Annotated in this window: 46 protein-coding genes (2 of these 46 only partly in view); 14 read left to right on the forward strand and 32 right to left on the reverse strand. The window is 64.8% G+C overall.

Annotated elements, in window-relative coordinates:
* The 12 genes from AB7A72_RS03795 to AB7A72_RS03850 all read right to left on the reverse strand — a co-directional run.
* Positions 1-266, reverse strand: partial view of a DegQ family serine endoprotease gene (locus AB7A72_RS03795; protein ID WP_373450759.1) — the beginning only. It extends 1,207 nt beyond the left edge of the window; the window shows 266 of its 1,473 coding nt (coding positions 1-266); it begins with the start codon at positions 264-266; its stop codon lies beyond the left edge, outside the window.
* A gap of 219 nt (positions 267-485) precedes the next feature.
* Positions 486-1,253, reverse strand: a complete 768-nt coding sequence (locus tag AB7A72_RS03800) for a sigma-E factor negative regulatory protein (RefSeq protein WP_369459049.1) — start codon at positions 1,251-1,253, stop codon at positions 486-488.
* A gap of 56 nt (positions 1,254-1,309) precedes the next feature.
* Entirely contained in the window at positions 1,310-1,945 is a 636-nt protein-coding gene (gene rpoE / locus AB7A72_RS03805; RefSeq protein WP_182343191.1) for an RNA polymerase sigma factor RpoE, read from the reverse strand.
* Positions 1,946-2,004: 59 nt separating this feature from the next.
* The gene (locus AB7A72_RS03810; protein ID WP_369459050.1) at positions 2,005-2,547 is read right to left on the reverse strand and encodes a hypothetical protein; all 543 of its coding nucleotides are present in this window, start codon (positions 2,545-2,547) and stop codon (positions 2,005-2,007) included.
* 131 nt (positions 2,548-2,678) lie between these two features.
* Positions 2,679-3,923 carry a beta-ketoacyl-ACP synthase II gene (fabF, locus tag AB7A72_RS03815; protein ID WP_369459051.1) on the reverse strand — a complete coding sequence of 415 codons (1,245 nt, stop codon included), beginning with the start codon at positions 3,921-3,923 and terminating at the stop codon, positions 2,679-2,681.
* 84 nt (positions 3,924-4,007) lie between these two features.
* Entirely contained in the window at positions 4,008-4,247 is a 240-nt protein-coding gene (gene acpP, locus AB7A72_RS03820) for an acyl carrier protein (protein ID WP_021027954.1), read from the reverse strand.
* Between the two features lie 105 nt (positions 4,248-4,352).
* Complete coding sequence (fabG, locus tag AB7A72_RS03825; protein WP_369459052.1) at positions 4,353-5,099, reverse strand: 3-oxoacyl-ACP reductase FabG; 747 nt, start codon at positions 5,097-5,099, stop codon at positions 4,353-4,355.
* The gene (gene fabD / locus AB7A72_RS03830) at positions 5,096-6,040 is read right to left on the reverse strand and encodes an ACP S-malonyltransferase (protein WP_369459053.1); all 945 of its coding nucleotides are present in this window, start codon (positions 6,038-6,040) and stop codon (positions 5,096-5,098) included. The genes fabG and fabD overlap by 4 nt, the downstream gene beginning before the upstream one ends.
* 66 nt (positions 6,041-6,106) lie before the next feature.
* Complete coding sequence (locus tag AB7A72_RS03835) at positions 6,107-7,087, reverse strand: beta-ketoacyl-ACP synthase III (protein ID WP_239810966.1); 981 nt, start codon at positions 7,085-7,087, stop codon at positions 6,107-6,109.
* Positions 7,088-7,092: 5 nt separating this feature from the next.
* Positions 7,093-8,145: a phosphate acyltransferase PlsX gene (gene plsX, locus AB7A72_RS03840; protein WP_312461754.1), complete on the reverse strand. Its 1,053-nt coding sequence runs from the start codon at positions 8,143-8,145 to the stop codon at positions 7,093-7,095.
* Between the two features lie 129 nt (positions 8,146-8,274).
* Positions 8,275-8,457: a 50S ribosomal protein L32 gene (rpmF, locus tag AB7A72_RS03845; RefSeq protein ID WP_021027949.1), complete on the reverse strand. Its 183-nt coding sequence runs from the start codon at positions 8,455-8,457 to the stop codon at positions 8,275-8,277.
* Positions 8,458-8,618: 161 nt separating this feature from the next.
* Positions 8,619-9,170, reverse strand: coding sequence for a YceD family protein (locus tag AB7A72_RS03850; protein ID WP_369459054.1), 552 nt, complete (start codon positions 9,168-9,170; stop codon positions 8,619-8,621).
* A gap of 26 nt (positions 9,171-9,196) precedes the next feature.
* Here AB7A72_RS03850 and AB7A72_RS03855 point away from each other — a divergent pair, with 26 nt between their 5' ends.
* Together AB7A72_RS03855 and AB7A72_RS03860 are read left to right on the forward strand one after the other, a co-directional pair.
* Positions 9,197-9,793 (forward strand): Maf family nucleotide pyrophosphatase, encoded by a 597-nt coding sequence (locus tag AB7A72_RS03855; protein ID WP_312417303.1) that lies wholly within the window; start codon positions 9,197-9,199, stop codon positions 9,791-9,793.
* Positions 9,790-10,572 (forward strand): SAM-dependent methyltransferase, encoded by a 783-nt coding sequence (locus tag AB7A72_RS03860; RefSeq protein ID WP_369459055.1) that lies wholly within the window; start codon positions 9,790-9,792, stop codon positions 10,570-10,572. The genes AB7A72_RS03855 and AB7A72_RS03860 overlap by 4 nt, the downstream gene beginning before the upstream one ends.
* Before the next feature lie 87 nt (positions 10,573-10,659).
* Here the strand turns inward: AB7A72_RS03860 and AB7A72_RS03865 are convergent, their stop codons facing one another.
* The 4 genes from AB7A72_RS03865 to AB7A72_RS03880 are packed head-to-tail and all read right to left on the reverse strand — an operon-like array spanning position 10,660 to position 13,843.
* Positions 10,660-11,694 carry a S49 family peptidase gene (locus tag AB7A72_RS03865; RefSeq protein ID WP_312529192.1) on the reverse strand — a complete coding sequence of 345 codons (1,035 nt, stop codon included), beginning with the start codon at positions 11,692-11,694 and terminating at the stop codon, positions 10,660-10,662.
* Position 11,695: 1 nt separating this feature from the next.
* Entirely contained in the window at positions 11,696-12,073 is a 378-nt protein-coding gene (locus AB7A72_RS03870; protein ID WP_312461751.1) for a Rieske (2Fe-2S) protein, read from the reverse strand.
* A 60-nt stretch (positions 12,074-12,133) separates the two neighbouring features.
* A complete protein-coding gene (locus AB7A72_RS03875; protein ID WP_369459056.1) occupies positions 12,134-12,790 on the reverse strand; it encodes an HAD-IA family hydrolase in 657 nt (218 codons plus the stop codon).
* Positions 12,791-12,811: 21 nt separating this feature from the next.
* Positions 12,812-13,843: an RluA family pseudouridine synthase gene (locus tag AB7A72_RS03880; protein WP_239810958.1), complete on the reverse strand. Its 1,032-nt coding sequence runs from the start codon at positions 13,841-13,843 to the stop codon at positions 12,812-12,814.
* Positions 13,844-14,430: 587 nt separating this feature from the next.
* Between AB7A72_RS03880 and AB7A72_RS03885 the strand changes: the two genes are divergently transcribed.
* The 4 genes from AB7A72_RS03885 (at position 14,431) to queF (ending at position 20,136) form a co-directional block, all read left to right on the forward strand.
* Positions 14,431-17,466, forward strand: coding sequence for an Rne/Rng family ribonuclease (locus AB7A72_RS03885; RefSeq protein WP_369459057.1), 3,036 nt, complete (start codon positions 14,431-14,433; stop codon positions 17,464-17,466).
* A 64-nt stretch (positions 17,467-17,530) separates the two neighbouring features.
* Positions 17,531-18,307 (forward strand): peroxide stress protein YaaA, encoded by a 777-nt coding sequence (gene yaaA, locus AB7A72_RS03890; RefSeq protein ID WP_369459059.1) that lies wholly within the window; start codon positions 17,531-17,533, stop codon positions 18,305-18,307.
* Between the two features lie 38 nt (positions 18,308-18,345).
* The gene (locus AB7A72_RS03895; protein ID WP_239810955.1) at positions 18,346-19,224 is read left to right on the forward strand and encodes a 2OG-Fe(II) oxygenase; all 879 of its coding nucleotides are present in this window, start codon (positions 18,346-18,348) and stop codon (positions 19,222-19,224) included.
* Positions 19,225-19,278: 54 nt separating this feature from the next.
* Positions 19,279-20,136 (forward strand): NADPH-dependent 7-cyano-7-deazaguanine reductase QueF, encoded by an 858-nt coding sequence (gene queF / locus AB7A72_RS03900; RefSeq protein WP_369459060.1) that lies wholly within the window; start codon positions 19,279-19,281, stop codon positions 20,134-20,136.
* On the opposite strand, the gene AB7A72_RS03905 is transcribed toward queF, so the two are convergent.
* The 4 genes from AB7A72_RS03905 to AB7A72_RS03920 all read right to left on the reverse strand — a co-directional run bounded on the left by AB7A72_RS03905 (position 20,137) and on the right by AB7A72_RS03920 (position 25,180).
* Positions 20,137-21,366, reverse strand: coding sequence for a Y-family DNA polymerase (locus tag AB7A72_RS03905; RefSeq protein WP_369459110.1), 1,230 nt, complete (start codon positions 21,364-21,366; stop codon positions 20,137-20,139).
* A 145-nt stretch (positions 21,367-21,511) separates the two neighbouring features.
* A complete protein-coding gene (locus AB7A72_RS03910; protein WP_256460955.1) occupies positions 21,512-22,855 on the reverse strand; it encodes an MFS family transporter in 1,344 nt (447 codons plus the stop codon).
* Between the two features lie 100 nt (positions 22,856-22,955).
* Complete coding sequence (locus tag AB7A72_RS03915) at positions 22,956-23,885, reverse strand: DMT family transporter (RefSeq protein WP_369459061.1); 930 nt, start codon at positions 23,883-23,885, stop codon at positions 22,956-22,958.
* A 125-nt stretch (positions 23,886-24,010) separates the two neighbouring features.
* Positions 24,011-25,180: an alpha-hydroxy acid oxidase gene (locus AB7A72_RS03920; protein WP_312461744.1), complete on the reverse strand. Its 1,170-nt coding sequence runs from the start codon at positions 25,178-25,180 to the stop codon at positions 24,011-24,013.
* Positions 25,181-25,708: 528 nt separating this feature from the next.
* Here AB7A72_RS03920 and AB7A72_RS03925 point away from each other — a divergent pair.
* Positions 25,709-27,370 (forward strand): L-lactate permease, encoded by a 1,662-nt coding sequence (locus AB7A72_RS03925; RefSeq protein WP_369459062.1) that lies wholly within the window; start codon positions 25,709-25,711, stop codon positions 27,368-27,370.
* A gap of 51 nt (positions 27,371-27,421) precedes the next feature.
* Here the strand turns inward: AB7A72_RS03925 and AB7A72_RS03930 are convergent, their stop codons facing one another.
* The 4 genes from AB7A72_RS03930 to xdhA form a co-directional block, all read right to left on the reverse strand.
* Complete coding sequence (locus tag AB7A72_RS03930) at positions 27,422-28,057, reverse strand: YbhB/YbcL family Raf kinase inhibitor-like protein (RefSeq protein ID WP_239810951.1); 636 nt, start codon at positions 28,055-28,057, stop codon at positions 27,422-27,424.
* Between the two features lie 121 nt (positions 28,058-28,178).
* Positions 28,179-29,480, reverse strand: coding sequence for an NCS2 family permease (locus AB7A72_RS03935; protein ID WP_230772563.1), 1,302 nt, complete (start codon positions 29,478-29,480; stop codon positions 28,179-28,181).
* 97 nt (positions 29,481-29,577) lie between these two features.
* Positions 29,578-32,001, reverse strand: a complete 2,424-nt coding sequence (gene xdhB, locus AB7A72_RS03940) for a xanthine dehydrogenase molybdopterin binding subunit (protein WP_312531458.1) — start codon at positions 31,999-32,001, stop codon at positions 29,578-29,580.
* A gap of 1 nt (position 32,002) precedes the next feature.
* Positions 32,003-33,604, reverse strand: coding sequence for a xanthine dehydrogenase small subunit (xdhA, locus tag AB7A72_RS03945; RefSeq protein WP_369459063.1), 1,602 nt, complete (start codon positions 33,602-33,604; stop codon positions 32,003-32,005).
* A gap of 197 nt (positions 33,605-33,801) precedes the next feature.
* Here xdhA and AB7A72_RS03950 point away from each other — a divergent pair, with 197 nt between their 5' ends.
* Together AB7A72_RS03950 and AB7A72_RS03955 are read left to right on the forward strand one after the other, a co-directional pair.
* Complete coding sequence (locus AB7A72_RS03950; RefSeq protein ID WP_369459064.1) at positions 33,802-35,076, forward strand: lytic murein transglycosylase; 1,275 nt, start codon at positions 33,802-33,804, stop codon at positions 35,074-35,076.
* An 18-nt stretch (positions 35,077-35,094) separates the two neighbouring features.
* On the forward strand, positions 35,095-35,415 hold the full coding sequence (locus AB7A72_RS03955; protein ID WP_230772580.1) for a heavy metal-binding domain-containing protein: 321 nt from the start codon (positions 35,095-35,097) through the stop codon (positions 35,413-35,415).
* Between the two features lie 52 nt (positions 35,416-35,467).
* Here AB7A72_RS03955 and pbpC read toward each other — a convergent pair whose 3' ends face one another.
* From pbpC to argH, 4 genes are all read right to left on the reverse strand, one after another.
* On the reverse strand, positions 35,468-37,735 hold the full coding sequence (gene pbpC, locus AB7A72_RS03960) for a penicillin-binding protein 1C (RefSeq protein WP_369459065.1): 2,268 nt from the start codon (positions 37,733-37,735) through the stop codon (positions 35,468-35,470).
* Positions 37,732-43,701, reverse strand: coding sequence for an alpha-2-macroglobulin family protein (locus AB7A72_RS03965; RefSeq protein WP_369459066.1), 5,970 nt, complete (start codon positions 43,699-43,701; stop codon positions 37,732-37,734). Before AB7A72_RS03965 ends, pbpC begins: the two co-directional genes overlap by 4 nt.
* A gap of 175 nt (positions 43,702-43,876) precedes the next feature.
* A complete protein-coding gene (locus tag AB7A72_RS03970) occupies positions 43,877-44,863 on the reverse strand; it encodes a Bug family tripartite tricarboxylate transporter substrate binding protein (protein WP_312531452.1) in 987 nt (328 codons plus the stop codon).
* Between the two features lie 42 nt (positions 44,864-44,905).
* Complete coding sequence (gene argH / locus AB7A72_RS03975) at positions 44,906-46,363, reverse strand: argininosuccinate lyase (protein ID WP_230772600.1); 1,458 nt, start codon at positions 46,361-46,363, stop codon at positions 44,906-44,908.
* Positions 46,364-46,485: 122 nt separating this feature from the next.
* Between argH and AB7A72_RS03980 the strand changes: the two genes are divergently transcribed.
* Both AB7A72_RS03980 and AB7A72_RS03985 read left to right on the forward strand, forming a co-directional pair.
* A complete protein-coding gene (locus AB7A72_RS03980) occupies positions 46,486-47,520 on the forward strand; it encodes a sensor histidine kinase (protein WP_239810944.1) in 1,035 nt (344 codons plus the stop codon).
* A gap of 65 nt (positions 47,521-47,585) precedes the next feature.
* Complete coding sequence (locus AB7A72_RS03985; RefSeq protein WP_369459067.1) at positions 47,586-48,374, forward strand: LytR/AlgR family response regulator transcription factor; 789 nt, start codon at positions 47,586-47,588, stop codon at positions 48,372-48,374.
* A 21-nt stretch (positions 48,375-48,395) separates the two neighbouring features.
* On the opposite strand, the gene AB7A72_RS03990 is transcribed toward AB7A72_RS03985, so the two are convergent.
* Positions 48,396-49,367 carry a ZIP family metal transporter gene (locus AB7A72_RS03990; protein WP_312417269.1) on the reverse strand — a complete coding sequence of 324 codons (972 nt, stop codon included), beginning with the start codon at positions 49,365-49,367 and terminating at the stop codon, positions 48,396-48,398.
* Positions 49,368-49,600: 233 nt separating this feature from the next.
* On the reverse strand, positions 49,601-52,402 hold the full coding sequence (gene polA / locus AB7A72_RS03995) for a DNA polymerase I (protein WP_313336226.1): 2,802 nt from the start codon (positions 52,400-52,402) through the stop codon (positions 49,601-49,603).
* Positions 52,403-52,454: 52 nt separating this feature from the next.
* On the opposite strand from polA, the gene AB7A72_RS04000 reads away from it, so the two are divergent.
* The 3 genes from AB7A72_RS04000 (at position 52,455) to AB7A72_RS04010 (ending at position 54,845) form a co-directional block, all read left to right on the forward strand.
* Positions 52,455-52,829, forward strand: coding sequence for a hypothetical protein (locus tag AB7A72_RS04000; protein ID WP_312417265.1), 375 nt, complete (start codon positions 52,455-52,457; stop codon positions 52,827-52,829).
* Between the two features lie 124 nt (positions 52,830-52,953).
* Complete coding sequence (locus AB7A72_RS04005; protein WP_312417264.1) at positions 52,954-53,910, forward strand: homoserine kinase; 957 nt, start codon at positions 52,954-52,956, stop codon at positions 53,908-53,910.
* Positions 53,911-54,047: 137 nt separating this feature from the next.
* A complete protein-coding gene (locus AB7A72_RS04010; protein ID WP_369459068.1) occupies positions 54,048-54,845 on the forward strand; it encodes a BPSS1780 family membrane protein in 798 nt (265 codons plus the stop codon).
* A 50-nt stretch (positions 54,846-54,895) separates the two neighbouring features.
* Here the strand turns inward: AB7A72_RS04010 and AB7A72_RS04015 are convergent, their stop codons facing one another.
* Complete coding sequence (locus AB7A72_RS04015; RefSeq protein WP_369459069.1) at positions 54,896-56,029, reverse strand: FUSC family protein; 1,134 nt, start codon at positions 56,027-56,029, stop codon at positions 54,896-54,898.
* Positions 56,030-56,340: 311 nt separating this feature from the next.
* Positions 56,341-57,671: the 3' portion of a UvrD-helicase domain-containing protein gene (locus AB7A72_RS04020; RefSeq protein ID WP_369459070.1), read on the reverse strand. Its footprint extends 1,123 nt past the window's final position; 1,331 of the gene's 2,454 nt are visible here — the last part of the coding sequence; its start codon lies off the right edge, out of view — the gene reads right to left on this strand; the stop codon is at positions 56,341-56,343.

The following is a 57,671-nucleotide window of genomic DNA, read 5'->3' on the forward strand; positions in this document are numbered from 1 at the left end:
GGGACAGGCAGGCCAAAGCGCTTGAAAAACTCCAGCATCTCGGGATCGAGACCACTTTGCGCTTGGCGGCTGGAGACCTTTTCCATCGTGCGAATATTGACCACCGATGGCCCGACCTGGTCGACCAGGTCAGTGAAATCAGGCAAGCCACGCACGACCGCAGGCGCGGGGGTTTGGGCTGCCGCTGGCAGCATCATCGCGCTGCTGACGGACAGGATGGCCGCCAGTGCGCTGATCTGAAAAGGCTTCCAACGCTTTAGAGACATATCACTCCTCAATTTGACAATGGGGGCGGCGCAGCATCTGCAGGGACCCAAGCCACTTGCAATGGCGCCGTGCCGCAATTGGAGGGGCCATCTGCCTCAAGGTTCCAAGCGTGCATCACCATCAGATAGGCAGCAAACCACAGGTTTCAAGCCTCTGGCGCTAAAAGTCATAAAAAAACACCTGCACAGCAGGTGTTTTTGGAGGAAATCAGCGCCTGATCAGCACAGGCGCGAGGCCTTGTCGGCACAGCCATCACTGCGCTTTTCTGCATTGAAGGTGGCATTGCGCAAGAAGCCAGCCGGCATTTGCAGGTTGGCAGTAACGCCAATCTGACCGCGTGCCGCCAGCAACTCGTCAAGGCGCGGATCACGCAGCATGATCGTGGAGTTCTGGCCGACCGTCACTTGCTGCTGGACCAGCCCCTGGGCATTAGACCCCGCTGCAGGCCGGCCAGAAGCCGCCGAAGCGACCACCTGGGGAGCAGCGGCTGACGCGATCTGCTGGCGTCCATCATTGCCCGAGCCGTTCGACAGCAGGCCCACACTGTTCCAGCCCACCATGGCGACAGCAGCCACCGTGGCAAAGCCGGCCACCATCTTCCAGCGGAAGACCGAATGGTTGGCAGCATCCTGCACGGCGGCAGGTGTGACAGCCTGCGCAGCGGCCGTGGCCACTGCGGGCACGGCCACATCGCCTGGTGCGGGCTGTCCCTGGGCCACCAACGGTGGCTCCAGCGCAATCTTGGCATTCAATGCATTCAGGAATGCCAGGCTGTCAGAGCACGGCGCATGCGCCGTGCGCATCAGGTCGCCAATGACCTGGTAGGACTGCACCGAGGCGTAGCAATCCGCATCGTCTGCCAGATCCGGCAACGCGGCCAGCAGCTGGCTCAGCGTCTGGTCATCCAATTCACCGTCGATCCAGGCGGACAGCTGCTCACAGGCAGCCTGTGTGCTCTTGTTCAATGCTTGGTTTTCGAGATTCATAGCCATATTCCTAGCGGGCCCCAGGCCCTTGCAGCCAGTCATCACTCTCATATCAGCTACCAACGCTTGCCAGACTGGCGTTCAAGCATGGGCTTTACCTTGGCGGAAATCGCCTCGCGGGCACGAAAGATTCGCGACCGCACGGTACCGATGGGGCAATCCATCGCAGCGGCGATGTCTTCGTAAGACATGCCTTCAATCTCACGCAGCACGATCGCCTGGCGCAGGTCCTCGGGCAACGCATCCATCGCGGTATTGACCGCCTGGGCAATTTCCTGGGCGGCAATAACCGTTTCCGGCGTTTCATCTGTGGTTAGTTCGCGCCCGGGCACATAAGTTTCATCGTCATCGTCTTTTCCGCGCAGCGCGCTTTCGGTCATCACCGGATTGCGGCTGAGCTCGACCATCGCCTTCTTGGCGGTATTGACGGCAATCCGGTACAGCCAGGTGTAGAACTGCGCGTCTCCCCGAAACTGCGGGAGTGCACGATAGGCACGCAAGAAAGTCTCCTGGGCCAGGTCAGGCACCAGATCCACATCGCGCACCATGCGTCCGATGAGGCGTTCAATGCGTCGCTGGTACTTGAGTACCAGCAGGCCATAGGCTTTTTGATCTCCTGCCACCGTGCGCTGCACCAGGTGCAGATCGCTGTCATTTGCATTCGGGGTACTGGCCGTTGGCGTTCCCGTCATAAAAGAGGCCCTCTTGGCTACAAGCTTGCAGCTATTGTTGTGGTTGTTCAGCTGTAGGCTTACACCTGATGGATGTTCTGCGGTTCAGCGGCAAGGGACGAGTATAAAACCCGACGAATATCCGGCCAACGCTCTGGATTAGAGGCTTTCACCACCAGCAGCCACTGACTGCGTCCATCGTTTTGCAGCGGCCAGGCCTGCAGCAAAATCCAGCTTTGCCCATCCATCAGCACGGCCAACTGTGCCAGCGCTTGGCGGTGTGCCGATGCCAGCGGGCCTTGCCCGAGGCACCACTGAGAGCCTGTCCAGCACAAACAAGTTCCCTGCGGCCACAGCGGCATACGACAGGTGATCGCCATGGCGAGTACCAACACAGCCACGGCCAGGGCACGCTGCCAGGCAGAAGGGGCGGCCACATGCATCCAGACGAAACCCAGCACAGTCGTGAGCCCCACCCAGCACGCCAATAGCAGACGGATGCGCGAAGGACTCGCCAGCACCCAAGTCTGCGGCGCCATCATTGCGCGGGAGCCGTGATGCTGTCCCATGAGGAGGCGCTGAATAGAGACATCACCCCATTGTGCAATACGGCGCTCCGGCATGGCGCAGGGCAAACCCCTGCGGGGAGCACGCGACGCCCTTGCGTTGCCCATGCCCGCCAAAAACGACAAAGGCCTCTGCAGCAGAGGCCTTATCGAGGCATATCAGAAGTGGCGCCGAGACGCCCGCCTCATCACACCCGTTTGAACACCAGCGTACCGTTGGTGCCGCCAAAACCGAAGTTGTTCTTGACGGCAATGTCCAGCTTGGCGTCACGCGCCGTGTTCGCACAGTAGTCCAGATCACATTCCGGATCCTGGTCCACCAGGTTGATGGTCGGGGGAATCTTCTGGTCCTTCAATGCCATGACGGTAAAGACGCTCTCCAGGCCGCCAGCACCACCGAGCAAATGCCCGGTCATCGATTTGGTCGAGCTGACCACCATCTTCTTGGTATGGTCACCCATGGCCGCCTTGATGGCATTGGTTTCGTTGAGGTCTCCCAGCGGCGTGGACGTGCCGTGGGCATTGAGGTAGTCCACCTGGTCGGCATTGACGCCTGCATTGCGCAGGGCAGCCAGCATGGCGCGGCGTGGGCCGTCCATGTTGGGCGCGGTCATGTGACCGGCGTCAGCGCTCATGCCATAACCCAGCAGCTCGGCATAGATCTTGGCACCACGGGCCTTGGCGTGTTCGTACTCTTCAAGCACCACAATACCGGCGCCCTCACCCAGTACAAAGCCGTCACGGCCCTTGTCCCAGGGGCGCGATGCCGCCTTGGGATCGTCATTGCGTGTGGACAGTGCACGCATCGCTGCGAACCCTCCCACACCCAACGGGGAAACAGTGGCTTCGGAGCCGCCTGCAATCATCACGTCGGCATCGCCGTACTCGATCATGCGGCCAGCTTCACCGATACAGTGCAAGCCGGTCGTGCAAGCGGTCACCACCGACAGGTTCGGGCCCTTGAAGCCAAAACGCATCGATACATGGCCTGCGACCATATTGATAATGGACGCGGGAACAAAGAAAGGCGTGATGCGACGCGCACCACGGCGCTCATATTCACCGTGTGTGTTCTCGATCAGCGGCAGGCCACCGATACCCGAACCGATCACACAGCCAATACGAGTTGCGAGCTCTTCATCCAGTGCCTCGCCCGAAGGCAGGCCGGCGTCTTTCACAGCCTCTTGGGCTGCGGCGATGCCGTAGTGAATGAAGGAGTCCATCGTGCGTGCTTCCTTGGCACTCATATAGGACTCAAGATCGAAACCCTTCACCTCACCCGCAATCTTGCAGCTGAAATCCGTGGTGTCGAACTTGGTAATGAGGTCAATGCCGGATTGACCGGCCAAAATGTTGGACCAGGCTTCAGCAACCGTGTTACCCACGGGGCTGATGCAACCCAGACCAGTCACGACGACGCGACGGCGACTCATGCGTTACAACTTTCTTGTTGATCTCTCGGAAGATTGGCAGCAAGACACTTGCGCCCCAGGGGCGCCAAGTGCATGCGCAATCAATTAAGCCTTTTGGTGGCTGTTGGCGTAGTCGATGGCGTTCTGCACCGTCGTGATCTTCTCTGCGTCTTCGTCAGGGATCTCGATCTCGAACTCATCTTCCAAAGCCATCACCAGTTCCACGGTGTCCAGCGAGTCAGCGCCCAGGTCGGCCACGAAGGCCTTTTCGTTCGTTACTTGAGACTCTTCCACGCCGAGTTGTTCGGCGATGATTTTCTTGACACGTGCTTCGATATCGCTCATGGTTTCCCTCTGGGGGTTGTGAATGAACCCGCGATTCTAGCTGCTTCAGCAATACCTGAGTGCAACTTGCCGTCGCGAGGAAACGGCATTCAACTTTCGTCAAATCTACATATACATGCCGCCATTGACATGCAACTCCTGTCCGGTCACATAACCGGCACCGTCTGAGGCCAAATAGACCACAGCGTTGGCAATGTCTTGCGGCTGTCCCAGCTTGCCCAAGGCAATCTGCGACTGCAGTGCTTTCTTCTGCTCTTCGGGCAACTGGGCCGTCATATCGGTCTCGATGAAACCAGGCGCCACGCAGTTGACCGTAATGCCACGGCTGCCCAGCTCCTTGGCCAGCGAGCGCGTCATACCTGCCACACCCGCCTTGGCGGCCGCGTAGTTGGCCTGACCGGCATTGCCGGATGCGCCCACCACACTGGTGATGCTGATGATACGGCCAAAACGCTGCTTCATCATCGGACGGATGGCAGCGCGGCTGGCACCGAACACGGCCTTCAGATTGGTACCCAGCACGGCATCCCAGTCGTCATCCTTCATGCGCATGGCCAGGGTGTCGCGGGTGATACCGGCATTGTTGACCAGCACATGCAGACCGCCCTGGGTCTTGACCAGGCTGTCGATCAGCGCTTCGACGGCAGCGCCATTGTTCACATCCAGCGCAACGCCGTGCGAGCCGGCAAAGGCCGACAGCGCTTGCGAGATCTTGGCAGCGCCGTCTTCGGTCGTTGCCGTGCCGATCACCTGGTAGCCGGCTGCGCCGAGCGCCTGGGCGATGGCCGCGCCAATACCGCGCGATGCGCCGGTAACCAGGGCGACTTTGGCTGTGGAGGTGGTTTCAGTCATGCGATGGCTTCTTTGGTTTCTTGCAAGGTGGCGGGGTCGTACAGAGCCACACCGACGAGTTCAGGGTCAATGCGCTTGGTCATGCCGGTCAGCACCTTGCCCGGGCCGCACTCGACCAGATGGGTGGCGCCCAGCGCACGCAGGCGCTGCACACATTCAACCCAGCGCACGGGGCCAAAGGCCTGGCGGTACAGCGCATCACGGATGGCATCGGCCTCGCTGGGCATCGCCACATCGATATTGTTGAGTACAGGAATCCGGGGCGCAGCCAGTTGCAGCTCGGCCAGCGCAAGCTTGAGCTTTTCAGCAGCGGGCTTCATCAGGCTGGAATGGAAAGGTGCCGACACCGGCAGCGGCAGCGCGCGCTTGGCACCCGCTTCCTTCACGGCCAGGCTGGCCGCTTCCACCGCGGCCTTGGAGCCGGCGATGACGGTCTGACCGGGGTCGTTGAAGTTCACCGCCTCGACGACCTCAGCGCCACCCAGCTGGGCAGTCACCTGGGCGCACACGGCCTTGACCTTCTCGGCATCCAGACCCAGCACGGCAGCCATGGCACCGGCGCCGACGGGCACGGCCTCCTGCATCGCAGCACCACGCAGGCGCACCAGCGGCGCGGCCTGGCTCAAGGTCAATACACCAGCAGCCACCAGTGCCGAATACTCGCCCAGCGAGTGGCCTGCAACGGCCATCGGCTGTGGGCCGCCTTCGGCCTGCCAGACACGCCATGCGGCAACACCCGCGACCAGCATCACCGGCTGGGTGTTGGCGGTCAGTGCCAGCGTTTCCTTGGGGCCGTTCTGGATCAGCGCGCCCAGGTCCTCACCCAGCGCATCCGAGGCTTCTTGCAAAGCCTGGACAACGGCGGGGTGGCCACCCCAGGCATCGAGCATGCCCACGGACTGCGAGCCTTGGCCCGGAAATACAAATGCAAAAGCGCTCATGTCTCGGTTCAAATCAGTTTTTTATCAATCGGCGGATGGCAGCAGTCTCGGCAAAGCCGAGCCATGCTACATGGTCAGCAGCACGGCGCCCCAGGTGAAGCCACCGCCCACGCCTTCCAGCATCACATTCTGCCCAGGCTTGACCTGGCCGCTGCGCACCGCATGGTCCAGCGCCAGCGGGATCGAAGCTGCCGAGGTGTTGCCATGCTGGTCCACCGTGACGACCACCTTCTCAGGGGCAAGCTTGAGCTTGCGCGCCGTGCTCATCATGATGCGCAGGTTGGCCTGGTGCGGGATCAGCCAATCGATATCGGCTTCCTGCATATCGGCTTTTTCGAGCGCAGCGCGCGCGGCCTTGTCCAGCACACCAACGGCGAGCTTGAACACGGCCTGGCCATCCATGCGCAGCAGCGGCGAGCCAATCACCTGGCCGCCCGAGACATTGCCCGGCACGCACAGAATGTCGACATGGCTGCCATCGGCATGCAGCTCGGTGGCCAGAATGCCGGGCTTGTCAGAGGCTTCGAGCACCACGGCGCCGGCACCATCGCCAAACAGCACACAGGTGGTGCGGTCATTGAAATCAAGAATGCGGCTGAACACCTCGGCACCCACCACCAGCACACGCTTGGCGCTGCCGGACTTGATCATCGAGTCCGCCACCGTCAGCGCATAGACGAAGCCGCTGCACACCGCCTGCATGTCAAACACCGGGCAGCCATTGGCGATGCCCAGCTTGTTTTGCAGAATCGCGGCGGTCGACGGGAACACCATGTCCGGCGTCGAAGTGGCGACGATGATCAGGTCGATATCGGTGGCCTGGATGTTGGCAGCCTGGAGGGCGTTCTTCGACGCCTCCAGCGCCAGATCGCTGGCTACCACATCGGGCGCTGCAAAATGGCGCGCCTTGATGCCAGTGCGCTCCACAATCCACTCGTCGGAGGTTTCCAGACCGCGCGTGGCCATTTCAGCGGCCAACTCATCATTGGTGACACGACGGGGCGGCAGGTAGCTGCCAGTGCCGATAATGCGGGAATAAATACTCATCGAATTCAGGTAGGAGACGTCACGGTTTTGGCAGCAGCAGCGCTGTCTGCCGACATCAGCAGGGGCGCTGCCGTCTGAATCTTGGTCTGCACACGCCCCAGCAAATCATTGCGGGCGGCATCATAGGCGCGCCGCAAGGCATGCTCATACGCCACCGCGTCGGCCGAGCCATGGCTTTTGAAAACCAGGCCGCGCAATCCGAGCAATGCAGCCCCATTGTAGCGGCGGTGGTCCACCCGCTTCATCAAGCGCGCCAGCACCGGGTAAGCGATCACTGCGGCGATCTTCGTGAGCAGGTTGCGCTTGAACTCCTGCTTGAGCCCGTTGCTGATCATGCTGGCCACGCCTTCGCTGGCCTTGAGCGTGACATTGCCGACAAAGCCATCACAGGTCACGATATCCACCGTGCCCTTGAAGATGTCATTGCCTTCGACATTGCCGTAAAAGTTGAGATAACCCGATTGGCCAGCCGTGCGCAGCAGCTCGCCGGCACGCTTGATGACCTCGCTGCCCTTGATGGCTTCTTCACCAATATTGAGCAGGCCGACGGTGGGGTTTTCGGTGTTTTCGAGGGCGCTGACCAACGCAGAGCCCATGACAGCAAACTGCAGCAGATGCTCTGCCGTGCAGTCCACATTGGCGCCCAGGTCCAGCACCGTCGTGGCGCCGCCCTGGGCATGGGGAAGCTGGGTGGCGATAGCCGGGCGGTCGATGCCCTCCATCGTCTTGAGCACATAACGGGCAATGGCCATCAGCGCGCCGGTATTGCCCGCCGATACGGCCGCCAGTGCGGCGCCTGTCTTCACCTGGCTGATGGCTACCCGCATCGAAGAATCCTTCTTCTTGCGCAGCGCCACTTCCACCGGGTCATCCATAGTGACCACTTCGCTGGCAGGCACGATGGTCGCACGCTCGTGCTGAAAAGACTGCAATGCCTCCGCCTGCCCGACCATCAGCAGATGGGCATCCGGGTGGCTATCCAAAAACTTCCTGCATGCGGGCAGCGTGACACGGATACCTGCGTCCCCACCCATGCAATCGACGGCCAGTGTGATCATTCGTTCGGTAATTCTTTGACGTTGTTCGCACCGAGTTCCAGTCCGCCGCGCCCCGCGCCGCTTCCTGGCAAGCAATAAAAAAGGCCCGCGCTACTATGTAGCTGCGGGCCTTTTTTATACAGCTATGGCTTAGGCTTCCGACTTGTTCTTCAGCACTTGGCGGCCACGGTAGAAACCGTTGGGGCTGATGTGGTGGCGCATATGGGTTTCGCCGGTGGTAGGCTCCACAGCGATACCAGGCACATTCAGTGCGTTGTGCGAACGGTGCATGCCGCGCTTGGAAGGGGATTTCTTGTTTTGTTGAACAGCCATGATGGCTCCTGAGTCTTGAAAGGGTTGGTGACATGGCCTGCGCAATCACAAACGCATGCCCTAAATTTACGCGACTAGCCCATTAAAGACACGAGGGATTCGCGCGAAGCCTCAAATTATAGCAAAGATCGCAAGCAGGCTTCAAGCCACCCACACTAGGATTAGTTTTTATCGATACGCAGCGATGCCAGCGCCGCAAAAGGATTGGCTTTTTCCGCAGGGCGGTCGTCGAAATCCTGGGTGGCGGACTCCAGCTTCACATCGACCGGGCAGACATCGTGCATCGGCACCATGGGCAAGGCCATCAGCAGCTCGTCCTCGATCAGCTCCAGCGCATCGATCTGGGGCGCCAGCACCAGCACGTCCTCTTCGCTTTCATCGTCCAGCGCGGCCGCCGTGGCCTCGTCCTTCACAAAGCGGAAGGAGCGGCTGCTCTCGACGGCCACATCCACCGGGCGCATGCAGCGCTGGCACTGCAGCTGCATCCCGGTTTCGGCATGCAGATGCAGCCAGGCCTGGCCTGCGCCACCAGCCGATTCCACCCATTCACCATCCAGCACCCAGCGCACAGGCTCGGCCGCAGCGGCCTGGCCGCGCTGGTCTTCAGCCAGCAAACGTGCCAGCTGCCCCAGGGGCAGCTCGCCTTCCAGCGCCGCGTTTTGGTGGGCAAAGGCCTTGATCTCAAGGCGATTGACTGAAAATTCCTTTGTCATGCGCGCCAGTGTAAGAGAATCTGGGCATGTCTGAATCCCTGATGCCCCGCGCCCTTGTACTGGGCTCCACCTCCCGCTACCGGCGAGAGCTTCTGTCGCGTTTGCGCCTGCCCTTCGAGACGGCCGCCCCCGATGTGGACGAAACCCCACAGCCCGGCGAGAGCCCGGCCGCGCTGGCGCTGCGGCTGGCGCTGGCCAAGGCCCATGCGGTGGCCGCCCAGTACCCCGATGCCATCGTGATCGGCTCGGACCAGGTGGCCGACCTGCATGGCCAGCCCTTGGGCAAACCGATGGTGCATGACAAGGCGGTGGAGCAGTTGCGCGCGATGAGCGGACAAAGCATGCAGTTCCACACCGCTGTGGCCGTGGTCTGCAAGGCCAGCGGCTTTGCGCAGGCGGATACCGCCGTGGTGCGCACCGTGTTCCGCCCGCTCGATGATGCCGAGATTGAGCGCTACCTGCGCGCCGAGACCCCCTATGACTGCGCTGGCAGCGCCAAGAGCGAAGGCCTGGGTATCACCTTGCTCGATGCCATCGAAAGCGACGACCCCACCGCCTTGATCGGCCTGCCCCTGATCCGCACAGCCCGTTTGCTGCGCGCTGCCGGATTGCTGTTGCCATGACCCAACAAACCACCAAAGGCCGCCTCTTCCTGGTGCCCACTCCCCTCGATTTCGGCTGCGCCACCGAGGCGCCGCTGACCGATGTACTGCCGCTGCACACCGTGCAAGCCGCCGCCCGCATCACCCACTGGGTTTGCGAGAACGCCAAAAGCTGCCGCGCTTTTTTGAAGCGGGTGGATGCCGTTGCACCGCTGGCGCTGCCACTGCAACAGCAAACCATTGCCGAGCTGCCGCGCGAAGCCCATAAAAAAGGCGACCACAATCCGCAGACCGCCGCCAGCAGCGACAGCAGCAGCCTGGTTGCCGCCGCACTGCAAGGCCATGATGTGGGCCTGGTCAGTGAGGCGGGCATGCCTGCGATTGCCGACCCTGGCAGCTCGGTGGTGCGCGCCGCGCACGACGCGGGCATCGATGTGGTGCCGCTGGTCGGCCCCACCTCGCTGCTGCTGGCACTGGCCGCCAGTGGCCTCAATGGCCAGAACTTTGCGTTTGTCGGCTATGTACCCAGCGATGCCTCCGACCGCAGCGCCCGCCTGCGCGAGCTGGAGCAGCTGGCGCTGCGCCAGGGCCAGACGCAGATCTTCATCGAGACCCCCTACCGCAACCAGGCCCTGCTGGGCGCGCTGCTGCAAACCTTGCAGCCCAACACGCGCCTGTCCATCTCCAGCGGACTGACCTTGGAGAGCGCCAACACACAAAGCCGCCTGGTCAAGCAGTGGAAGCCGCTCAACACCAGCCTGGACAACCGCACCCCGATGGTATTTGCGATTGGCCGTTGAAGGCCGTTAAAGGCTGCAGCCCTTGCGGCTGCGACCATGAAAAAAGCGGTGCCAAGGCACCGCTTTGTCATTCAACCATGGACCTTGTCAGCGCACACTGGGCAGCAGCGACATGGAGCGCAAGGTACCCACGGCCCCCGCGCCCACCGAGGCACCAAAACGCTTGGCAAAGCGCTCGGCCACATTGTCGCGGCGCGTGTAGTCGACGACCTCTTCCGCACCAACGACATCGCGGGCCACCTGGTCGAGACTGCCCAGGCCATCGGCCAGGCCCAGCTTCACGGCCTCTTGCCCGGTCCAGAACAGGCCGCTGAAGGTATCATCGGTTTCCTTGAGACGGTCACCCCGGCCCTGGCGCACCACCTGGATGAACTGCTGGTGGATCTGGCCCAGCATCTGCTGCGCATAGGCCTTTTGCTTGTCATTCATCGGGCTGAACGGGTCCAGCATGCCCTTGTTCGCGCCAGCGGTGAGCAAGCGGCGCTCCACACCCAGCTTGTCCATCGTTCCGGTAAAGCCAAAACCATCCATCAGCACACCAATGCTGCCGACGATGCTGGCTTTGTCCACATAGATGCTGTCGGCCGCAGAAGCGATGTAGTAGGCGGCCGACGCACAGGACTCCTCGACCACGGCGTACATGGGCTTCTTGTACTGGGCCTTGAGGCGCACGATCTCGTCATTGATCATGCCCGCCTGAACGGGGCTGCCACCAGGCGAATTGATCAACAGCACCACGGCCTTGGCGCCATCGTCCTCGAAAGCGGTGCGCAGCGCGGCAATGACAAATTCGGCACTGGCGTCCGCACCGGAAGCGATCTCACCCTTGAGTTCCACCACCGCAGTGTGCTCGGAGGAGGTTTTGGCGGCCGAGCCATCCGAGCCAAACAGGTAGCTGCCCAATGCAATCACCAAACCCAGCCAGACCAGGCGGAAGAAAATCTTCCAGCGCCGAGCGGCGCGCTGCTCCTTGAGCGTGTCAAAAGCCAGGCGCTCCAGCACCGAGCGCTCCCAGCCCGGGCTGGGAGCTGCGGCAGCGGCGGGCGCCGCAGCGGCCGTCTGCCCCCACAGGTCGGGCGCCGGCGGCGGATTGTGCTGAGGATGGTTATCCATGGGGTTCATCTTAAAAATCAACAGGTTGGAGACGGTTATCCGGGTGCCAATAGACCACGCCATCGCTCTCACTCAGCGCAACCTTGACCAAACCGCCACGACAGGGGCCGCCGGCACAGGCTCCAGTATCGGGCACATAGGCCGCGCCGTGGGTAGCACAGAGCAACCAGTTACCTGTGTCGTCGAAAAAACGCCCCGGCTGGTAGTCCATCTCCATCGCCACATGGGTGCAGCGGTTCAAGTAGGCGTGCACGCCATCGTGGTAGCGGATCGCAAAGGCCTGGCAGGCCTGACCGGCGTACAGAACATCAAAGGCAACCGCCCGTCCGCCGTGCACCAGCGCATCGCTCTGGCACAGGGCCAGCATGGGGGCCGGAACTTCTGCCATCACCACACCTGTTCACCGCGTCTCATCTGACTGTACATACAGACAGTGATTGCACCATAGCTAGGCATGATCCGCCATCCATTGTTGCAGTTCAGCAACGGAATGGGCCACATACAAAGGCTTGAAGGCCTCAAACCCACCGTAATGGTGCGCCCCATAGCTCACACCCACGCTGGCACAGCCGGCATTGACGGCCATTTGCAGGTCATGCGTGGTGTCGCCCACCATCAACATCCGCTCAGGCGCCACATCCAGCTCGGCCATCAGCTCCTGCAGCATCAGCGGGTGGGGCTTGCCTGCTGTCTCGTCCGAGGTGCGCGTCGCATGGAAGCGCCCCTTGAGCAAGGTCGTATCCAGCACCCGGTCCAACCCATGGCGGTTCTTGCCGGTGGCAACGGCCAACAGGTGGCCGCTGGCGGTCAGCTGGTCCAGCAGTTCCAGAACGCCCTCGAACAAGGTCACCTGCTCCTGGCGCTTGAGGAAATGCAGTCGGTAGCGATTGGTCAGCGCCACCATCTGGTCTTCCGGCACATCGGGCGCGGCATGGCGCAGCGCGCTTTGCAGGCTCATGCCGATGACATACTGGGCTTCTACCAGGCTGGGCACCGTACCGCCCACATCCCGCACCGCGTCCTGGATCGACAGCGCAATCGCCGCCGTCGAATCAAACAAGGTGCCATCCCAGTCAAAGGCGATCAGGTCAAATTGGCGGGCCATCGGGTGTTCTTTCTATATCTGTCACAAAACTGATTCACCGGCCGCCGAGGCTGCCGCCACAAAATCCGCCAGCTCCGGCGGTAACTCTGCGCCCAGTTGCACACGCTCTGCCGTCTGCGGGTGGTTGAACTGCAGGCGCCAGGCGTGCAGAAACATACGCTTGAGGCCGTGCTTGGCCAGGCGCTTGTTCAGATCGAAGTCGCCATATTTCTCGTCGCCGGCAATCGCATGGCCACTGCTGGCCAGGTGCACGCGAATCTGGTGGGTGCGGCCGGTCTTGATCGTCACCTCCAGCAGGCTCATCGCCGGCAGGCCCAGCGGGTGCCGGGCTGCAAACACCTGCTGCACCTTGACCAGCGAGACCGAGCGCATACCCTCGGGGTCGTCGGCCGTCGTGGCGCGCACGCGGCGCTCTCCGTCGGGCAGCAGGTATTTGCGCAGCGGTGTATCGATCACCTTCTTGTTGGCTGGCCATTCACCGATGACCAGAGCCAGATAGGTCTTGCCCGTCTCGCGCTCACGGAACTGGTCCTGCAGATGGGTCAGGGCCGAGCGCTTCTTGGCCACCAGCAAAATGCCCGAGGTTTCGCGGTCCAGCCGGTGCACCAGCTCCAGAAAGCGGGCATCCGGGTGGGCACGGCGCAGCTGCTCGATGACGCCAAAGCTGACGCCCGAGCCGCCATGCACCGCCACACCGGCGGGTTTGTTGATCGCCAGCATGACATCGTCATCGAGCAACAAGGGAAACTCCCTAGCTGGCACGGCGCGCTCGGCTTCCTCGGGCTTGGCCGCGACGCGTACCGGTGGAATCCGGACCACATCGCCCGGTTGTACGCGAGTGTCCGCTGTCGTGCGGCCCTTGTTGATACGGACTTCACCCTGGCGGATGATGCGGTAGATATGGGTCTTGGGTACGCCCTTGAGGTGGCGCATCAGAAAATTGTCCAGGCGCTGGCCTGCGTCGTCGGGGTGGACCTCGACCAGCCTTACAGCCACTGGGGGTGCTTGTGGACTACGGGGCTCGCCCGGTTTGCCCCCTATAATATGTTTCACCTGCGCGATAGAGTTATTGGTTTACCGGTGAGCAGTTTAATTCACCCACCAGTACCCGCACAGGCCGGTCGATGTCTGGCTGATCGCCTTGCCGCCCCACCTGCATACCAAAAGATTGCGCAGGGGACGCCAAGTGAATCAGGCGGACAGACACATTGAAACAACGAAAAAACAGATTTTTGGCGACCGCTGTCGCAAAGGCCTGCAACCAGGCCCCGCTCAGCTGATCGTCTTCACACCAACATGTTGATTTTGTGGGCTTGGATGGCAACTCTCTGGCACAGCAGCAGCTGTGCGCCAGTGCGTCTTGCCGTGCCCGCTGTGCGCATGTTCTCAGGGCAGATATCCCAGCCGGAGGCAGCCCAGCGCTGGCTGGCCGGGTATTTACATGCCCTCTCCCGCGTGCCTAGATCCCCTGTGCTGACATAAGTATTACCAGCAAACATGACACGCTCTGTGAATTCTTTCGTTTCTCTGCGTCTGTCCCGGCATCTGTGGCTCCAGTAAGAGCCTGTTTATTGTTGGGATTGGAGACAGGTGCCTGACTGACAAAGGCAGCCTGTCCCGCATTACGAAGGACGCGCATCATGAAACGGATGCTGATCAACGCCACGCAAGCTGAAGAGCGCCGCCTCGCCATTGTTGATGGCCAAAAGCTGCTGGACTACGAAATCGAAATCGAAGGCCGCGAACAACGCAAAGGCAATATCTACAAAGCCGTTGTTACCCGGGTCGAACCCTCCCTGGAAGCCTGCTTTGTCGACTACGGCGAAGACCGCCACGGCTTTCTGCCCTTCAAGGAAATCTCCAAGCAGTATTTCGCCGAAGGCGTCTCCCCCAGCCAGGCCCGCATCAATGATGTGATCAAGGAAGGCCAGGAGCTGATCGTTCAGGTCGAAAAGGAAGAACGTGGCAACAAGGGCGCGGCCCTGACCACCTTCATCTCGCTGGCCGGCCGCTATGTGGTGCTGATGCCCAACAACCCCCGTGGTGGTGGTGTCTCGCGCCGCATCGAAGGCGACGAGCGCGCCGAGCTCAAGGAGGCGATGGACCAGCTGGACTACCCCAAGGGCATGTCCATCATCGCGCGCACCGCCGGCATCGGCCGCAGCGCACCCGAGCTGCAATGGGATCTGAACTACCTGCTCAAGCTCTGGGGCGCCATCGACGGCGCAGCCAAGTCGGGCAAGGGCGCCTTCCTGATCTACCAGGAATCGAGCCTGGTGATCCGCGCGATCCGCGACTATTTCCACAATGACATCGGCGACATCCTGATCGACACCGATGACATTTATGAACAAGCCCAGCAGTTCATGGCCCATGTCATGCCTGAGCATGCTGCCCGCGTCAAGCGCTACCGCGATGACGCGCCGCTGTTCAGCCGCTTCCAGATCGAGCACCAGATCGAGTCGGCCTACTCCCGCACCGTGACCCTGCCTTCGGGCGGCGCCATCGTGATCGACCACACCGAAGCGCTGGTCTCCATCGACGTGAACTCGGCCCGCGCCATCAAGGGCGGCGACATCGAGGAAACCGCCACCCGCACCAACCTGGAAGCGGCCGACGAAGTGGCCCGCCAGATGCGCCTGCGCGACCTGGGTGGTCTGATCGTGATCGACTTCATCGACATGGAAGAGTCGAAGAACCGCCGCGATGTGGAAAGCCGCCTGCGTGACGCGCTGCGCCAGGACCGTGCCCGTGTGCAATTCGGCACCATCAGCAAGTTCGGCCTGATGGAAATGAGCCGCCAGCGCCTCAAGCCTGCGCTGAGCGAAGGTGCCCACATCAACTGCCCACGCTGCGGCGGCTCCGGCCACATCCGCGATGCGGAAAGCTCGGCGCTGCAGATCCTGCGCATCATCCAGGAAGAGTCGATGAAGGACAACACGGCAGCCGTCAACTGCCAGGTTCCGGTCGAAGTCGCCTCCTTCCTGCTCAACGAAAAACGTACCGAAATCCAGAAGATCGAGCTCAAGCAGCGCGTGTCCGTCACCATGGTGCCCAACAAGGCGCTGGAGACCCCGCACTACAAGCTCGAGCGCATGAAGCACGACGACCCCCGTCTGGACTCGATGGAGGCGAGCTACAAGCTGGCTGACCCCGAAGAGGAAAGCCTGGGCTTCACCCGCCGCTCGCAAGAGCCGACCAACAAGCAGACCCCGGTCATCAAGGGCGTGCTGCCCGATGCACCGGCGCCGATTGCCGAGCCACGCCCGGCACCTGCTGCACGTACCGCCAACCCGCAAAACGGCAAGCCGGCAGGCGCCCCCGCCGCAGCGCCCGCTGCAGCTCCTGTGGCCGCACCGCAAAAGGGCTTCTTCGCCTGGCTCAAGCGCTTCTTCGGCATGGCCCCTGAGCCCGCACCGGCTCCCGTGCCTGCACCAGCAGCAGCACCGGCTGCCGACGCCCGCCGTGAAAACCGCGATGGCCGCAACGCCAACAACCGTGGCGGCCGTGGGGACCGTGCAGAGCGCGGCGACCGTGGTGACCGCAAGGACGGCAACCGCCCGGCCCGTGGCGAGCGCGCCGAAGGCGAACAACGCGGTGAGCGCAATGGCCGTGGCAACAATGGCTCGGCCGACGGCAGCCGCAGCCCCCGTGGCGGCGACCAGGAAGGCCGCAACCGCCGTGGTGAGCGCGGTGACCGCCAGGAGCGCAGCCGCCGTGACGACGCCCCGCTGAACCCGCAAGCCGGCGACAACGCCGCCGCCAACGGCGAGCGCCAGGAACGCGCACCCCGCCCCGAGCGCGCTCCCCGCGAGCCGCGTGAAGGCCGCCGCGACCGTGGTGAGCGCCAGGACCGCCGCAACAACAACGGTGAAGAGGCGGCCCAGCCCCTCAACGCCGTCGCGCCGGCACCCCTCAACGCTGATGCGGTGATTGCCTCCCTGCCATCGCTGGACCTGGATACCGGCAACCAAGCCGCACCAGGCGCTGCTGATGCAGACGGCGCAACGCCAGAACGCCGTGAGCGCCGCTCGCGTGACCGCTATGGCCGCGACCGCCGCAACCGTGGTGAGCGCGAGCGCAATGGCCGTGACGAGCATGCCGAAGGCGACAACGCCGCCGCCGACTCGGGCTTTGGCGCCGATGCCGCCCCTGCCGTGCCGCAAGACACCGACGAGGCACCACGCCGCAGCTACTTCAACGCAGCGCCTGCCGCCGCACCGGTAGAAGCCCCAGCGCCCGCCGTGGCCGATGTGGTACCGGCTCCTGCCGCTGTGGCGCAAGCCGAGGTACCGGTTGCGGCCCAGGAAGCTGCACCCGTGGCCGCTGTGGCCCCAGTCGTGCCTGCCACCCCCGTCGCAGCAGCACCGGTGGTTGCAGCCCCTGCGCCCGTCGCTGCCGAGCCAGCCAAGGCCGGTCTGCCAGCGATTGCCAGCTACAGCCTGCCGCTGGATGCGCTGCACCAGATCGCCAGCACCGCAGGTCTGCAATGGATCAACTCCGATGCCGACAAGATCGCCGCCGTGCAAGCGGCCATCGCCGCCGAGCCCAAGCCGGTGCATGTGCCGCGTGAGCGCCAGCCCGTGGTGCAGATCGACCAGGGCCCGCTGATCCTCGTCGAGACCCGCAAGGATCTGACCGACCTGGTCCTGCCCTTTGAGCGCGAAACCGCTTAAAAGACGCTGACCCAGCAACCCTCAGGCCGGAGCGATCCGGCCTGTTTCATTGATGGAGACCCTGATGCTGTTTCTGCTCTCGCCCGCCAAATCTCTGGACTATGAAACCCCGCTGCCTGCCGGCCTGCCCAGCACGCAGCCCCAGTTCATCCCCCAGTCCAAGGCCTTGATCGCGGTGCTGCGCACCCAGTCGCCGCAGCAGATCGCCAGCCTGATGGACATCAGCGACAAGCTGGCCGCGCTGAATGTGGCCCGCTATGAGGCCTGGTCGCCCAAGTTCAGCAGCAAGAACGCGCGCCAGGCCATCATGGCCTTCAATGGCGATGTCTATGACGGCCTGCAGGCCTCCACCTTGAGCGCCAAGCAGTTGGACTGGGCGCAGTCCCATCTGTGCATGCTCAGCGGCCTCTACGGCGTGCTGCGCCCGCTCGATCTGATGCAACCCTACCGGCTGGAGATGGGTACGCGCCTGGTCACCGAGCAGGGCAGCAACCTCTACCATTTCTGGGGCACGCAGATCGCCGACTACCTCAATGCGCAGCAGGCCGGCGAAGACAAGCCGGTGGTCGTCAACCTGGCCTCGCAGGAGTACTTCAAATCGGTCGACCGCAAGGTGCTGCGCGCCCGCGTCATCGACTGCAGCTTTGAGGACTACAAGAACGGCCAGTACAAGACCATCAGCTTCTTTGCCAAGAAGGCCAGGGGCATGATGGCGCGCTACGCCATCGAGCACCAGACCAAGACGCCGGCGGCGTTGAAGAAGTTCGGCACTGCAGGCTACGCCTTCACGCCCGAGGCCTCGAGCGAAGACCATTTCGTGTTCAGGCGCAAGGTCGATTGATGGCACTTTGATGCACAATGGGCCGCGAAAGGAATCTGATGACCGCCTCGCAACCCCTCACCCCGGAACTGCGCGCCTGGATCATTGATCAGGCGAGCGCAGGCGTCAGCGCCGACCGCGTGTTCAAAGCCATGTGCGATGCCGGCTGGAATGCCGATGTCGCCGAGTCTGCGATGGAATCGGTGCTGACCGAGCACCTCGCGCAGTTGCAGGCGAGCAGGGAAACCGTAGCGGCTGCCTCTGCGCCTGCCGTCTCGTCCCGTCCGCTGCCCGAACCCAACCTGGCGCAATCGCCCTCCACCATTGATGTCGGTGACCGCGAAGTCAGCGTGCTGCTGTCTCTGCAGCACCCGCGTGTCGTCGTCTTCGGCAACCTGCTGTCCGACGAGGAGTGCGATGCCATCATCGCCGCCGCTGAGCCGCGCATGCAGCGCTCGCTGACCGTCGAGACGCAGACCGGCGGCGAAGAAGTCAATGCCGACCGCACCAGCGATGGCATGTTTTTTCAGCGTGAGGAAACACCTGCCGTCGCCGCGCTGGAGCGCCGCATCGCCAAGCTGGTCAACTGGCCGGAAAACCATGGCGAGGGCCTGCAGGTGCTGCACTACCGGCCCGGTGCCGAGTACAAGCCGCACTACGACTACTTCGACCCGACCCAGCCCGGCACGCCGACGATCCTCAAGCGTGGCGGCCAGCGCCTGGCCACCCTGGTGATCTACCTGAACAACCCGCAAGCCGGCGGCGGCACCAGCTTCCCCGATGTGGGGCTGGAAGTCGCACCGCGCCGTGGCAATGCCGTGTTCTTCAGCTACCCCGCGCCCGACCCTGCAACCAAGAGCCTGCATGGCGGCTCACCGGTGATCGCCGGCGAGAAATGGATCGCCACCAAGTGGTTGCGCGAGGGCGAATTCAAGTAAACCGCAGCCGCCGCCTGGCCCCACGCAGGCAGCGGCCGCTTTTTGTTCCACAGCATGACCGTCTCCCCTTCGCCTGAGCAATCGCCCCTGGGCCAGCGCTCCGCCTACATCGACCAGTACGACCCTACCCTGCTCTTCCCGCTGCCCCGCCAGGCCAAGCGCGACGAGATCGGCCTGCAGCCCGACAAGCTGCCCTTTTTTGGCGCCGACCTGTGGACGGCCTATGAAGTCTCCTGGCTCAACCTGCGCGGCAAGCCCCAGGTCGCGCTGGCGAGCTTCACGATTCCCTGCGAAACACCCAACATCGTCGAGAGCAAGTCCTTCAAGCTCTACCTCAACAGCTTCAACAACAGCCGCTTTGCCTCGGCCGATGAGGTGCGGGCCAAGCTGCTGGCCGATATCAGCGAAGCCGTATGGCGCGGCGCGCCCTACCAGGCCTCGGTCGGCGTGCAGATGATCGACCCCGAGGTGTTCGACACCCTGCCACTGCAGGAGCTCGACGGCCTGAACCTGGACCGGCTGGACATCGACTGCGAGCACTACCAGCCCCAACCCCAGCTGCTGCGCGCCGCCTTTGACGAGGCGCCCGTCACCGAGACCCTGTGCAGCCGCCTGCTCAAGAGCAACTGCCTGGTCACCGGCCAGCCCGACTGGGGCAGCGTGCGCATCAGCTACACCGGCCCGGCAATCGACCAGGAGCGCCTGCTGCAGTACATCGTGAGCTTTCGCAACCACAACGAGTTCCACGAGCAGTGCGTCGAGCGCATGTTTGTCGACATCTGGAAGCACTGCAAGCCGATCCGCCTGACGGTCTACGCCCGCTACACGCGCCGGGGTGGTCTGGACATCAACCCGCTGCGCACCAGCCAGCCGATGGCCCTGCCGGCCAACATCCGCACCGCACGCCAGTAATCAGTCGAGGTCGTCGAACAGCGGCAAGGTGTAGGGGTCGGCCTTCTGCTCGGCAACGCCCAGGCGGCCTTGGGCCTGGCGCATCGCCTGCCAGTCGCCCACCAGCCCTTGGGCCAGGGCCTGCTCCAGCGGCAGCAGGCCGCCTACCCGCACCCCCAACAGCCGAAGCCGCTGGTCCAACGGTGCGCGCTTGAGGCATTGGCCGGCCGCATGCCGGATGGCAGCGGCATCCTGGGTGTAGAGCGGCAGGCTGTGGTCGCGTGTGGCGATGCGAAAGTCCGGGTAGCGCAGCTTGATGCCAATCGTGCGCCCCACATAGCCCTTGCGCTGCAAATCAGCGGCCACCATCTGGCACAGCTCGGTAAAGATGGCCCCCAGCTCGGCCTTGTCGCGCACCGCATGCAGGTCGCGGTCAAACGTGGTCTCGCGGCTCATCGATACCGGCTCGCTCTCGGTCACCACGGGCCGGTTGTCCCGTCCCCAGCTCGATGCATGCAACCAGGCGCCGTAGCTGCGGCCAAAATGCTCCACCAACCAGGGCAGGTCCTTGGCGGCCAGATCGCCCAGCGTGTGGATGCCCAGCGCCTGCAGCTTGGCATCGGCCTTGGGGCCCACGCCATTGATCTTGCGGCAGGCCAGCGGCCAGATCATCGTTTGCAGATCGCTCTCGAGCACGATGGACACGCCATTGGGCTTGTTGAACTCGCTGGCCATCTTGGCCAGTTGCTTGTTGGGGGCCACCCCCACCGAGCAGGTCAGCCCGGTGGCCGCATGAATGGCCGCCTGCATCCGCAGCGCCAGGCTGCGGCCATGGTCGTCCTGACCGCCTTCGACATGGGTGAAGTCGATGTAGACCTCGTCCACGCCCCGGTCCTCCATCTGCGGCGCCATCGCGGTGATGATGGCCTTGAACTGGCGCGAAAAATGCCGGTAGCGCGCAAAATCCACCGGCAGCAAAATGGCCTGCGGGCACAGCTTGGCCGCCTTCATCATGCCCATCGCCGAGCCCACGCCAAAGGCGCGCGCCGGGTAGGTGGCCGTGGTGATCACGCCCCGGCCCACATAGTCCTTGAGCTGCGGAAAAGCCTCGGGCGGGATCGCGTCGAGCCGGTCGCCATAGCGCGCTTTCAGCGCCTCATCTTCGGCCCTGCGGCCCCCGCCGATGATGACCGGCAGGCCCTTGAGCTGCGGGTAGCGCAGCAGCTCGGCCGAGGCATAGAAGGCATCCATGTCCAGATGCGCAATGCGGCGGCGCGGAGGCAGAACAGGCGGCGATGGCGAGGAGGCGGAGCACACCTGGCTATTGTCTCCCAGCGCGGCGCGGCTTGCAGCCGCCCCCGGTGCAGATGCCGCCGCTGTGGGGCTATCGTGTGGCTCAGTGGTCGTGGTGCAGATAGGCGGCCTGCTTGGGCAGGCGCAGACTGAACAGGAAGGCAATCACCATCATCACCGTCACATACCAGAAGAAGGCATTTTCATGGCCGGCATTCTTCAGCGCCAGCGCGACGAACTCGGCCGATCCGCCAAAAATCGCATTCGCCACCGCATAGGCCAGGCCCACGCCCAGCGCACGCACTTCCGGCGGGAACATCTCCGCTTTGACGATGCCCGAGATCGAGGTGTAGAAGCTCACAATCGCCAGCGCGACAAGGATCAGCAGCCCGGCCGTGACCGGCGACGAAGCCTGGTGCAGGGTGGTCAGAATCGGCACCGTGCCAAGGGCACCGAGCGCGCCAAACAGCATCATGCTGGTGCGCCGGCCAATGCGGTCGGACAGCGCGCCAAACAGCGGCTGCATGCACATGTACACAAACAGGCAGACGGTCATCACATAGCTGGCCGTCTTGATCGGCAGGCCCACGCTGTTGACCAGGTACTTCTGCATGTAGGTGGTGAAGGTGTAGAAGATCAGCGAGCCGCCGGCGGTATAGCCCAGCACGGTGACAAAGGCGCGCCAGTGGTGCTTGAACAGGTTGCCCAAGGTGCCGGTTTCCTTGTTCTGCATGGCCTCGGTGGACTGGGTCTCATGCAAGGTGCGGCGCAGCAGCATCGCCACAACCGCCGCAGCAGCACCCACAACAAAGGGAATGCGCCAGCCCCAGGCACGCAGCTCGGCGTCGCTCAGCACGGCTTCCAGAATCACGATCAGCAGCACGGCCAGCAACTGGCCGCCGATCAGGGTGACATACTGGAACGACGAGAAAAAGCCGCGCTGGCCCTTGAGGGCCACTTCGCTCATATAGGTGGCCGTGGTGCCATATTCACCGCCCACCGACAGGCCCTGGAACAAGCGGCAGAGCAGCAGCAGGAAAGGCGCCCAGGCGCCAATCTGTGCATAGGTCGGCAGGCAGGCAATCACCAGCGAGCCGGCGCACATCATCGTCACCGAGATCAGCATCGATTTCTTGCGGCCGTACTTGTCGGCGATGCGGCCAAACAGCCAGCCGCCGATCGGGCGCATCAAAAAGCCGGCAGCAAAGACGCCGGCGGTGTTCAGCAGCTGTACGGTGGGGTCACCCTTCGGAAAGAAGGCCGCGGCAAAGTAGATGGCCGAGAAGGCATAGACATAGAAGTCAAACCATTCCACCAGGTTGCCCGATGAGGCCGCCATGATGGAGAAAATGCGGTGGCGCTTTTCTTCCGGGCTGTAATGGGGCGGTGTAGTGGCCGAAGCCTGGGCGGCCGACGGCCCAGCGCTTGGCGTGGAGGGTGTTGTCATTGGAGTGGTCCCGTATAGCAATGCAGACCATGATGCGCCGCCCGCGAGACCCCCTGATGTCAGACGGGCGCTGAATTTCCAGCGCGCAGCCCCTTCAGGATTACAGTTGAGTGCAGATCACCACAATGCCGACCAGCATCAGCGCAATGCCCCATTTCTCGTTGCGGCGCAGCTGCTCCTTGAGCACCCGGCGCGAGACCAGGTAGCTGAACACCACCTCGACCATGCCCAGGGTGCGCACCGAGGCGGCGCTTTGCAGCGCATAGGCGCTGAACCAGGCGAGAGACGCCGCACTGCCCATGCAGCCCGCCAACAGCGACACGCGCCAGGCCTTGGCAATGCGCAGCAGCACGCCGCGGTCACGCCAGAGGAACCAGGCGCCCATCGCCAGGGTCTGCATGCACTGCGCAATGAACACGCCCCAGGCGCCCGACAGCAGCGCGCTGGGCGCATTGAGCGCCAGCGCGGCACCCCGAAAGCCCACGGTCGCAATCGCAAAGCAGGCGCCGCAAATGAGGCCATACATCGCAGCCTTGCTGCGCCAGTCGAGCTTGGCGCCGATCTGGCGCGGCGGCAGTGACAGCAGCGCCACGCCCAGGGTGGCAATGGCCATCGCCGCCAGCGCCCAGTAGGTGGGCAGCTCGCCCAGAAAGACCGCGCCAAACAGCGCCACCTGCAGCACCTCGGTTTTGGACAGGGTCACGGCGACGGCAAAATTGCGCTGCTGCATCGCCAGCAGCAGGGCGCCGGTCGCGGCAATCTGGAAGAAAGCGCCCAGCGCCAGCCAGCCAAAATAGGCGCCCGTCCAATGCGCAATCTCAGGCGCTTTTGCAGGCAAGGTATAGAGCAGCACCAGCGCCAGCCCAGCCAGCGGCAGGCCATAGAGAAAGCGCACCAAGGTCGCAGCCCAGGTGCCCAGGTCGCGGGTCAGCGAGCGCTGCGCCGCATTGCGCGCCGTCTGCGCGATGGCGGCAAATACCACCAGTGCCATCCACCAGCCACCCCATTGCATTCCCGCTCCGTCAGCCATCACCGCATCCACTTCATCACTAGGGCCCCGATGGTAGGCGATCACTGCCCTTTGTGCGCCTGCATTTGGCGATGCGAGCCTGCGGCATCAAGAGAGGCCAGCACCCGGCCCGCCCCCTGCCTCACTCAATAAGGCTGGGGATAGGTGCCGGGCACCAGAATCCGCTGGTCCACGTTGTTGATGTTGGTGTGGCCGCAGAAGGCCATCGACACATCCAGCTCCTTGTGGATGATCTGCAGCGCGCGCGTCACCCCTTCCTGGCCATAGGCACCCAGGCCGTACAGAAAGCTGCGGCCGATCAACGTGCCCTGGGCACCCAGCGCGCGGGCCTTGAGGACATCCTGGCCACTGCGGATACCGCTGTCCAGCCAGACCTCGATGTCCTTGCCGGCAGCCTGCACGATCGATGGCAGTGCATCGATGGTCGCCGGTGCGCCATCAAGCTGGCGGCCCCCGTGGTTGCTGACGATCAGCGCGTCCGCGCCGGTCTCTGCCGCCAGACGCGCATCCTCGGCTTCCATCACGCCCTTGAGGATCAGCTTGCCGCCCCAGCGTTTCTTGATCCACTCCACATCGCCCCAGTTCAGGCAGGGGTCAAACTGGTCAGCCGTCCAGGACGACAGCGAACTCACATCGGCCACGCCATCGACATGGCCGACGATATTGCCAAAGGTGCGGCGCTTGGTGCCGAGCATGCCCATGCACCAGCGCGGCTTGGTCGCCAGGTTGAGGAGGTTCTTCAAGGTGGGCTTGGGCGGGGTGGACAGGCCGTTCTTGATGTCCTTGTGGCGCTGGCCCAGGATCTGCAGATCCAGGGTGAGCTGCAAGGCCGAACAGTTCGCCGCCTTGGCCCGGTCGATCAGGCGCTCCATGAAGCCCCGGTCGCGCATCACATAGAGCTGGAACCAGAACGGGTGGCGGCCCGTGTGCTCGGCCACATCTTCGAGCGAGCAGATGCTCATCGTCGACAGGGTGAACGGAATGCCAAAGGCCTTGGCCGCGCGGGCCGCCAGGATCTCGCCATCGGCATGCTGCATGCCGGTGAGGCCCGTCGGCGCAATGGCCACCGGCATGCTGACCTCCTGCCCCACCATCGTGCTGCGCGTGCTGCGGCCTTCCATATTGACCGCCACACGCTGGCGCAGCTTGATCTTGTGGAATGCTGCCTCGTTGTCCCGGTAGGTGCCCTGGGTGTAGGAGCCCGAGTCCGCATAGTCGTAAAACATCCGGGGCACGCGCTTTTCAGCCAGCACGCGCAAATCTTCAATACATGTGATTTTGGATAAATCAGCCACAAATCTTCCTTGTTATCAAGCCACTGCAGCGGCGCTGGCGGCCAGGCCACTGTGTAACGCGCCCTTCGCTGCGCCCCTGTCGCCCAGGGGGCACGGCAGGCGTCTTCGGCATATGGACTACGGGTTTTACAGGACTGCAGGTAAACAGATAGGCCGACATTATGTCGATGTTCTATCCATCCAGGTGTATAGAACCTGCTTGCGATCTCTACGCAGCCGCGTTGGAGTGCAATCGGGATGAGTTCGAAGCGATGGTCCGCAGCTTGCACCGGGGTGCAAGCAAGGGCCAGCGCGCAGAAATCGCCCGATTTCACTCCAACCCTTCGGGACAGTGGTTTTGCGGGCGGTCTGCGTTGTTGCAAATCCTCGCAATAGCGCGGCTATTGCTGCGGTGTTGCGCCTCGCATCCCATCCCGCAAAGCCACTGTCGCGGCGCGAGGAGATCACAAGCAGGTTCTCAGTCATAACTGCAGTCTATAGCCCGACCATCCGGCGGCGCTTGCGCTGCGCTACAACGAGGAGTCAGGCATGGTTTGGCAACAGATCTACAACCCGGTGGGCAATATGGTGCTCTCCACCCTGCTGGCGGCGCTGCCGGTGGTCGTCATGCTCGTCGGGCTGGGCTTTCTCCACCTCAAAGCCCATATCGCGGCCGGCGCCGGCCTGGTCTGTGCCTTGCTCATTGCCATCGTGGTCTATGGCATGCCGGCCGATATGGCCGGCCGCGCAGCGGTCTTTGGGGGCCTCACGGGGCTGCTGCCCATTGGCTGGATCGTGCTGAACATCATCTTTCTGCACCAGCTGACCGAGCAGAACGGCAGCTTCAAGATCCTGCAGGACTCGATTGCCGGCATCACCGAGGACCGGCGCATCCAGCTGCTGCTGATCGCCTTTGCCTTTGGCGCCTTTTTCGAAGGTGCAGCAGGCTTTGGCACGCCGGTGGCGGTCACGGCGGCGATCCTGATCGGCCTGGGCTTTTCGCCGCTGGCCGCCTCGGGCCTGTCGCTGATTGCCAATACCGCGCCCGTCGCCTTCGGTGCGCTGGGCACGCCGGTGATCACCTTGGCCAAGGTCCATGGCTATGACGTGATGGAGGTCACCGCGATGGTGGGCCGCCAGCTGCCGTTCTTCTCGGTGCTGGTGCCCTTCTGGCTGATCTGGGCCTTTGCCGGCCGCAAGGCGATGATGGAGATCTGGCCGGCCATCCTGGTCACCGGCCTGTCGTTTGCGATCCCGCAGTACCTGGTGTCCAACTTCATCGGTCCGGAGCTGGTCGACATCATTGCCGCCATCGTCTCGATGGGCTGCCTGATCGGCTTTCTGCGCGTGTGGCAGCCCAGGACCATCTGGCGCAGCACCTCGCTCAAGGGCCGCGACACCAGCGAAGACACCACGGCCCAGCCACGTGCCGTGGTGGCACATGCCCGCGCCGATGTGATCCGCGCCTGGACGCCCTGGGCCATCCTGACGGTGTTCGTGTTCATCTGGGGCCTGCCGTCGGTCAAGGCCGCGCTCAACGGCCTGTTTGCACCGTCGTTCCCGATGACCGGCCTGCACAACATGATCGAGAAGGTGCCGCCCGTCGTGCCCCAGCCCACCAAGGAAGGCGCGGTCTATGTGCTCAACCTGCTGTCGGCCACGGGCACCGGCATTCTGCTGTCGGCCATCGTCGGCGGCCTGGTGATGAAGTACAGCCCATTGGGCCTCATCAAGCAGTTCTTCAAGACGATCTGGCTGGTGCGTTTTTCGCTGCTGACCATTGTGCTAATGCTGGCGCTGGGCACCCTCACCCGCTACTCCGGCACCGACACCACCTTGGGCCTGGCCTTTGCCAACACCGGTGTGCTCTACCCCTTCTTTGGCACGATGATGGGCTGGCTGGGCGTGGCGCTGACCGGTTCGGACACCGCGTCGAACGTGCTGTTTGGCGGCATGCAGAAGGTCGCTGCCGAGCAGCTGGGCCTGTCGCCCAACCTGATGGGCGCGGCCAACAGCTCGGGCGGCGTGATGGGCAAGATGATCGATGCCCAGTCCATCGTCGTGGCCTCCACCGCCACGCGCTGGTTCAACCATGAGGGCGACATCCTGCGCTATGTGTTCTTCCACTCGGTGGCTCTCGCCACCTTGGTAGGCATCTTTGTCACCTTGCAGGCCTATGTCTACCCCTTCACGTTGATGGTGGTGAAGTAAGGTCAACAAAACGGGGCTCGCTAAGGAGCCCCGTTCACCGCAACCGGTCCGTTAAACGGCAGGCACCGCAGGGTTGAGGCTGTACAAGCCGGTGATGCTGGCCTGGCCCAGCACGGAGGCCTGGGCCAAGGCCGCGCGCACCCGGGCGCCGGTCAGTTCGCCCTCGATCGCCAAGGTCGGCGTGGCCAGCGCATAGACCGTGAACACATAGTGGTGCACCAGGCTGTCGTTCCACGGTGGGCAGGGGCCGTCATAGCCGTAGTACTCGCCTTGCATCTGCGCATCCCCGGCAAACCAGCCGGTGTAGTCGTTGATGCCATGGCGCAGGCCCTGGGGCGCAGCGGGGCCGGGCTTGCCATGGGCGGTGATGCCGTCCGACTGCGCACCGGCGGCGATCTCGGTGGTGGTGGCTGGAATGTCCAGCAGCAGCCAGTGGTAGAAATCGACCCGTGGCAGATCGGCTGGCACGGTGCGGCCTTCCTGGTTCACATCGTCGCCCCGGCTGGGCACATCCGGGTCATGGCAGACGATGACAAAGGACTGGGTGCCGGCAGGCACATCGCGCCAGGCCAGGTGCGGATTGCGGTTGGACGACAGCAGGACATGGGCGGTGGCGTCGGGCACCGCAAAAGCGAACTCGCCAGGAATGGCCTGGCCGTCTTGAAAGCTGTGGCTGCTGAGCTGCATCTGATAAATCCTTTGCGGGTATGAAAAAAGCCAAAGGGCCTCGGCCGGGACCGGGACACTTTGGCAAATTCTAGGTTGCTGCCGCGCAGCTGTCAGTCAGGCAGCCTCTGACAGGCGAGGCTCAATGCCCGCCGATATAGGCGAACTTGAACAGGAACAGCGCCGCAATGATCCAGACCATCCAGTGCACCTCGCGGGCCCGGCCGGTGAACAGCTTGATGGCCGCGTAGGAGATAAAGCCAAAGGCCAGGCCGTTGGCGATCGAGTAGGTAAAGGGCATCATCACCGCAGTGATGGCGGCGGGAATGGCCTCGGTGGTGTCGGCCCAGTCGACCTCGGTCAGCTCCTTGAGCATCAGGCAGGCCACAAACAGCAGCGCGGGCGCCGTGGCGTAAGCGGGCACCGAGCCGGCCAGCGGCGCGATGAACAAGCAGGCCAGGAACAGCACGGCCACCGTCACGGCGGTCAGGCCCGTGCGGCCACCGGCCTGCACGCCCGATGCGCTCTCGACATAGGCGGTTGCGCTGGAGGTGCCCAGCAGCGAGCCGGCAAAGATCGCGCCACTGTCGGCCAGCAGCGAGCGGTGAAAGCGTTCCATCTTGCCGGGCACCAACAGGCCTGCGCGCTTGGCCACACCCATCAAGGTGCCGGTGGCATCGAACAGCTCGACCAGAAAGAACACCAGCACCACGTTCAGAAAACCACTGGACAGCGCCGTCTTGATATCGAGCTGCAGGAAGGTCGGCGCAATCGACGGCGGAGCCGAGAACACCCCTTGGAACTGGTTGCCGCCAAAGATGAACGAGGCCACCGTCACCGCCAGGATGCCGATCAGGATGGCGCCGGGCACGCGCAGGCGGTCCAGCACGACAATCAGGAAAAAGCCCAAGGTGAACAGGATCACCGACGGCGAATGCAGATCACCCAGGGTCACCAGGGTGGCCTTGGATTCCACCACCACGCCGGCGCTCTTGAGCGCAATCAGCGCCAGAAACAGACCGATACCCACGGTGATGGCCACGCGGATGGAGGCCGGTATGCCGTTGATGATCTGGTCACGTATGCGAAAGATGGTCACCAGCAGGAACAGGCACCCGGAGACGAAGACCGCCCCCAGCGCTGCCTGCCAGGTGTAGCCCATGCCCAGCACCACCACATAGGCGAAGTAGGCGTTCAGCCCCATGCCGGGCGCAATCGCAATCGGGTAATTCGCATACAGGCCCATCAGCACCGAGCCCAGCGCCGCGATCAGGCAGGTGGCGACAAACACCGATCCCTTGGGCATGCCCGCATCCCCCAGGATGGAAGGATTGACGAACATGATGTAGGCCATGGTGAGAAAGGTCGTGAGCCCCGCCAGCACTTCGGTCCGTACCGTCGTGCCATGCTCACCCAGCTTGAAATAGTTATCCAGCACACTCATGGCTGCTCCTTGTGGTTATGCATCGTTCAATGGAAGCTGATTCAGATCGAAGGCGGCGAGTATCGCAGTTGCGGGCGCAACCTGCCGGACACCGCCGTCAAAGCCCTGCCTGCACGGCCGCGATGGCGTCCAGCACTGCCTCGGCCGTGGCCGGTGCCCGCAGCGGCGGGCAACAGCCGGGCGCGCCGGTCGCGGCCACCGCATCGCGTATCGCAAACAGCACCGAGAACGGCAGCAGCAGCGGCGGCTCGCCCACCGCCTTGCTGCGGTGGATGGTCTCGTGCGGGTTGGCACCGTCGAACAGCTGCACGTTCAGCACCGGCGGGCAGTCGTTGGCGGTCGGGATCTTGTAGGTGCTGGGGGCATGGGTCATCAAGGCACCGGTCTTGGGGTGCCAGACCAGCTGCTCCATCGTGAGCCAGCCCATGCCCTGGATAAACGCGCCCTCGACCTGGCCGATGTCCACGGCCGGGTTCAGCGACTGGCCCACATCATGGATCACATCGGCGCGCAGCAGCTTGCTCTCGCCGGTCAAGGTGTCCACCACCACCTCGCTGACGGCTGCGCCGTAGGCAAAGTAGAAGAAAGGCCGGCCACGCATCGCCGCGCCATCCCAGGACAGTCCGGGCGTCGCATAGAAACCATCGGACCAGAGCTGTACCCGCTCCAGATAGGCCTGTTTGACCAGCGCCTCAAAACGCAGGGTCTGGCCCGCACAATGCACCTCGTCATTGACAAAGCGTACCGATGCCGGGTCTGCCCCATGCCGGGCCGCCAGGCAGGTGGCCAGGCGCTCGCGAATCTGGCGCGCCGCGTCCTGCGCGGCCTTGCCGTTCAAGTCGGTGCCGGTTGATGCCGCAGTGGCCGAGGTGTTGGCCACCTTGGTCGTGTCGGTAGCGGTCACCCGCACCCGCTCAAAAGCCACGCCCAGCTCATGCGCCACCACCTGGGCCACCTTGGTGTTCAGGCCCTGGCCCATCTCGGTGCCGCCATGGTTGACCAGGATGGAGCCATCGTTGTAGACATGGACCAGTGCGCCAGCCTGGTTGAAATGCTTGACGTTGAAAGAGATGCCGAACTTGACCGGCGTCAGCGCCAGGCCGCGCTTGAGCACAGGGCTGCTGGCATTGAAGGCATCGACCTGCGCGCGCCGGGCCCGGTAGTCGCTGCGCGCCTCCAACTGCGCGACCAGTTCGTCAATGATGTTGTCGTCCACCTCCTGGCCATAGGGCGTGCACTGCCCGCTGTCCTTGGCATAGAAGTTGGCGCGGCGCACATCGAGCGCATCCTTGCCCAGCTGCCGCGCGATGGAGTCCATGATGTTCTCCATCACGATCGCGCCCTGCGGCCCGCCAAAGCCGCGAAATGCGGTATTGCTCTGCGTATTGGTCTTGCCCATGAAGCCGCGCATGCGCACATTGGGCAGCCAGTAGGCATTGTCGAAATGGCACAGCGCGCGGGTCATCACCGGCGCCGACAGATCGGCCGAATGCCCGGCCCGCGAGACCATGGTCACCTCGGCGCCCAGAATGCGGCCGGCATCGTCATAGCCGATGTCGTACTCGTACCAGAAGCAATGGCGCCGTCCGGTGACCATGAAGTCATCGTCGCGGTCCAGCCGCAGTTTGACGGGCCGGCCCAGCTTGCGCGCCGCCACCGCAGCCACGCAGGCAAACAGCGCCGATTGCGATTCCTTGCCGCCAAAGCCGCCGCCCATGCGCCGGCATTCGACATGCACTGCATGGGCCTGAACCCCCAGCGCATGGGCTACCAGGTGCTGCATTTCGCTGGGGTGCTGGGTGGAGCAGAACACATGCATCGCGCCGCCCTCCTTGGGGATCGCGTAGCTGATCTGGCCTTCGAGGTAGAACTGCTCCTGGCCGCCCACTTCCCAGCTGCCCTGCAGCCGGTGCGGAGCCTGGGCAATGGCCTGGCTGGCGCCGCCGGCATCGGTCTCGCGCACCAGCTGCATCGGTGGCATCACATACTGGCCCAGTGCATGGGCCTGCTGCGGCGTCAACACCGGCTCGGCCTCTTCCACCGTGGCCAGCTTGCGCGCCATCGCGGCCACGCGCCGCGCGGTGTACCGGTCGGCGGCCAGCACCGCAAACATCGGCTGGCCCAGGTAGCGGATCTCGCCATCGCAGAGGATGGGGTCGTCATGGATGATGGAGCCGCAGTCATTGACGCCGGGAATATCGGCGGCCGTCAGCACCGCCACCACCCCGGGCTGCGCACGCAGCGCGTCCAGGTCCAGCGACAGCAGGCGGCCATGGGCCACGGGCGACAGGCCCAGCGCGCAGTGCAGGCTGCCGGCCAGCTCGGGCATATCGTCGATGTAGGCGGCTTCGCCAGCCACATGCAAAGGCGCCGATTCATGGCTACGGCTGATGCCGACCTGGTGGCCCTGCTGGCGCGCCCGGGCTTCCTGCGCCACATCGATGCGCGCCTTGTGGTTGTCGCGGTAATCGGCAAAGGCTTCGGCGCCGGCCAGTACATGCTTGGGGATCGAGGTGTTCATATCAGGCTCCGGTGGCTGCGGCCTGCGGGGCCTGGACGCTGCTGACGAGGTGCGGCATGGCGGCCCAGACGCTGGTGGCATCGGCTGGCAAGGGGGCATCGGCCCGGGTCTCCAGCCACAGGCGCTGCAGCAGGTTCTGCGCCACCTTGAGGCGGTAGGCCGCGCTCGCCCGCATATCGGTCATCGGTTGAAAATCCTCGGCCAGCGCGGCCTGGGCGCGCTGCACAGCCTGCGCCGTCCAGGCCTGGCCCAGCAGTGCGGCCTCGGCCTTGGCGGCGCGCCGCACGGTGGCCGCCATGCCGCCAAAGGCCAGGCGCACGGTCTCCACCTGGCCCTGGGCATCGAGCTGCAGCGAAAAGCCGGCGCACAGCGCCGAGATGTCACAGTCAAAGCGCTTGCTGATCTTGTAGGCCCGCACCTGGCGCGCCTGCACCGCCAATGGCACGCGCAGGCCTTGCACCCACTCGCCGGGCTCCAGCTGGTTCTTCATGTAGTCCAGGTAGAAGTCGGTCAGCGGCATGCGCCGCAGGCGCTCACCCAGGCGCAGTTCGATCTCGGCATCCAGCGCCATCAGCACCGGCGGGGCATCGCCAATCGGCGAGCCATTGGCCACATTGCCGCCCATGGTGCCGGCATGGCGCACGGGGGGCGATGCAAAGCGCAGCCAGACCTCCGTCAGCGACGGAAAGCGCTGGGCCAGCGCGGCCCAAGCCGATTCCAACGAGGCACCGGCGCCGATGCAGAGCATGCCATCGCGCTCTTCGATGCGGCGCAGCTCCGCGACCCGCCCGACGGCAATCAAATCGCCCAGCGGCCGGAACTGCTTGTTGATCCACAAGGCCACATCGGTGGTGCCGCCGATCATGCGGGCATCGGGCAGCGCGGCGCGCAACTGCGCCAGGCTGGCTAGGCTGGCCGGCGCATGGAAGTGCTGGGGCTGGCCGCCGCTGGGGCGGTAGGCATAGCTCCAGTCGGCATCGCTGCGCAGCGCCTGCAGGGCCGTTACCACCGGGGCTGCATCCAGCTGGCGGGCGGGCAGGTCCAGCATCTGCTGGCCGGCATCCAGAATGGGCCGGTAGCCGGTGCAGCGGCAGAGGTTGCCGGACAGCGCATCGGCCAGCTGCTGGCGGGTGGGTGCGGGGCCGGGGTGCGCCTGCTGCCGCTCGTACACGGACCACAGCGACACCACAAAACCGGGCGTGCAAAAGCCGCATTGCGAGCCGTGGCAGTCCACCATGGCCTGCTGCACCGGGTGCAGCGCGTTGCAGGGCTGGCCGGCATCCTTGGGCCGGCAGCTGGTCTTGAGGTCTTCGACCGTGAACAGCGCCTTGCCATGCAGGCTGGGCAGCAGCTGGATGCAGGCATTGACGGTCTGCAGCTTGAGGCCTTGCACGGCCTGCGGATCGCCGGGTTCGGCCAGCTCGGCCAGCATCACCGTGCAGGCACCGCAATCGCCTTCGTTGCAGCCTTCCTTGGTGCCGGTGCAGCGCGCGTCCTCGCGCAGCCAGTCCAGCACACTGCGCGTGGGGGCCAGGCCTTCAACTTCGGTGATACGGCCTTGGTGGTAGAAACGGATGGCTTGTGGGGCGGTCATGGGGCTCATGGTGGGGCCCGGTCGCGCATTGCCGCGCCGGGTCTTCAAAACTGTGTACAAGCGTAGTGTGCCGCGCAGCGCCAGCCATAACAAGCCAGCGATAGGCGCTATGGCGCAGCGCATATATTTTTGGGTTTACCCGCATCTTGCGCCCGCCAAAAACGTAAGCAATGGTCGTGACTTGCGGGTTTACCAGGGCTGCGGCCATGGCAAGCAGGTATATTGCCTGGATGATGTTCCGCCGCCCCCACCCTGCGATGCGCCAGCTCGCCACCGCCGTCAGCCTGGGCCTTGCCGCCTGCGCCGTATTTGCCCAGACCAGCGCGCCGCAAGAGCCGCCGAACCTGAGCCAGGCCGAGTTCCAGTCCTGCCTCAGCGAGCTGCGCAGCAGCAAGGCCTTTGCCGCGATTACCCCCGCCACCTTCCACCAGTACACCGCCCAGCTCCAGCCCGATGCCACGGTGCTGCCGCTGCTCAACCGCCAGCCGGAGTTCACGATGCCCGTCTGGGACTACATCGCCGTGCTGGTCGACGAGCAGCGCGTGGCCGAAGGCCGCGCCGCCTATGCCAAGTGGAAGGACACCTTGGACAGGATCGAACAGAGCACCGGGATCTCCCCGCAGATCGTCATCGGCGTCTGGGGGGTGGAGAGCAACTTCGGCCAGAACCTGGGCGGGCGCTCGCTGGTGCAGTCGCTGGGCACCTTGTCGTGCTTTGGCCGCCGCCAGGCCTATTTCCGCGGCGAGTTCGCCAGTGCGCTGCGCATTCTGCAAGAAGGCCATATTGCCGAGTCCAAGCTGGTGGGCTCCTGGGCCGGCGCCTTTGGCCAGACCCAGTTCATGCCCTCGACCTTCTTTCGCAGCGCGGTGGACTTTGACGGCGATGGCCGCCGCGACATCGTCGACAGCGTGCCCGATGCACTGGCCTCGACCGCCATGTTCCTGAAGAACGCCGGCTACCGCCCGGGCCAGCCTTGGGGCTTTGAGGTCAAGCTGCCCAGCGGTTTCAGCACCGCCGATGCCAGCCGCAAGAACAAGAAGCCGCTGGACTTCTGGCGCTCGGCCGGTGTCACCTTGGCCAATGGCGATCCGCTGCCGGATTCGCTGCCATCGGCCGGCCTGATGATTCCCGCCGCCGGTGGCCCAGTCTTCCTGGTGGGGCGCAATTTTGATGCGCTCTACAGCTACAACGCCTCGGAAAACTATGGCCTGGCCATTGCCCAGCTGTCCAACCTAGTGGCCGACACCTCACAGAGCCGGATCAGCTTTGTCACCCCCTGGCCCACCGATGACCTGAGCCTGTCACGCGCGCAGAACAAGGAGCTGCAGCAGGCGCTGCTGACCCGTGGCTATGCGATTGGCGAGCCCGATGGAATGATCGGCGCCAAGACGCGCGAGGCCATCAAGGCCGAGCAAAACCGCCTGGGCATGAAGGCCGATGGCCGCGCTGGCCAAAAGCTGCTGCGCGCGCTCGGCAACTGATAGCGCTGGAGTCACACCATGATTGTCACGACCACCCCCAGCGTTGAAGGCAAGCGCATCAGCCGCTACTGCGGCATCGTCAATGGCGAGGCCATCCTGGGCGCCAACTTTTTCAAGGACTGGTTTGCCGGCATCCGCGACATCGTCGGTGGCCGCTCGGGCACCTACGAGAAAGAGCTGCAAAAGGCCAGAGACATTGCGCTGGCCGAGTTGCAGGAGCGCGCCAAGGCGCTGGGTGCCAATGCCGTCGTCGGCATCGACCTGGACTATGAAGTGCTGGGCAAGGACAACGGCATGCTGATGGTGTCAGCCAGCGGCACCGCCGTCGTCGTCGACTAAAAGCCCCTGCCGGTATTGCTGCAGCCCCCTCGCGGATGGCTGCAGCCCCTGCTCAGCGCTTGGCCTGTTTGACACCGGCGCCGCGCACTTCCAGGCGGATGCTGTCCAGCACCTCGCCCTGCGCATTGACCAGCTCCACCTGGTGGCGCCCCGGCCAGGGCAGCCAGGCCCAGCGCGCGCCGCGCGCGACATCCTTGCCATCGATGCGCCAGCGTGCAGCGGCCGAATCGGCGACAAACTGCAGGCGCTGGCGCTCGGGTGGAATGTCCGGGTCCACCGCGACAATCGTGCCATTCGCGGGGGCCAGAATGCGCACCGCAGCCGCTGCATCGGCGCCACGGGCCTCGGTGGGCCGCCCGGCAAAGCTGCGGCCGCCCACCATCTCGTCGACCCCGGTCGCCTGGCCATCCAGCGCAAAGCGGGGCTGCCCGGTGCCGGCCAGGAACCACTCCTCACGCCGCGCCTCCAGCGCAAAGCCGGCGCCCGATTGGCCCGCCGGTGCGGGGCCAAAATCCACCCATTGCTCATGCAGCCCGGGCGGCGGCTTGGGCGCGCGGCTGGGCTGGCCCTGGTGCAAAAAGGCCATGATGCTGGCCCAGACCGGCGCCGCACCGCTGGTGCCGCTGACCGAATGCATGGCCTCGCCACTGGCATTGCCCACCCAGACGCCCACCGTGTAGCGGTCGGACCAGCCGACGGCCCAGTTGTCGCGCATGTCCTTGCTGGTGCCGGTTTTCACCGCCGCCCAGCTGCGGGTGCCCAGCACGCTGTCCAGGCCAAAGGTGCGCACGCGGGCATTGCCATCGGCCAGCATATCGCCCACCACATAGGCGGCGCCCGCATCCATCGCCTGGCGGAACTGCGGCTTGCCGCCACGCGCATAGGCCACCGGGCTGTAGCGCCCGCCATTGGCCAGTGCGCGGTAGGCATTGGTCAGCTGCACCAGCGGAATGTCGGGGCTGCCCAGCGCCAGGCTGTAGCCAAAATAGCTGCCGCTCTCGCGCATCGGCATGCCCAGGCGCACCAGCTGGTCAAAGAAATCGTCGACACCCACCATCACCAGGGTGCGTACCGCCGGCACATTGAGCGACGCGCCCAGCGCCGTGCGCACCGACACCCAGCCCTTGAAGCTGCGGTCGTAGTTCTGCGGAATATAGAGGCCGCTGGCCGTCGGAATGCGGGCCGGCGAATCCTCGATCAAGGACGCAGCGGTGAGCTTGCGCTCGGCAATCGCCTGGCCATAGAGAAAGGGCTTGAGGGTGGAGCCCGGCTGGCGCGGCGCCAGCACCGCATCCACCGCATGGGCCTGGCTCAGTGCGCCCGATGAGCCCACCCAGGCCAGCACCTCGCCGCTCGCGTTGTCCAGCACCAGCACAGCGCCATCTTGCACATTGCTGCTGCGCAAGGCCTGCAGGTGCTGGCCCAGAATATCGACCGCATAGCGCTGCAGCGGCGCACTCAAGGTAGTGCGCAGGCTGGCCATGGCCGCCGGCTGGGTTTTTCCATCTGCGCGTTGCCGTGCCTCGCGCAGTGCAATGCGGCTGAAGTGCGGCGCAATGCCTTCGCTGGCATCAAAGGCGCGCTTTTTCAGCGCGATCTCGGTGAAGAACACGATCGCTTCGCAGTCCACCTTGGGATCACGCCGCATCTCCCTGAGCACGCCGCAGGCGCGCTGGCCCACCTGGCTGGGCCGCGCATTGGGCGCACGCACCAGCGCGGCGGCCACCGCCGCCTCACGGTCATCCAGCCCATGGGGGGCCTTGTCGAACAGGGTGCGTGACAGCGCATCAATGCCCACCAGCTCGCCCCGGAAAGGCACCAGGTTCAGGTAGGCCTCCAGGATTTGGGTCTTCTGCCAGCGCCGGTCCAGCACCTGGGCCGCCACCGTCTGGCCGACCTTTTGCACCACCGAGCGGCCACCATTGCTGCGCCGCCAGTCGCCGTCAAGCAAGCCGGCCAGCTGCATGCTGATGGTGCTGGCCCCACGCGTGCGCTGGTTCCAGAGATTGCCCCAGGCCGCAGCGGTCACCGCCGCCCAGTCCACACCGCTGTGCTCGTAAAAACGCTTGTCCTCGCTCAGCAGCATGGCGGTGCGCAACGCGGCCGATACATCGCCCAGCGCCACCCAGTCGCCCCGGCGCACCGTGCTGTCGGTGCGCACCCGCTGCAGCAACTCGCCTTCGCGTGACAGCACCCGCGTCTCCGACGAGCTGAAGTCCTGCCGCACCTCGCCAAAGCTGGGCACAGCCTGGGCCAGTGGTGCATGCACCAGGCAGGCCAGGGCCAGCAGCCGCCAGCGGGTTATAGCGCGCAGCCTCATGGCGCCACAGGCACAACCGTCACCTTCGGATTGGGTGCCATGCCGAACATCTCGGGCGCATACAGCGCCTCGACGCGGGTCGATGGCAGCGCAAACTCACCGGTGTTGTTGACGCGGTAGCTGTACTGCAGGCTGAGCTTGCCCTGCGGCAGGTAGCCATAGTAGGCGCGGTAGCTCTCGAACGAGCGTTCCTCGAACGCCTTCCAGCCCCAGCCGGTCGATTTCTCGCCGGCGGTGGACAGCGCCGAGTCCCGGCCCAGGCCGCTACCCAGAATGGTGGCGCCGCCCGGGATCGGGTCGGTGATCGCCACCCAGGTCATGTTGGCGCTGGCATTCACCTCCAGGGTCACACGCAGCACATCGCCCCGGGTGTATTGGCCAGCGGGCAGGTTCTTGTTGGCCTGCTCCACTGCCACCACGGTCTTGCTGATGGTGTAGCCGGCCGACAGCGGCTGCTTGAGCGGCACGGCCGCCTGCGACTGCACCGTCAACCAGGGCTTGCCGGTGCCCTTTTGCTGCACCTTCAGGCTCTGGTTGCCACTGGCCCAAGGCAGGTCAATGGTGTTGTTCAACCACTGCGCGACCTGCTCGGTCGGGCCGGGCGTGCGCTTGCCGCCCTGCGCCAGCAGCTCGATGGCGTCCTGCGCCTTGGTCACGCGGCTCCAGTCCACGGTGCCGGACTTGCCGGCCATGCTGGCCTCGGTCGTGCCGGTCACGGGTGTGGATTCATAGGTGCGCGAGAAGCGCTCCAGCGCCAGTGCGCCCCAGAGGTTGGCCGTGGTCGTCGTCCAGGCACCGCTCTTTTGGCGGCCGATGAAGCTGCTGGCCAGGCGCGGCATGTCGTCCTTCCAGGCCGGATCGTCCATCACCACCAGCAGGAAACGCGCCAGGGTGGTGTCGCCGTTTTGCATCAGCCACCACCAGTAGTCGTTGTTCTCGTTGGCGAACAGCACCTTGGTGCCCTGGTAGCTCAGGCGCGCACGCAGGATCTGGTTGGCCTCTTCCAGCAGCTTGCTGCGGTTGGGCACATCCTTCATGTGGCCCAGGATGGACAGCCAGTCCACCACCGTCTGGGTAGGCCAGTCATTGGGCGCAATCTGGATGCTGGTCAGCATGCGCGGCTGCGCCTTGCCATACAGCGCCAACGCGTTGATGGCAGCGAGCTTGCGCACTTCCAGGTCGGAGCGCGGGCTCCAGAACTTGCGCTCGATGCGGCCATCGATGAAGCGGGCCAGGGCGTCCTGCATGCGGCCCAGCGGCGCGGCGGGGATCGCGAAGGCCGGGTCGATGCGCTTCATCTCGAAAGCGGCCTGCAGCAGGTGGGCGGTCAGCGCATCGCTGCCGGTGTTGCTGCTGCCCGGTTGCGGCGGGAAGTAGTTGGCCAGGCCATCGCCATCCAGATAGGTAGGCAGGCGTTCCATCGTGCTCTTCCACAGCGCTGCATCCTGCATGCCGATGGATTTGCTCGTGGTCTGCTCCAGGCAGGCGTAAGGGTAGGCACGCCACCAGTCACGCACGCCGGGCAGGCCTTCTGCCAGGCGCGGCACCAGCGACAGCTTCAGGCCGCCACGGCCGGGCAAGGCATCGGCCGGTGCACTCACCGGCATATCCAGGCTGCCATCGAGCTGCAGCAACGTGGCCTGCAGGGTCTCCACCGCCACGGCGGGCACCACCCGCTGGCTGACCTTGAGCGCATCGGCGGCATCGCCCTGCTTGTCCTTGGCGCTGATCTCCCAGAGCAGCTCGCCCTGGCGGCTTTGCGACATGTCGGCAGGTGCCGTCACGCTCCAGCTCACGGCGCGGGCCTCGTTGGCCGCCACTTCCACCGTCTGCGGCTCCAGCTGCAGCAACGTGGCCTTGGGGGTCACCAGCACCTGCATGGGCTTGCTGGTGGTGTTGCGCAGGGTGACCTGGGCGTCATAGCGGTCGCCATCGCGCACCAATGGCGGCAGGCCGCTGATGATCTGCAGCTCCTGCGTGGTGCGGATCTGGGTGGTGCCGGTGCCAAACAGCTCCAGCCCGCTCTCGGCCACGGCGACGATCTTGAAGCTGGTGAGGGCGTCGTTGAGCGGCACATCCACTTCGGCGCGGCCATTCGCATCCAGCACCACATTGGGCTGCCACAGCAGCAGGGTGTCGAGCAGCTCGCGCGTCTGGCCATTGCCACCGCCGCCGCCTGCCGCCACCGCCTTGCGGCCGTAGTGGCGCCGGCCGATGATTTCCATCTGGGCGGTGGAGGTCTCCACACCCCAGGAACGCTTTTGGTACATGGCTTCGAGCAGCGCCCAGGTGTCATTGCTCTTGAGCTCCAGCAAGGCCTGGTCCACGGCCGCCACCGACACAGCCGCGCCCGCAGCCGGCTTGCCATTGGGCAGCTTGGCTTCGATCGTGACCTTGGCGGTGTTGCGGATGCGGTAGCTCTCCTTGTCGCTCTTGACGGTCACGGCCAGCTGGCGGTCGGCAATGCCGACGCGAATCTCGGCCGCGCCCAGGCGGTAAGCGGGCTTGGACAGGTCCACGAGCGCGGTGGGCGCCACATATTCCTTGCCCTCGTACCAGAACGAGGTCCACCATTCACGCGGCGACTTGAAGCCCCAGGTGAAGAAGCTGTACCAGGGCACTTCGCGCAGGCGGCCACGCAGCGCCATCACGCTGACATAGACATTCGGGCCCCAGCCCTCTTGCACCTTCAGGTTGACCGTGGGGTCATCGCCGCGCAGGGTGATCACCTGGCTGGACAGCACGCCTTCGCGCTCCACCGTCACCAGCGCCGTTGCCTCGCGGAAGGGCATGCGCACCTGGAAGCGCGCAGTGTCGCCCACCTTGTAGGATTTCTTTTCCGGCAGCAGGTCCATGCGGTCGGTGTCTTCACCGCCAAACCACAGCTCGCCCTGCTTGGTCACCCAGACCGAGGTCGCGGCCTTGGAGCTGCGGTTCTTGTCATCGGTGGCCTCGGCGATCAGCTCGGTCTCGCCGCCTTCGCTCAGCTGGGTGCTGCAATCGAGCAGGCCCTTGGCATCGCTCTTGCCGCTGCACACCACGCCCAGGTCCTTGTAGCTCTCATGGTTCTCGTAGCTGTAGAAGCCGCCCACCATGCGCTTGCGCGTGGAGGTGACAATACGCGCCACCGCCCGCACCTGCAGCTTGACGCCGGAGACGGGCTTGCCCGACGGCGTCAGCGACAGCGCCTGGAAGCTCAGCTTCTTGTCGGTGGAGGCCCAGTTCTCGGCCTTGATGCCAGCGACCACCGACGCAGGCCAGATCACGCTGTGGTTGCTGATGGTCTGCACCTCGCCATTGGGGTCGGAGAAGCTCGCCTCCAGCAGCAGATCCTGCGGCGCCACGGAGCTGGGCACCTGCGCGATCTCGGCCTTGCCCACGCCATTGGCATCCAGGGTCAGCGCCAGCTTGTCGGCAATCACACGGCGGTCATTGCTGTAGTCTTCTCCGTCGTTACCCGCGCCGGGCAGCTTGCGGCTCAGATAGGGCCGGCCGAACGAGAACGTGTCGTAGTCCTCAAAGCTCACCGCATGCGACTGGATCGCGGCCGATACCTTGACGGCCTCCTTGGCCGCTGCGCCGCCCGAGAGGTAGGACAGCTGCACCTGGGCACCGAGCTTGCCCGGTTGCACGATAGGCGCTGGCTGGTCCGGCGTCACACTGCCCTTGAACACCGGCAGGCGGTACTCTTCCACCCGGAACGAGGTGGTCTGCATCTCGGTCGGTCCCCACTTGCCCTTGCCGCCCTTGAGCGTGATGCGGTAGGTGCCCAGCTTGGCAGACTTGGGAATCTTGAACTCCGACACGGCCGACAGGCCCTGGCCCGGGCGCTGCCAGCTCAGCGGCAGCTCGAACTCGTCATTGCTGCCCACATGGGTGATGACCACCTGGTCGGGCAACTGCTCCTTGCCGGGCAAGCCCAGGCCGCCCATGGTCTGGCTGCGGATCAGGTGCTTCATCGACACCGTCTCGCCGGCGCGCAACAGGCTGCGATCGAGCACGGTATGGGCGACCACATCCTGCACGGGGCTGCTGTCGGTCTCCAGGTTGAAGCGCCAGCTCTCGATGCCACGCTGCCAGTCGCTCCAGACAAAGGCCATGTCCTGCTTGCCATCGACCGTCGCGCGCGCGCTCACAAAGTAGGCCGAGCTGGTGTCACTGTCAGCGCCACTCTCGCAGCGCACCTGCGCCTGGGTGTCGAGCTTGTCGAAGCGGGCCACGCCGTCCTTGTCGGTGGTGCCCTGCACCAGGGTCTTGCCGTCGCAGGTGGAGATGCGCACCTGGGCATTGGCCACCGGCTTGCCCTTGTCGAGGCTGGTCACCCAGGCCATCGCGTTCTCACGGCCGAGCTTGAAGTGCACGCCCAGGTTGGTCACCAGCGCCGAGCTGCGCACATACATCACGCGGCGGGCGCTGTCGTAGTCGGTGTTGAGCAGCGCATCGCCCAGCATCGGCGAGGCAATCTCGACCACATGGAAACCGGTCTCCAGCGGAATACCCACCACCTCGAACGGGCGCGGGTCCTTGCTGTCGGTCTTGGGCAGGGCCAGCTTTTTGCCGGCGGCCTGGCCTTCGAGCAGCGACAGCATGCGGGTTTCGACATAGTTCTTGTCGCCATCGGGCAGCACATTGGGCAGCGGGATCTTGCTGTCCTGCGCCGCCTGCTTGCGGCTGACCTGCCAGTTGTCATAGCGCTGCAGCTTGCGGTACCAGCGGATGATGTCGGCATCGCTTTGCAGCTGCAGGGTTGCGACGGTGCCCTTGTCCTCGATCGACAGGCCCTTGATCTGCAGGTCCTGCTCTACATTGCGCAAGGTCACCGGGAACATGGCCGGCCCCTTGTCGCCTTCGGCAAAGCGCTCGACCACGCCGAAGGGCGAGGCGGCAAACTTGGCCAGCGGCGGCATCAGGCCGCTTTGCACTTTCAGCGGGAACAGGTTGGCATTGGCTAGCGGCCGGTCGGACTCGTCCTTGAAGCCCTGGGGCAGCACGATGCGCATCGTCTCCTTCTCGGCAAAGGGCGGCGCAAACTGCAGGCGGTTGACCTCGCCGGCATCCCCGTCATCGGGAAAGCTGGGCTGGACCCGGCCCTTGGATGTCTCCAGGAACACGCCTTCGGCCAGCTTGCGGTCCACCCCGGCGCTGAAGAACACATTGAGCGGGCGGATCGGCAGGCAGCCCGCCTGCGCATTGGCGCGCTCGCAGCTGAACTCGGCGGTGAACGGCTGGCGCACCTGGTAGTCAAAGCGGCGCTCCCGGGTCTGCTTGACGCCGTTGTCCGTGCTCACCCCTGCGCCCACCACCAGGCTCATCTGCGCACCCTCGGGCAGCGCGCGCTGGCACTGCAGGGCCACATGGCGGCGTGGCCGCTGCTGCAAGCTATCGCGGCCAAACTGGCTTTGCATGAAGTCGCCGGACTCCGAGGCGCTCAACAGGCGCACCGGAATGCGCTCACCAATGCCCTTGACGGTGCACCAGGTGCTGGCCTCTACGGTCGAGGTCACGACATCGGCGTTGAACTGCAGGCCGAAGAACTGGCGGCTGTCCAGCGCCTGGTAGCTGCCGGGAACAATGCGCGTCACCGACGGGCCACCGGTGCCAAAGCTGTACCTGGCCGCGCCTTTGACGGGCTCGCCAGCGGCATCCTTGAGGTTGGCGACCTTCTCGACGGTGCAGCGCACCCCGGGCGGCAGGTCATCGGCCAGGTCAAACACCCATTCGCGGGGGCCTGTCCAGCGGCCGGTGCCCTGGCTCTGGGCCTGCTTGTTGTCGCAGTCCAGCTGGACCGGCGCGGCCGCGCGCAGATCGCCCATCGGCACCACGGCCGCATCGAACTTGACGACGATTTGCCGGACCCGGGCCACCTCGCCCTGCGGTGACACCGATGTGATGCTTGTGGCATGGGCCGACAGGCCCAGCGCAGCCCAGCCGGCGCCCGCCAGCCAGCGTTGTAATGTTGTATTCACGGAGCTCTCCCCTAGGATGGTGAGAGCGTACCAAAATTAGCCTGCGCCAGTGTTGGCTGGCCGCCCAGGGCAGCCAGGTGTTTCATTTGGCAACAAGAAGATGCTATTTATTAGGCTAATGGCTTGCCGGGGCTCTGCCGATGGATGCCTTGCTGCCCAGCAGCGCCAGCGAAGGTCACTGGGGCTGGAAGCCGCTGTCGCGGATGATGCGGGCCCAGACGGCCGAATAGGCGCGCTCGCGTGCGAGCAGCTGCTCGGGCGTCATATAGCCCACGCTCAACCCCATGCCGACCAGCTGCTCCTGCACATCGGGGGCGGCCACGGCCTTGGCAACCGCCTGCGATACGGCCTGCACCATCTCGGCTGGCGTGCCGGCCGCAGCGTACATGCCGTAGTAGGGCATGTCTTCGAGGCCCGGCAAGCCCAGCTCGCTGAAGGTGGGCACATCGGGCAAGGCCTGCTGGCGCTTGCCGCCCAGTACCGCCAGCACACGGATCTTGCCGGCCTTGTGGCTTTCGATGAAATCCTGCACCGAGCCAATGCCGGCGGGGATCTGGTTGCCCATCATGTCGGCCAGCATCGGCGCGCTGCCCCGGTACGGCACGGACACCAGATCGGTCTTGAAGCGCTGGTTCAGCACCCGCACCAGGAACTCCGGCGTCGATGCCGGGGCTGGAATGCCCACCGCACTCTTGCCGCCCTGCTTTTTGAGCCACTGCAGATAGGCCTCGAACGTGCGCACGCCCAGGCCGTCGGAGACCGCAATCGCATTGACAAAGCTGGCAAATCCCGCCACCGGCACAAAGTCCGCATGCGGGTCAAACCCCGGGTTCTTGACGACCTGGGGCAGGATGGAGATGGTGTGGTCGTGGGTGACGAAGAAGGTGGCGCCATCGGCCGGCGAGGCCTTGAGGATCTGGGCCGCAATCTGGCCGCCCGCGCCGGGCTTGTTCTCCACCACCACCGAGGTGCCCAGGCTGTCCTTCATCTTCTCGGCCAGCAGGCGTGCGATCACGTCGGTGCCGCCGCCCGGTGGAAAGCCCACCAACAGCCGCACCGGCTTGCCCTTGTTGTAGCCCGCCGCCCAGCTGGGGCTGGCCAGCCACCCGGCCGCAGCAGCGGCCAGCAGTTGTTGGGAGAAATGGCGGCGACGCAGGGACATGCTCAGCTTTCAGGAATCGAAGAAGAACCGTTCAAGCAAGGCTTATGCCAGACGTGTGCGGTGCTTGGCCAGCTGCGTGCGCACCTGGGCAGGCGCCGTACCACCCAGCGTATTGCGGGCGTTCAGCGAGCCTTCCAGGCTCAGCGCCTCGAAGACATTGGCTTCGATGTTGGGGTTGAAGGCCTGCAGCTCGGCCAGCGGCAGCTCGGTCAGGTCCACGCCCTTTTGCGAGGCGAGCTTGACGGCATGGGCCACGGTCTCGTGGGCATCGCGGAAAGGCAGGCCCTTCTTGACCAGGTAATCGGCCAGGTCCGTGGCGGTGGCATAGCCCTTCAGTGCAGCGGCACGCATGTTGTCGGCGTTGACGGTGATGCCGCCTTCCTTGGCGCCGGTCGCAGGGTTCACCTGGCCGCCGATCATCTCGGCGAAGATGCGCAAGGTGTCCTTCAAGGTGTCGACGGTGTCGAACAACGGCTCCTTGTCTTCCTGGTTGTCCTTGTTGTAGGCCAGCGGCTGGCCTTTCATCAACGTGATCAGGCCCATCAGGTGGCCGACCACGCGGCCGGTCTTGCCCCGTGCCAGCTCGGGCACATCGGGGTTCTTCTTCTGCGGCATGATCGACGAGCCGGTGGTGAAGCGGTCGGCAATGCGCACAAAGCCGAAGTTCTGGCTCATCCAGATGATCAGTTCCTCGGACAGGCGGCTGATGTGCACCATGCACAGCGACGCCGCTGCGGTGAATTCAATCGCGAAGTCGCGGTCGCTGACGCCGTCCAGCGAGTTCTGGGACACGCCTTCCATGCCCAGCGTGCGGGCCACACGCTCGCGGTCCAGCGGGTAGGTGGTGCCGGCCAGCGCGGCGCTGCCCAGCGGCAGCACATTGACGCGCTTGCGCACGTCGAGCATGCGCTCGGCATCGCGCTTGAACATTTCCACATAGGCCAGCAGGTGGTGGGCAAAGCTCACCGGCTGCGCCACCTGCAGGTGGGTAAAGCCGGGCAGGATCACGTCAACGTTCTTTTCGGCCACTTCCACCAGGGACAGCTGCAGCTCGCCCAGCAGGCCTTCGATCAGGTCGATCTCGCCGCGCAGCCACAGGCGCACATCGGTGGCGACCTGGTCATTGCGGCTGCGGCCGGTGTGCAGGCGCTTGCCGGCATCGCCCACCAGCTGGGTCAGGCGCGCTTCGATGTTCAGGTGCACGTCTTCCAGGTCCAGCTTCCACTCAAAGCTGCCCGCTTCGATTTCCGAGGTGATCTGCGCCATGCCCTGCTCGATGGAGGCCAGGTCCTGCTCGCCGATGATCTTCTGGGCACACAGCATTTGTGCATGGGCCAGACTGCCCTGGATGTCGGCCTGCCACAGCCGCTTGTCGAAAAACACACTGGAGGTATAGCGCTTGACCAGATCGCTCATGGGTTCGGAGAACAGCGCCGACCAGGCTTCGGACTTGGAATCGAGCTGGTTGTGCGAAGGAGACGAAGCGTGTGGTGTAGACATGAAGGTCGCAGTATTCGGGTTAAGCTGCCAGTTGCGCTGCGGAAACACAGCCTCCGGTGCTGTGCCTGTGGCCCGCCGAAGCCCTGGGCGAAAAACCAGGATTTTATCGACCCTGCACGACCATGCCAGCAACATCAACTAATCCAGCACCGCGCGAAGCCATCGTCGGCACGGCCTATGTGTTTGATGCCTGCACCGCCAGTGTGATCGGCCGCACGGTGGCCCTGGTCGAGACCGTGGTGGCGATTGCTGCGGCCTTTGGCACCAGCAGCCTGCTCGATTGGTTCTTTCAGCTGGCACTGCTCACCGCCGTGGTGCTGCCGGCCAGCCTGCTGTGGCTGGTGCTGGCCTGCCAGCAGAAAAAGCAGCTGCAGCGCTGCAGCACGCGCGTGCAGTACCTGGCCGGCGCCGCGCTGGGCGTGGCCTGCGGGCTGCTGGCGGCCATGCTCTACCAATGGGCGACGTTGTCGTCACACACCGCCTGGCTGGCCAGCGCTGCGGCGGGCGGCTTTTTGGCGGCGATGGTCGTGGTGGGCCTGCAGTGGCGCGCCCAGGCCCGCACGCCGGCGGCCACCACCGCGCGGCTGGCCGAGCTGCAGGCGCGCATCCGCCCGCATTTCCTCTTCAATGCGCTCAACAGCGCCATTGCGCTGGTGCAGGACCACCCGCACAAGGCCGAAGCCATGCTGGAGGACCTGAGCGACCTGTTCCGCCATGCGCTGACCGAAAAGCGCGAGGCCTCGACCCTGGCCGAAGAGGTGATGCTGGCGCGCCGCTACCTGTCGATCGAGCAGATCCGCTTTGAAGACCGCATGGCCGTGCGCTGGAACCTGGATTCGCGCGCCGATGACGCCACCGTGCCGCCGCTGTTTCTGCAGCCACTGGTGGAGAACGCCGTCAAGCACGGCATCGAGCCCAGCCACGGCCATGGCCGCATCAGCATTGCCACGCGCAGGCGGGGCAATATGGTGCAGATCCAGATCATCAACACCACGCCGCGCCCGTTCAGCGCCCCGCAGCCGGAGCGGCGTGCCGGCACCGGCACCGCCATCCTGAATGTGAAAAAGCGGCTGCGCCTGCTCTATGACCTGGAGTACGACTTCAAGGCGACCAGCAAGGACGGCATCTACATGGTGCGCATCAGCATCCCGGCTTGAGCGGGCGCAAATACACGACGGCCGGTGTTGGCAGCCAGGCCCCGCCTCCGCTAGCATAGGCGCCCATGCGAGTATTGATTGTGGATGATGAAGCCTTGGCCCGCAGCCGGCTGCGGCGCTTGCTCGTCGAGATGACACCAGCGCCAACCGCTGTGCACGAGGCCGCCAATGCGCCCGAGGCGCTGCAGGCGCTGGCCAGTGCCGCGGCAGTGGGCCAGGCCTTTGATGTGCTGCTGCTGGACATCCACATGCCTGGGCTCAGCGGCATGGAGCTGGCGCGCCAGCTGCAGCAGCAGCCCCCGGCGCCGGCCGTGGTCTTTGTCACCGCCCACCCCGAGCATGCGCTGAGCGCCTTCGAAGTCAATGCCGCCGACTACCTGACCAAGCCGGTGCGGCGCGAGCGCCTGGCAGCCGCACTGCACAAGGTGGCCCTGGTCGCCCAGGCCCATGCACTGCGCCAGGCCCCTGCCCTGCCCGAGCCCGACCTGGATGCCGACACCTTGCTGATCACCGACCGGGGCCGTACCGAACGGGTGCGCCTGGCCGATGTGCTGTATTTCAAATCCGAGTTGAAATATGTGACTGTGCGCACCGGTACACATGAGTATCTGTGGTCGGGCAGCCTCAACGATCTGGAGACGCGCTTTGCCAAGCGCTATCTGCGCGTGCACCGCAATGCGCTGGTGGCACCGTCCGCCATCCGCTGCCTGGAAAAGGCCTGTGATGCAGACGACAGCGAGGGCTGGCAGCTGCGCCTGTTTGGCATCCCGGATGTGCTGCTGGTCTCGCGGCGCCAGCTGCCGGTGGTGCGTGCCTTGCTGGCCAACAAGCTCAGTGGCCTGCGCGCAGGCTGACAGCTGCCGTCCTCACCCGTCTCAGTGCTTGTGCCCGTCGTGGTCGCCATGCGCGTCATCGGCGCCATGGGCCTCATGCTGCCCGGCCGGGCCGTGTGCATGGCCAGGGTGGTCATGGTCGCCATGCGCCCAGGTGCTGACCGCGCTCACCACCACCATGCCGATGGCCAGCCAGACCACCTGCTGCACCGTCTGCTTGGCCGACAGCTGGCGCTGCAGCTGCGGGATCAGATCGGCCAGCGCCACATAGATGAAGCTGCTCGATGCAATGGCCAGGAAGTACGGCAGAAAATCGGCCAGTGAGCTGACCAGGAAATAGCCGACCACACCGCCCAGCGCGGTCACCGCACCGGCCAGCGACAGCTTGAGCAGCGCCACCTTGCTCTGGCTGCGGCTGCCATTGCCCGACAGCACCACCAGGTCGCCCATATGGTGCGGCACCTCATGGGCCAGCACCGAAATGGCCGCCACGATGCCCAGCCACCTATCGGCCATGAAGGCCGACGCAATCAGGATACCGTCGCCAAAGCAGTGCACGCTGTCACCGGTGAGCAGCGACCAGCCGCCTGCGCTGTGGTTGTGCGTGTGGCCGTGGTGGTGGTGCGCATGGCCATGCTGGCCATCGGCGTGCTCGCCATCCGCACGGTCACCTTCCGCATGGCCGCCATGGGCATGGCCGCGCTCTTCAGGCAGCGCATGGCGGTGCTCATGGCCGTGGTGCCAGAGTTCGGCCTTGTCCAGCAAAAAGAAAAATACCAGACCCAGCAGCAGCACCACAAACAGGGCCTTGGGGTTGATCTGGCTCTCGAAAGCCTCGGGCAGCAAATGCACAAAGGCGGTAGCGAGCAAGGCGCCTGCGGCCAGGCTCAGCAGGTGCTGGGCACCAAAGCGGCTGCCCTGGCTGCCAATACCCGTGCGCATCAGCGCTGCGGCCACCCACACGCTGCCCAAACCGGCAGCAAGGGTCGCCAGCACGATTGCGATCAAAGTCATGAAACCATCCTTCAGCGGGGCCGGCACAACAAACAACGCCATCACCCCAGTGCAGCACCGCGCGCCTGCGCAGCCACCGGGCGCCCTGCCCCATCCAACATGCCGCGCATGGTAGCACTTAGTTGCAACGCAGTTGCATTAACCGCCCCAAATCCTGGGCGCATGCCGGGGCTTGGGGCGGTCCATCTGGAACCTCAGCCGCTGCCGTCACCAGGCAGCGCTGGGTATCCGCATCAGTGCGCTTTTTCCCAGTTCGGGCCAAAACCGATCTCGGCGATCAACGGCACCTTCAGGTCGGCGACACCGGCCATGATGGCCGGGATCTCCGTGCGCACCCAGTCCTGCTCGGCCGCCGGCAGCTCGAACACCAGTTCATCGTGCACCTGCATGATGACCAGCACCTCGGGCTTCTGGGCATCGAGCTTGGCCTGTACGGCCACCATGGCCTTCTTGATCAGATCGGCTGCCGTGCCCTGCATCGGCGCATTGATCGCGGCGCGCTCGGCCGCTTTCTTGCGCGGGCCGTTGCCGCCATTGATCTCGGGCAGCACCAGGCGCCGGCCAAACACGGTCTCGACATAGCCCTGCGTGTGTGCCAGCTCGACGGTCTGGTCCATGTAGCGCTTGACGCCGGGGTAGCGCTGGAAGTACTTGTCGATATAGGCGGCAGCGGCCTTGGTCTCGATGCCCAGGTTCTTGGCCAGACCAAAGCTGCTCATGCCGTAGATCAGGCCAAAGTTGATGACCTTGGCATAGCGGCGCTGCTCGCTGCTGACCTGGTCCAATGCCACGCCAAACACCTCGGCGGCGGTGGCGCGGTGCACATCCAGCCCATCGCGGAAGGCATTCAGCAGCGCCTCGTCGCCCGACAGATGCGCCATGATGCGCAGCTCGATCTGCGAGTAGTCGGCGCTGGCAATCAGCTTGCCCTCGGGCGCGACAAAGGCTTCGCGGATGCGGCGGCCTTCGGCGGTGCGCACGGGAATGTTCTGCAGGTTCGGCTCGTTGCTCGACAGGCGGCCAGTGACAGCCACCGCCTGCGCATAGTGGGTGTGCACGCGGCCATCGCTGGGCAGCGCCATCTGCGCGAGCTTGTCGGTGTAGGTGCCCTTGAGCTTGGACAGCGAGCGGTGCTCCAGGATCTTGGCCGGCAGCGGGTAATCCTCAGCCAGCTTTTCCAGCACTTCTTCGTCCGTGCTGCGCGCGCCGGTGGCGGTTTTCTTCACCACCGGCAGGCCCAGCTTGTCAAAGAAGATCTCGCCGAGCTGCTTGGGGCTGCTCAGGTTGAATTGCTGCCCGGCGATCTCGTAGGCCTCGGCTTCCAGCGCCAGAATGCGGCGGCCCAGGTCATTGCTCTGGCGCGCCAGCTCGGGCGCATCGATGCGCACGCCATTGCGCTCGATGCGGAACAGCGCTTCGCTGGTCTGCATCTCCAGCGCATAGATATGCGCCAGGCCAGGATGGGCTTCGATGCGCGGCCACAGCACGCGGTGCACATCGAGGGTCTGGTCGGAATCCTCACAGCTGTACGCGGCGGCCTTGTCCACCGGTACCTGGGCAAACGGTATCTGGCCCTTGCCCTTGCCGCAGAGGTCTTCGTAGCTGATGCCCGTGCGGCCGGTGTGGCGCAGTGCCAGGCTGCCCAGGTTGTGCGGGCGGTCGGCCTCCAGCACATAGGACTGCAGCATGGTGTCATGCGCATAGCCTTGCACGCGGATGCCATGGTTGGCCAGCACATGCTGGTCGTATTTGACGTGTTGGCCCAGCTTCTTTTTGCTGGCGTCTTCCAGCCAGGGCTTGAGCTTGGCCAGCACCAGATCCATCGGCAGCTGCTCGGGCACGTCCATGCCTTCGTGGCGCAGCGGGATGTAGGCCGCCTCGCCCACCTGCACGCTGAACGAGATGCCGACGATACGGGCCTGCATTTCATCGAGCGAATCGGTTTCGGTATCGAGCGCCGCCAATTCGGCCGTTTGCAGCTTGAGCAACCAGGCGTCCAGATCGGCCTCGGTCAGGATGGTGTGGTAGACCACATCGCGCTGCTGGGCCTCGATGGCAACCTCGGTCACCGCGGCATCGGCACTGTCAAACAGACCGGCCTGGCCGGCAGGGCCGGCTGCGGCCTTGCCCGCAGCGGGCCCTGCGGCAGAACCCAGCGACCGCGCCAGGCCCTTGAAGCCGTACTGCTCATAGAACGGTGCCAGGCCGGCGGCATCCGGCTCTCCCAGCGTAATGCCATCGAAGGCAGGCAGGCCCGGGATGTAGTCGTCCAGCGCGCAATCGGTTTTCATCGTCACCAGCTGGCGGCTCAGCGCCAGCTGGCCGCTGGCAATCGCATCGCGCAGGTTCTGGCCGGCAACACCCTTGATCGTGTCGGCTTTGGCGATCAGCTGGTCCAAGGAGCCGTGTTCCTCCAGCCACTTGGCAGCCGTCTTGGGGCCTACCTTGCTGACGCCGGGCACGTTGTCCACCGTATCGCCCACCAAGGCCTGGTACTCGACCATCTGCGACGGCGGCACGCCAAACTCGGCCGTGACCCCGGCCACATCGCGGCGCTTGCCGTTCATCGTGTCGATGATGGTCACATGCTCGTTGACCAGCTGGCTCAAATCCTTGTCGCCGCTGGAGACGATGACCTGGATGCCCTGCTGCGATGCCATCCGGGCCAGGGTGGCGATGACATCGTCGGCCTCGACGCCGGGCACCGCCAGAATCTTCCAGCCCAGCAGCTGCACCACCTCATGGATGGGCGCAATCTGCGAGCGCAGGTCATCGGGCATTGGCGAGCGCGTGGCCTTGTACTCGGTGTAGAGATCGTCGCGGAAGGTGGGGCCGCTGGCGTCGAAAACACAGACGGCGTAGTCGGCCTGTATGTCTTTACGCAACGCCTGCATCATGTTGATCATGCCCCGGATGGCCCCGGTAGCCGGGCTGGCAGAGTCGCCGGGAACCGCACGAAGGTCGGGCATTGCATGGTAGGCACGGTACAGATAGCTGGAACCGTCCACCAGCACTAAAGTAGGAGGATTACGCATATTGACATTGTGCCCGGTACGCAAACACCGGGCGACAACTTACAATTGAGCCATGCGCGCAATTACCACTTCTTTCATCGCCCAGGCCCTGGCACTGGTGCTGGCAGCCCCTGCGCTGGCCCAGCAACCCGCCGCTCCTGCCGAGCCGCCTGCAGCCCAGCCCGCTGCACAGCCTGCGGCCCCTGCCGACGCGGCGCCCGCGAACGACAAGTACAACCAGAAGGCCGAATACATCCGGGTGGAAGATGCGGGCAGCCGTATCGACGAGGTGCGCATTGGTGGCCAGACCCAGAGCATCCATGTGCAGCCCAAGATGGGCAACATGCCCGGCTATGAGGTCAAGCCGACCGACGGCGCCCGCGCCCGCCCCGATGGCTTTGGCGACACCCAGAGCAAGAAGCGCGTCTGGAACATCGGTAATTTCTGAGCGCGATACCAGAGCGAAAAGCCCGGCGCCGCCCGGGCTTGCGATAATCGCCTCTTTGCACCCGCCTTGCGGGCCAGGCCAGCCACAGAGGCTGGCCTTGTTTTTGTAGCGACGATATACATCCATGGCTGTTTTCACCGAAGTATCCGACAAGGCTGCCAAGGCCTTGCTCAAGCGCGTCCCACTGGGCGATTTCGTCTCGTTGCGCGGTATTGAAGGCGGTATTGAAAACACCAACTACTTTCTGACCACCAGCCAGGGCGAGTACGTGCTGACCCTGTTCGAGCGCCTGCGCGCCGACCAGTTGCCGTTCTACCTGTACCTGATGAAGCACCTGGCCAAGGCCGGCATTCCCGTGCCCGAACCCCAGGCCGATGGCAAGACCGGCGACATCCTGCTGCAGGTCGAGGGCAAGCCGGCGGCCATCGTTGGCAAGCTGCCCGGCAAGAGCCAGCTGGCGCCCCAGGCGGCGCATTGCCAATCGCTGGGCGAGGTGCTGGCCCGAATGCACCAGGCCGCGCTCGACTACCCGCGCCAGCAGCCCAATCTGCGTGGCCTGCCCTGGTGGAACGAGACCGTGCCGGTGGTGCTGCCCTACCTGGACACCGCCACCGCCGAACTGCTGCGCAGCGAGCTGGCCTACCAGAACCATGTGGCACAAAGCTCGGCCTATACGGCGCTGCCACGCGGACCCGTCCATGCCGACCTGTTCCGCGACAACGCCATGTTCGAGGGCGACACCCTGACGGGCATCTTTGATTTCTATTTCGCCGGTGTCGATACCTGGCTGTTTGACCTGTCCGTGGTCATCAACGACTGGTGCATCGACCTGGCCACCGGCGCCATCGACAAGGCCCGTGCCGACGCGCTGCTCGCCGCCTACCAGGCGGTACGTCCGCTGCAGGCCTGCGAGCGCGAGCTGCTCAATGCCATGCTGCGCGCAGGCGCGCTGCGCTTCTGGATCTCGCGCCTCTGGGACTTCTACCTGCCGCGCGAAGCCTCGCTGCTCAAGCCCCATGACCCGACCCATTTCGAGCGCGTGCTGCGCGAGCGCCTGGCCACGCCATACCAACTGGTCTAAGAACCGGTTCAAAGCCACCGGGGGCCCGTCCGCGCACGCCATGCCCACATGGGCTCCTGCCCCTTGGGCGCATGGGTTACAGTGCGCCATCCCCTTTGATTTTTATCGCTGCAGCCTGCGCTGCAGCGCGCTGGTGCATGAAACTTCGTATCGCCACTGCCCGCCAGGGTGTGACCTGGGTGCAAGACGGCTTCAAAACCTTCAAGACCCAGGCGCTGGCCCTGACCTCGCTGTTCTTTCTGTCGATGATGGTGATGTCGCTGATCGGGGCCATCCCGATTGCCGGCACCTTCATCGCGCTGGCGCTGCTGCCGGTCTCCACCTTGTGCATGATGATTGGCGCCGCGCTGACGGCCCAGGGCACGCGCCCCACGTTGCCGGTGGTACTGGCAGCGCTGCGTGTCGACAAGGAACGGCGCAATTCCTTTGTCGTGCTGGGCGTGTTCTATGCGCTGTTGTTCCTGTTGGTGCTGGGCTTTTCCGCGCTGTTCGACGGCGGCCAGTTTGCCCGCCTCAACCTGATGGGCGGCGAGATCACGCGTGAGATCGTCGAGCAACCGGCCTTCCAGCAGGCCATGTTCGCCACCATGCTGCTGTACATCCCGCTGTCGCTGCTGTTCTGGCATGCGCCGGGCCTCATCTACTGGCACCGTGTGCCTGCCATCAAGGCGGTGTTCTTCAGCCTGATTGCCTGCAGCCGCAATATCGGCGCCTTCACGATGTTTGGCCTGGCCTGGATGGCTGTCGGCATTGGCTTTGGCATTGCCATGGCCTTGCTGTCTGCACTGCTGGGCACCTTGCTGGGCGCCTGGGCAGCGGCAGCCATCGCCATTGCCGGCTCGCTGATGCTGGCGACGATGTTTCTGACGTCGGTGGTGTTCAGCTTCCGCGACTGCTTTGAAGCGCCGGAGCAGTTGGACAGCGTCGCACTTTAAAACTGCCCCACCCATCCCCGCCCGGCCTGTGCCCTACAGCCGGGCTTTTTTCATGGCTGCGGGCCTTCGCCATGGTGCAGGCGGTGCAGGTGCGCCCGGTCTTCCACGCTGGACAGGGCCAGCGCAAACACAATGCCCAGCGCTGCGCCCAGCACGGTATCGAGCACCCGCTCCACCGGCATGCCCAGCGGCGCCTGGGGCGATGAGGCCAGATGCGTCATCAGCAAGGCCATCGGCGTGACCGTGATCTGGCCCAGCGCGTAGTTGTAGCCAATGCTCACCTCGGTGATGAACTGCAGCACGACGATGCTGGCAGCGATCCACCAGAAGGACGGCTCCAGCGACAGAATCAGACCCGCCACCAGCGCGCCGAGCATCGTACCCACCATGCGCTGCAGCGCACGGTTCATCGTGATGTGCAGGTGGCTGCCCTGCATCACCGCCGTCGCGCCGATTGCCGCCCACGCCGGATGCTGCCAGCCCGCCGCCTGGGCCACCCAGGCCGCCAGACCGGCACCCAGCACCATGCGGCCGGCAGCAGCCAGCTCGGCGGGCCAGGGCCGCAGCGGCTGCGCAGGAAGCTGCACCCGCTGCACCGCCTGGTGGCGCAGGCCATCGGTGGCCCAGCAGACCAGGGCCGCCAACAGGCCACCGGCCAAGGTGCCCAAGGTGCGCTCCAGCAGCTGCTGCCCGCTGTGTACCGGCGCCAGCGAGGCACCGGCGGCGAACACCACAATCACCGCGCCCGGCCCACCCAGGCGCCAGTGGCTGACCGCCAACGTGGCCGCGCCGGCCACCAGCGCGAGCAGCCAGACCATGCCCTGGGCGGGCAGCCCGGCCCAGGACGCGAGGGACGGCAGAAACACCGCTGCACACAGCATGGCCGCGCAGATGCCGACGATGCGCATGCGCCGGCCAGGCGCCGCAAAGCGGCCAAACAGCGCCGCCAATGCGCCCAGCCCCAACGGGCCGACCAGTTGGGGCCAGGGCGACAGACGCGCCACCACCATGGCCAGCAGCACCGCCAGCGCCGCCTGCATGGCCGCGATCAGCGCAATATGCAGCGACGGCAGCGGCTGCAGACGGGCGCTGTCGCGCAGCTGGCGCGGCGACAGCAGATGGCGCAGCGCCTGGGGGCGGCCCATGGAAGGGGTGGAAACGTCAATCTTGCGGACAGGGGTCATGGGCATTCTCGTCTACCCAGCAACTGGCGAACGCGCAGACCGGCCGGCGGTGCGGCCAGCGCATGTGGCTGGGACATGGAAGTGGCGACTCACCCGCCGGCAAGCAGCACGGGCGCCGCCCCCTGCGCGGATGGGGGACGGCCAGCGCCGCCTGGGCAGCAGGGGTGCACCAGCATGCGGCGGGGCTGCTCAAGCGGATGAGCAGCCCATATAGTATCCTATGCAACTATTAAATGCAAGCCTGAGGTTGGCGCCCACTATCACCCCAAAACCTGCCAGGCTTGTACTTTGGACTGAGAGCCGCGCGCAGCTCAGACCACCGTGAGCTTGGCCACCGACAGCGCCAGCCACTTGGTACCGTGGCGCGGAAAATTCACCTGGGCGCGGGCATCGTCGCCCGTGCCTTCCACCGCCAGCACCTTGCCTTCGCCAAACTTGTTGTGGAACACATTGGCGCCCTTCTTGATGCCATGCGCGGGCTCGGCCTTTTGCACCGGCACGGGGGTTTTGCCCCACATGCTGGGCGCGGAATCACCATAGCCACCGCCCGACGAGCGACCACCGCCGCCGCCCCCGCCGTAAGCCAGGCTGCCCATGCCGCTGCCAAAGCCGGAGTGCCTGGGCGTGAGCCATTTCAGTGCTGTCTCGGGCAGCTCGTCCAGAAAGCGGCTGCGCACGTTGTAGCGCGTGGTGCCATGCAGCATGCGCGTCTGCGAGGTGCTCAGGTAGAGGCGCTTGCGCGCCCGCGTGATCGCCACATACATCAGGCGGCGCTCCTCCTCCAGCCCGCCGGTGTCGGTCATCGCGTTCTCGTGCGGGAACAGGCCCTCCTCCAGCCCGCCGATGAACACCACGTCAAACTCCAGACCCTTGCTGGCATGCACGGTCATCATCTGCACGGCGTCCTGGCCCCCCTGCGCCTGGTTGTCGCCCGCCTCCAGCGCCGCATGGGTCAGAAAGGCCACGAGCGGCGACAAGGTCTCGCCGGTGTCCGGGTTCACGATGGCCGGATTGGCGGCGTCGGGCAGCGGGGTGTCGAGCAGCGGCGCATCCGGGTCCAACCCCTGGCTGACGGGGCTTTGGCCGCTGCCGGGCACGCCCATGGCCTGTTGCTCATCGAGCGGAATGGCCACGGCATCCCTGCCAAAGCCCTCCTGGGTGACAAAGCTTTCGGCAGCGGTCACCAGTTCGCCCAGGTTGTCGATGCGGTCGGCGCCTTCCTTTTCGGTCTGGTAGTGCTCGATCAGGCCGCTCACCACCAGCATGCGCTCGATGGTCTCGCGCAGGGTCTTGCCCTGGGTTTCCTCGCGCAGCACATCGATCATCGCGACAAAGGACTGCAGCTTGGTGCCCGCCTTGCCGGCCACGGCCGTCACCGCGTCGTACAGCGAGCAACCGGCGGCCTGCGCCCCTTCCTGCAGCTGCTCGGTGGTGCGGGCGCCAATGCCGCGCGGCGGAAAGTTCACCACCCGCATGAAACTGGTGTCGTCATGCGGGTTCTCCAGCAGGCGCAGATAGGCCAGCGCATGCTTGATTTCCGCACGCTCGAAAAAGCGCAGGCCGCCATACACGCGGTAAGGCACGCCGGCGTTGAACAGGCTGGTTTCCAGAATCCGGCTTTGGGCATTGCTGCGGTAGAGCA

The sequence above is a fragment of the Comamonas sediminis genome (assembly GCF_041107495.1).
Lineage (GTDB): Bacteria > Pseudomonadota > Gammaproteobacteria > Burkholderiales > Burkholderiaceae_C > Comamonas > Comamonas sediminis.

What these genes read in the sequence shown, in the direction of transcription:
- AB7A72_RS03800 (WP_369459049.1), bottom strand. Translation starts at nt 1,253, where the DNA reads ATGAATCTCGAAAACCAAGCATTGAACAAGAGCACACAGGCTGCCTGT.
- rpoE (WP_182343191.1), bottom strand. Translation starts at nt 1,945, where the DNA reads ATGACGGGAACGCCAACGGCCAGTACCCCGAATGCAAATGACAGCGAT.
- AB7A72_RS03810 (WP_369459050.1), bottom strand. Translation starts at nt 2,547, where the DNA reads ATGCCGGAGCGCCGTATTGCACAATGGGGTGATGTCTCTATTCAGCGC.
- fabF (WP_369459051.1), bottom strand. Translation starts at nt 3,923, where the DNA reads ATGAGTCGCCGTCGCGTCGTCGTGACTGGTCTGGGTTGCATCAGCCCC.
- acpP (WP_021027954.1), bottom strand. Translation starts at nt 4,247, where the DNA reads ATGAGCGATATCGAAGCACGTGTCAAGAAAATCATCGCCGAACAACTC.
- fabG (WP_369459052.1), bottom strand. Translation starts at nt 5,099, where the DNA reads ATGACTGAAACCACCTCCACAGCCAAAGTCGCCCTGGTTACCGGCGCA.
- fabD (WP_369459053.1), bottom strand. Translation starts at nt 6,040, where the DNA reads ATGAGCGCTTTTGCATTTGTATTTCCGGGCCAAGGCTCGCAGTCCGTG.
- AB7A72_RS03835 (WP_239810966.1), bottom strand. Translation starts at nt 7,087, where the DNA reads ATGAGTATTTATTCCCGCATTATCGGCACTGGCAGCTACCTGCCGCCC.
- plsX (WP_312461754.1), bottom strand. Translation starts at nt 8,145, where the DNA reads ATGATCACACTGGCCGTCGATTGCATGGGTGGGGACGCAGGTATCCGT.
- rpmF (WP_021027949.1), bottom strand. Translation starts at nt 8,457, where the DNA reads ATGGCTGTTCAACAAAACAAGAAATCCCCTTCCAAGCGCGGCATGCAC.
- AB7A72_RS03850 (WP_369459054.1), bottom strand. Translation starts at nt 9,170, where the DNA reads ATGACAAAGGAATTTTCAGTCAATCGCCTTGAGATCAAGGCCTTTGCC.
- AB7A72_RS03855 (WP_312417303.1), top strand. Translation starts at nt 9,197, where the DNA reads ATGTCTGAATCCCTGATGCCCCGCGCCCTTGTACTGGGCTCCACCTCC.
- AB7A72_RS03860 (WP_369459055.1), top strand. Translation starts at nt 9,790, where the DNA reads ATGACCCAACAAACCACCAAAGGCCGCCTCTTCCTGGTGCCCACTCCC.
- AB7A72_RS03865 (WP_312529192.1), bottom strand. Translation starts at nt 11,694, where the DNA reads ATGAACCCCATGGATAACCATCCTCAGCACAATCCGCCGCCGGCGCCC.
- AB7A72_RS03870 (WP_312461751.1), bottom strand. Translation starts at nt 12,073, where the DNA reads ATGGCAGAAGTTCCGGCCCCCATGCTGGCCCTGTGCCAGAGCGATGCG.
- AB7A72_RS03875 (WP_369459056.1), bottom strand. Translation starts at nt 12,790, where the DNA reads ATGGCCCGCCAATTTGACCTGATCGCCTTTGACTGGGATGGCACCTTG.
- AB7A72_RS03885 (WP_369459057.1), top strand. Translation starts at nt 14,431, where the DNA reads ATGAAACGGATGCTGATCAACGCCACGCAAGCTGAAGAGCGCCGCCTC.
- yaaA (WP_369459059.1), top strand. Translation starts at nt 17,531, where the DNA reads ATGCTGTTTCTGCTCTCGCCCGCCAAATCTCTGGACTATGAAACCCCG.
- AB7A72_RS03895 (WP_239810955.1), top strand. Translation starts at nt 18,346, where the DNA reads ATGACCGCCTCGCAACCCCTCACCCCGGAACTGCGCGCCTGGATCATT.
- queF (WP_369459060.1), top strand. Translation starts at nt 19,279, where the DNA reads ATGACCGTCTCCCCTTCGCCTGAGCAATCGCCCCTGGGCCAGCGCTCC.
- AB7A72_RS03905 (WP_369459110.1), bottom strand. Translation starts at nt 21,366, where the DNA reads ATGGATGCCTTCTATGCCTCGGCCGAGCTGCTGCGCTACCCGCAGCTC.
- AB7A72_RS03910 (WP_256460955.1), bottom strand. Translation starts at nt 22,855, where the DNA reads ATGACAACACCCTCCACGCCAAGCGCTGGGCCGTCGGCCGCCCAGGCT.
- AB7A72_RS03915 (WP_369459061.1), bottom strand. Translation starts at nt 23,885, where the DNA reads ATGGCTGACGGAGCGGGAATGCAATGGGGTGGCTGGTGGATGGCACTG.
- AB7A72_RS03925 (WP_369459062.1), top strand. Translation starts at nt 25,709, where the DNA reads ATGGTTTGGCAACAGATCTACAACCCGGTGGGCAATATGGTGCTCTCC.
- AB7A72_RS03930 (WP_239810951.1), bottom strand. Translation starts at nt 28,057, where the DNA reads ATGCAGCTCAGCAGCCACAGCTTTCAAGACGGCCAGGCCATTCCTGGC.
- AB7A72_RS03935 (WP_230772563.1), bottom strand. Translation starts at nt 29,480, where the DNA reads ATGAGTGTGCTGGATAACTATTTCAAGCTGGGTGAGCATGGCACGACG.
- xdhB (WP_312531458.1), bottom strand. Translation starts at nt 32,001, where the DNA reads ATGAACACCTCGATCCCCAAGCATGTACTGGCCGGCGCCGAAGCCTTT.
- xdhA (WP_369459063.1), bottom strand. Translation starts at nt 33,604, where the DNA reads ATGAGCCCCATGACCGCCCCACAAGCCATCCGTTTCTACCACCAAGGC.
- AB7A72_RS03950 (WP_369459064.1), top strand. Translation starts at nt 33,802, where the DNA reads ATGGCAAGCAGGTATATTGCCTGGATGATGTTCCGCCGCCCCCACCCT.
- AB7A72_RS03955 (WP_230772580.1), top strand. Translation starts at nt 35,095, where the DNA reads ATGATTGTCACGACCACCCCCAGCGTTGAAGGCAAGCGCATCAGCCGC.
- pbpC (WP_369459065.1), bottom strand. Translation starts at nt 37,735, where the DNA reads ATGAGGCTGCGCGCTATAACCCGCTGGCGGCTGCTGGCCCTGGCCTGC.
- AB7A72_RS03970 (WP_312531452.1), bottom strand. Translation starts at nt 44,863, where the DNA reads ATGTCCCTGCGTCGCCGCCATTTCTCCCAACAACTGCTGGCCGCTGCT.
- argH (WP_230772600.1), bottom strand. Translation starts at nt 46,363, where the DNA reads ATGTCTACACCACACGCTTCGTCTCCTTCGCACAACCAGCTCGATTCC.
- AB7A72_RS03980 (WP_239810944.1), top strand. Translation starts at nt 46,486, where the DNA reads ATGCCAGCAACATCAACTAATCCAGCACCGCGCGAAGCCATCGTCGGC.
- AB7A72_RS03985 (WP_369459067.1), top strand. Translation starts at nt 47,586, where the DNA reads ATGCGAGTATTGATTGTGGATGATGAAGCCTTGGCCCGCAGCCGGCTG.
- AB7A72_RS03990 (WP_312417269.1), bottom strand. Translation starts at nt 49,367, where the DNA reads ATGACTTTGATCGCAATCGTGCTGGCGACCCTTGCTGCCGGTTTGGGC.
- polA (WP_313336226.1), bottom strand. Translation starts at nt 52,402, where the DNA reads ATGCGTAATCCTCCTACTTTAGTGCTGGTGGACGGTTCCAGCTATCTG.
- AB7A72_RS04000 (WP_312417265.1), top strand. Translation starts at nt 52,455, where the DNA reads ATGCGCGCAATTACCACTTCTTTCATCGCCCAGGCCCTGGCACTGGTG.
- AB7A72_RS04005 (WP_312417264.1), top strand. Translation starts at nt 52,954, where the DNA reads ATGGCTGTTTTCACCGAAGTATCCGACAAGGCTGCCAAGGCCTTGCTC.
- AB7A72_RS04010 (WP_369459068.1), top strand. Translation starts at nt 54,048, where the DNA reads ATGAAACTTCGTATCGCCACTGCCCGCCAGGGTGTGACCTGGGTGCAA.
- AB7A72_RS04015 (WP_369459069.1), bottom strand. Translation starts at nt 56,029, where the DNA reads ATGACCCCTGTCCGCAAGATTGACGTTTCCACCCCTTCCATGGGCCGC.